The following is a 57,671-nucleotide window of genomic DNA, read 5'->3' on the forward strand; positions in this document are numbered from 1 at the left end:
ACTGCTTTGTCAACATTCTCTGCGGATTGATTGCCTACTGCCATCAACCGAAGAAGCCAGCGATTGCCATTGACCACAACTTGCTGCCTTCGGCTTAACCCGAACTGACGTTAAGTATGAACTGCCAGGGTGGTTATAACATCAATATTTGGCAGAAACATACTTCTGGTGAACTACTCTATCGTGCAACTAATCCCAACGGGAATTTAAGTTTGGGCAGAGGAACTAGCCAAAGGACAGAAGGCGTTTGAGTGTATAAGTTTCGGAATAGAAAATATGAATATTGGGTGTGGGATGGTACGTTAGATAATCCGCAGGCTGGAACTTTAGAGGTGTATAAAAACAACCGGATCTTGATGCAGCGAGCTTGTAGGAAAAGTTGAATCCTAAGAGAGGGTGTTATTCTCTAATGCTCGAATTGCGAACACTATGAGCGAATGATTCAGCCGTTTTTCATCTGAAAATCAGAAGTTGGCAGTCGGATTCCGGTATTTTTGCTTACCTTGGGATGCACTTGCTTCGCCCATACTTTACACCCCATTTACATCTACCGAAAGAGTTCAATCAGGGGATTTTCTCAAGATGATTCACTCGTTCCTGGCTGAGTGGAAAAGCCTGAAGGATATCAAGCCGGAGCGATAGTGAAATACTAGGGCAATGTCTTTATCGCTCGCTGGGCTTCAAAACTAAAGGAGGGAGATCCCAATGAGAACGGCTGTCGATTACATGATAGCTTTACGATCTCATGTCTAGTCCTGCCGTTGCACACGCCAGAATCATTAGACCTCATGATTCATGCAGGAGATATAAATATACCGCCAGGTAGAAATATAAGGTTTTCCGACATTTTTAGTGGATGAAACTCTGATTGGTATCTTAAGCTACGAATACAGGGAGCGATGTATGGGGACTTAATAATAAGGATTATTAAGTTTATAAGAATTGATGAAGCTGCTTCTGGTTGAATGTTGGCGACGGTAGGGAAGAATTTTAAAATTATCCCTCCATTTATATACCTAAATTTCTAACTACCGAGGTATATTTTTTTCCGCCATATATGCATCGCGCTTCTATTCCCATGCATAGGCGGCAACTACACCTGATTTCATACGGTTGTGCCCACTGCGATCGCTATCAGGGTGGAGATACATTGTTAATTAAGCAAGTACATAAAAGTTTATGCATGGGGAAATGCCACTTCACCCATAGCCTAAACAGCTCGGTAGAGGAAAGTTGCTATGTTTCAACATTTCACAGACAAAGCCGTTAGGGTAATTATGCTATCCCAGGAAGAAGCACGTCGCCTGGGACACAACCTCGTGGGCACCGAGCAACTCCTTTTAGGATTAATTGCAGAAGGCACGGGTGTGGCGGCTAAAGTTCTGATCGATCAAGGCATCACCCTCCAAGCATGCCGGATTGAGGTAGAAAAAATTATTGGTCGGGGGTCTCGCTTTGTACCCTCTGAAATTCCCTTCACTCCTAAGGTGAAGCGTGTTTTCGAGCAAGCCTTTCTGGAAGCAAAGGCTTTCGGACATAACTATGTAGGCCCGGAACACCTGCTGCTGGGGTTAATTCAAGAAGGGGAAGGGGTTGCCGCCAAAGTGCTGCAAAACCTGAACGCTAACCCCGATAACCTCCGTACCGCCGTGATTCGGATGCTGGGAGAGGTCACAGCTGTCTCTGCTGGCAGTGGAGAAGATCGTTCGACATCCGGACGTGGCGATCGCAAAACCGCAACGTTAGATGAGTTCGGCACGAATCTGACGACACTCGCTGCACAAGGCAAGCTCGATCCGGTCGTTGGTCGCACCAAAGAAATCGAACGCGCTATCCAGATATTAGCTCGCCGCACCAAGAGCAACCCGGTGTTGATTGGAGAGCCAGGAGTTGGTAAAACTGCGATCGCTGAAGGTTTAGCTCAGCGGATTGTGAATAAAGACGTTCCTGGCTTCTTGGAAGATAAGCAAGTGATCGGTCTGGATATGGGTTCGCTGATCGCGGGTACCAAATTCCGGGGCGAATTTGAAGAACGTCTCAAGAAAATTGTGGATGAAGTTCGGACATCGGGGAACGTCATTCTGGTCATTGACGAAGTGCATACGCTGATTGGTACGGGGTCAACCGAAGGTGGCATGGATGCCGCGAATATCCTCAAGCCAGCATTAGCGCGGGGCGAGTTGCAGTGCATGGGAATGACAACCCTGGATGAATACCGCAAGCACATTGAGCGAGATGCAGCTTTAGAACGTCGCTTCCAGCCGATTATGGTAGGCGCACCCAGCGTCAGTGAAACCATCGAAATTTTATTTGGTCTGCGCGATCGCTACGAGCAGCACCATAAAGTTAAAATCTCTGATGTTGCTCTGGTTGCAGCCGCCAGCTTGAGCGATCGCTATATCTCAGACCGTTACTTGCCGGATAAGGCAATTGACCTGATTGATGAAGCGGGTTCTCGCGTCCATTTGAGAAACAGCAAGTCTTCTGGGACTGGACAACTGAAGCGCGAACTGCGTGAAGTGACCAAAGAGAAAGAAGCGGTTGTGAAGGCTCAAGACTTTGATAAAGCGGGACAACTGCGCGATCGCGAGTTGGAACTTGAGGCACAATTGAAGGCGATTTCTGACAATAAAAAGGCAGAAGTCATTAACCCTGAAGATTCCCCAGTGGTTAACGAAGAAGACATCGCTCAAATCGTTGCTTCCTGGACTGGAGTTCCTGTCAGCAAACTCACCGAATCTGAATCGGAATTACTGCTGCACTTAGAAGATACCTTGCACCAGCGTCTCATCGGTCAAGAGGAAGCCGTCACCGCGGCCTCTAAGGCGATTCGCCGCGCCCGCGTTGGTCTAAAAGACCCCAACCGCCCCATCGCCAGCTTTATCTTCTCTGGCCCCACCGGAGTTGGTAAGACGGAACTTGCGAAGTCCTTGGCTGCTTACTTCTTCGGTTCCGAAGAAGCGATGATCCGCCTGGATATGTCGGAATTCATGGAAAGCCACACGGTTTCAAAGCTGATTGGTTCGCCTCCTGGATACGTAGGATACGACGAAGGCGGTCAATTAACCGAAGCGGTGCGTCGCAAGCCTTACACGGTGGTACTATTCGACGAAATCGAAAAAGCTCACCCCGATGTGTTCAATATGATGCTGCAACTCTTGGATGACGGTCGCCTGACCGATGCTCAAGGTCGCACAGTAGACTTCAAGAACACCTTGATTATCATGACTTCCAACGTCGGTTCTAAAGTCATTGAGAAAGGCGGCGGCGGTCTAGGCTTCGAGGTAACTGATAATCAAGCTGAAGCGCAATACAACCATGTTCGCGCTTTGGTGAATGAAGAACTCAAGCAATACTTCCGTCCTGAATTTCTCAATCGTCTCGACGAGATCATTGTCTTCCGTCAGTTGACGAAGGACGAAGTGAAGCAAATTTCTGTAATCATGCTGCGCGAAATCGCCGAACGCTTAACCGAACAGGGAATTACGCTGGAAGTCAGCGATCGCTTCAAAGACCGTGTCGTTACCGAAGGCTACAGTCCTGCTTACGGTGCAAGACCGCTGCGTCGGGCGATTATGCGACTCCTGGAAGACAACTTGGCTGAAGCCATGCTATCTGGCACCATTCAAGATGGAGACACTGCCATCATTGATGTTGACGATGACGGTCAGATTCAGGTAGTCAAATCCGAACAGCGTGAGTTACTTCCGGTCGCCTAAGAGCATAAGTTCCTCAATTCATTAGCTAAGATTTAGCACTTTCATCCCCTGGCATTTCTGCCAGGGGATTTTTTTTGCAACCGTCCATTTCTGCTCAAAAAAGGCTGCTGGCGAGATGTAGCAATTAGAGCTAAAAATTTAAAATCCACAGAGGTTGGCGAGTCACAAGCGGGAGTTTCCGCGTCCTTGCGTCGTGGCGTTTAAGGAAACCAATCCAACTCTTATAAATATTTGTTGGGTTGAACGATGGTATGGGTTGCTGATAAGCGATACTTTCGGTGGGCTTCGTCAACGCATTCCCATGATGCACAGATGGGAATCCATGCAAAAATATACCTGGTGTTTTAGGCGATCGCGTTCTGGGCAATTTAAGTAAAAAGGAATTTATATGATTTCCGCTCCAATTTTCTATACCTACATGGATAGCCCTCTGGGACGTATCTTAATCGCCCAAAACTCAGTCGGGCTAGTGGCGATAGACTTTCAAGAAGGGCTAGCTGCAAAGTCTCCAGAAGCCGCTTGGCATTTCCAAAAGAAGCTAGACGGTAACGCCGTTGAGCAACTTCAGGCATATTTCAATGGCGAATTGTATCAATTCACGCTACCACTTGCCCCTATAGGTACGGTGTTTCAACAGCAGGTTTGGAAAGCCCTCCAATCGATTCCTTACGGTCAAACGATATCTTATGGAGAACTAGCAAGAAAAATAGGATTGCCAACAGCAGCGCGTGCCGTCGGAGCAGCCAACGGTAAAAATCCTCTGTGTATTATTGTGCCTTGCCATCGTGTTATCGGCAGCAACGGCACACTTACTGGTTTTAGAGGTGGAGTCCGTCTTAAAGAAGGTTTACTCGAACTTGAACGTAGACATAGCGCAAAATCTAGTCGGCAATTAACAATGGCTTTGGGAAACAACTGAATGTAATAAAGTATTGTCCGCTCAAATAGCTTTCTGCCCTACAGTTACGCAATTGGATTTATCGCGCAGAGATTTGGTGGGCAAATATTACCTGACCCAATGTGTTCAGAATCTGGCTTGTTAAAACTTAACGTGCTTTGAAGTTATCTATGAAGTAATCGCTCCCTTGAACAATTCAATCTATTTACGCTCTGCGTCTTCTTAAGCTTTTTCTTCCTGAGCAAACCTCGCATTCTCCTAATCCCTCTCTCAAGAATACAGTTGGGGTACTGCTGCTTACAATTTGTCGTGAATCATCTAACCTCAATACATAGTCTCCAACTAGCATTTTCCAGTGATTACATTTTTGCTCGAAATGATATTTACTGCTTTTGTCGCTCAAATTTCCAATATATTTACCATTCATAATTCTTATTTGAGAGTATTTGGAAAGTTGAGTGTTTAGTTTATTTACATTTTGTTGCTCCTGATTAAGGTCTTGAATTAACCGGCTCTTTTGAGCAGTCCAGGTTTTCTTTTGGGCTTCTAATTCAAGTAATTTCCTATTCAATTCGTTTAATTTACTATTTAAATTATTAATTTTATTTTGGTTTACTTGCTCTAATTGAATATATTTTTCAATTTTTCCTTGAAGTCTGGATAGTGCTGATTCACGTTCGGCTATTTCCTTATTGAGGTTATCTAACTTTATAGAATATATTTCCAATTCTTGCTGTTTAGCATATTTATCTGAAAGCAATTTGTTGAATTCTTTAGATAAGATATCTCTTTGATCCTTTAGCTCATTGACGAATTTTTCATTTAGTTCATCTAATTCAGACCTATTAAGATTGGAAATTTGTTTTTGAGATATTGAGTAAAGTAATTCTTCAACTCTATACACTAGCCCTAATCTAGCAGGGCTAATTTTACTAGCATTCCGAGATGTTCTCAAAGATAACTCTTCAAGTACATCTTGGATAACTGTTTTAGAAGGCTGTTTATTTTTATTAGATAAAATCAACTCATTTATTATTTTTTCAATATGCTCAAAATCTCGTTTAGCTTGGATTGAAGGAATAAAAGCAAAAATATCTTGTGTTCTAGCTTTTAATTTCTCTAAAGCGTGATATTTTTCTGGTCTTCGTGGTTTTAGCTCATCTTGAATTTCACCCTTTTTTTGCCTCAGAGCTTCTATCGTCTTTGCAATTCGTTCGTGACTTTCAGCCTTGCGGGTACCTAATCGCTCCAAAACTCCTAAGTACAACCATGCCTGTGAATCAAGATTATTCAGCCTCTCCACTTGTTGTCTTTGATCATTCACTTGATAGGGAAGTTCAGTTTCTTGCAATTGTTTCTGCAATTTATTAACTTTAGCGGAAATAGTTCCCTTAAAGCAGCATAAAATTAACTCGATTGCTTGCTCATAAGGAAACGAGTAATCAGCAAACCAGCCGAAGAGAAGCCAGAAAACGAATGCTGATATTAGGAATATTAAAACCTTAAAATAGTTTAAAATTTTGCCTCCTATACTAAGAGGCTCTAAATCTGCATCAAGCAGATTTTTATAATTGTAGTTATTGGTTACGAAAAATCTGTCCTACAATTTTACTATTCTCAGCATTAATGTTGACTCCAGATTGAGTAGTTTGATTAACCTTTGCAGTATTGTTCTCTAACTTTTGAAATTTAAATACAAGTTGCTCCAATTCATTCTTAAAAGTTTTATCGTTTAAAGCTTTATCTAGAACTGTTGCTTTTAATAGTGATGGCTCTTCCTTGACTTTATCTAACCTGAGATTCCCTTGAAGCTTGCTCTGTAAGTATTGAAGTATTTGTGTGCCAACTTCCTCTAAAGCTCCTCCAGTCACTTTATCGAGTACACCGAGTAAAATCTTGACTGTTGCTGCCGCTAATTCAGTTTCCAGCATAGAAGAGATAGCCCTAAGTACGTCTTCCCAGTTATAACAGGCTTTTGTAGAGAATTGTTAGTGTAGGTGTATTTGCCAGCTTACCCTGATTGGAGCGGACAGCCGAAAGTCCTCTCCTAGCGCTTAGTTTGAGCCTATCTGCCGCTCAACTTAGCCTTAGATAACTTATCCGTTAAATAACCACTCTTGAGATGGCTTGTTCCACCCCTGTTAATTAACATCATTTGTGAATCGCCAGAATTGAGATAATTTGCTCGTTCTACAGGTGAGTGTCTTGCCTCACCTCAATTCAGAATTCCTTGTTACCTAAATATTACCAATGAGTAATTTATGCAAATGGTTAAGGAGAATTCCGAATTGAGGATGGCACAAACTACTCAGGGATAATTAACTGTCATGGCATCTACACAGTAGCGATCGCTTAGGCTGATTAATCGCTCCTAAAACTCGGCAAGTGGAAATCTATCGCCCCAGTCAGAGTTTAGATTCAACTACTTAATCAAACAAGCCATCTACCTTTTGACGAAAGGCAATCAAGGCATGATTGCTCGAAAACTCCTTTAGGTCTTCTAGCAATTGGTCTGATATCTCTTTTGACACAATGGTTTTGACTTCAATGTTGGTGTTATAGCCAGCGATATCTCCCATACGTTTACCGTGACTACCAGCGCCCTTGGCTGGAATAATGGTGTAGCCAGAAGCACCCAATCCGCTGAGCAACTTAACTAGGCGATCTTGCAATACCGTTTCGCAAATGATCGTGACGAGATAGCCCTGGCTTTGAGAAGTGGTCATAAAAATTTTAGGAACAGTTGTGTACTCATTATTCCACGGCACAGTTGCAGGCTGAGGGAAGGCACCTAACAATCTGCTTAAGGATAGAGAAGCACAAAGCTACGATTGAAGTGATGAGCAGATGTTTAAGAAGCTAGTTTTCCAGTAAAAAAGCTCTCAAGGCATCAGAGGGGAACTGACAAGTCAGCACTGGGCTAACGCCTCTCTACGCTATTGCGATCGCACATCCATACAATCGTGCGAGAGAAGTTTTGATGAGTTACGCTGATTTCAAGTCCCTCTAGATAGTATTTGGCTCAAGATAAATTCAGAGGGAGAAAACGCATTCCAGGCTGACAGATGAGTGGCGCTGCATTCAAGAGGAAGCTGTATGGACGCAGAAATTAAACCAGAAGACGCAATCAAAGCAACCAGCAATGCTCCAGACATGGGTGGCGGTTTGCCCGTCGTCCAATATTGGGCAGAGCATACCCTATCACCCGAAGGGCCAAAACTGTGGCAAACGTTGTTGCATAAAAGTGCTTGCTTGTCCTGTGCTTGGGGAACGGGGGGACAAAAAGGGGGCTTCGCGAACGAGTTGGGGGAAACGATGCAACGCTGCGCCAAAAGCGTAGAGGCAATTTCCGCCGAGTTGCAACCAGCCGTCTCAAACCATTTTTTCGACCGCCACAGTATCGCCGAACTCCAGCAGTTAACTTCCTTAGAAGCGGATCGGCTGGGTCGTCTCAGCTTTCCCGTGATTCTGCGCGAGGGGAAATCTCATTACGAGCGGATTTCCTGGGATGAGATTTACGAGATTAGCGAAGCTGGTTTTCGCAAGTCGCCGGAACGAGTCGCCTCTTATAGTTCCGGGAGATCTTCAAATGAAGCGGCTTATCTGCTGCAACTGATGATGCGATCGCTGGGGTCGAATCATTTGGCAGATTGCTCGGATTTGTGCCACGTCCCATCGACGGTGGGACTGAAGCAGATGTTTGGTTCTGGCACCTCAATGGTCAGTCTGGATAGCCTGAAAAAGGCAGAATGCGTGGTGCTGATCGGGTCGAATGCGCCTGCTAACCATCCGCGCTTGATGAACGAACTGATTGAGTTGCGCGATCGCGGTGGTAAAGTTATTGTCGTTAATCCAGTAGTGGAAGTGGGGTTAGTCAAGTTTGCCTCCCCAGCGTTTCCCCTCAAGTCGCTATTTACCGGATCGGAAATTTCCTCACTTTATCTGCAACCGATTCCCGGTAGCGATGTGGCGCTATTTATCGGCATCCAAAAAGCGCTAATCGAACGCAACTTAATTCAAACAGATTATCTTTGCGCCCATGCTGAGGGTTGGGAAGCGGTTGTCGATTATGCTAACTCTATTTCGTGGGATGCGATCGCGCAAACTTGCGGTGTTTCCCAGCAGGAGATCGAAGTCGCCGCAGAAATAATCGCCTCTTCTAAGGGGGTTGTATTCGCTTGGGCGATGGGTGCAACGCAGCAAGAAAACGGCGTGGACAACATCTATGCGATCGCTAACACGGCTCTGCTGACGGGGAATGCGGGCAAAGACGGCGGCGGTACGATGCCCATCCGGGGACACTCCAACGTCCAGGGTTTTGGCTCGATGGGAGTCACAGTCCAACTCAAAAAAGAGATTCAAGAAGCGTTAGAGAAATTGCTAGGGCGATCGCTCAACCGCAACCCTGGATATCGCGCCCGCGACTTAATTGATGCGGCTGATGCAGGCAAAGTAGACACGTTGATTTGCCTGGGTGGGAATCTGTATGCGGCGAACCCTGACTTAAATCAAGCAAAGCGAGCTTTAGGCAATATTGAAATGATTATTTACCTCGCCACCAAACCGAATTTAGGACACTTTCACGGATTAGCGCAGAAAAATACCATCATCATTCCCGTATTTAACCGCTTTGAAAATCCGCACCAAACTACTACGGAATCCGGCAACAACTTTGTGCGGCTAAATGATGTTGGTAAAACCCATCTCAAGGATGCGGATTTGATTTCGGAGGTGGAATTTCTCACACAATTAGCGCATCGGATTCTTGGCAGCGATCCGGTTGATTGGCGCAAACTACAAGATACTAAATATGTCCGCCAACTGATTGCCAAAACAATTCCTGGCTTTGAGCAGATGGCGACGATTGATGAAACCAAGGAAGAATTTACCATCGCCGGACGCATTTTCAACGAACCCAAATTTGCTACATCGTCCGGTAAAGCGAATATGTTTGTCACGCCATTACCGAAATTGCATTTGCCGGAAGCAAAAGATTTTGGAGTGCCAGAATCTTCGCAGGCGATTGTATTAGCATTGATGACAGGACGCAGCTACTCGCAACACAACACGGTAGTTTACAAACCAGGCGACAAATATCGCGGAATGCCGCACCGCAACTGCATTTTAATGAATCCATCCGATGCAAAACAAGCAGGATGGCAAGAGCATCAACGAGTGACAGTGCAAGGCGATGCAGGCAAGTTAGAGAATGTTGAAATTATCTTTGGTGCTGTGCGTCAAGGAGCAGCAATGATGTTTTATCCCGAAGTTAATGTAATCTTTAAGGCGCGTATAGATAAGCAGTCTGGGATACCTGCGTTTAAGCGAGTTCCGGTTGTGGTTTACTAATTGTGTCTTATAGGGAAAGAAAAAGCTCAATTCATCTCATTCGTGCCAGAGAAATCGATCAGGGAGATGCAGAGCAATTTCTAGATGAACAATTACAACCCGATGTTTTGCTCAAGTTTGTGCGAAAGTGAATCATCCTCTCACTCTTCGCAAACAACCGGGCTACGAGCACAGCTATTATTTCATCGCCTCATTTATAGGTGAGCATTTCGCTCATAATGCTATTGTCTTAGGTAAGGTTAATCGTAAGTTTACTTTTCAATAGACCTCTTGCATGAATCAGGAAGAGGAGGCAAGCTTAAAGTTAATAATGGCAGCAATCAAGTTGAATCGTAAGCCAAAGCGCCTGCGTCGATTCCGGTAACGCTCTGCCAGAATGCGAAAGACCTTCAGCTTGCGATTGATGTGTTCTGCTACTACTCGCAACCGTGCTAACAACCGATTGTGCTGACACTCAAACTTGTCCAGTTTGGCTTTGCGTGACTTTTTGGTTGGGGTACAACTGCTTGGATGCAGTTTTGCCATACCTTGATACCCCGGCGTCAGCCAAACAAAGTTGCTCTGGCAGCATCGGGATACGATTGAGCTTGAACTTTTCGCTAATCATGCACTCGCCCTTTACCAAATGCTGTGCAGATGATTTGCCCGTTGGCTTGGTTGACTACCACTTGGGCTTTCAACGTGTGCCGTTTCTTCTTGCCACTGTAGTAGCCTCGCTGTTTTTTTTTTGGACGTTCGATTGGACTCTCAGTCACATCGACCACCAACACATTCCAGGTGTAAGCGTTGGCATAAAGCTGCTTTTTTCCAGGTAAGCGGAACTTGCCAGAGCGCATTAGCAACGTTTCTACCTTCGTGGGGGAGGCGACACACGGCTGACTCACTGATTCCCCAACTGGTCGCAATATGAAACTGAGTGCGATATTCTCGCTCCTACTCCAGCACAACCAGCAGTTGGTCTTCGACGCCGAGTTTTGGCTGTCCACCTCGGAAGCCGCGACGATCGAGATGCGGACGCAGGATCTCGACCATCTGCAAGGGAGGTGTCTTGATGAACACCACATCTGCGCTTAAAGGCACTGGGCTTGAGGGATTTGAGTTGCTCGTAGGTCATGGCTAGTTCCTCCTTAACCTACTTCTATCCACCTTCTACCTATTCACGCAAGAGGTCTAATCTATTGAAGAGCTTTGAATTAGTTTTTTAACATAAACTGTTAATAATTCTGCTCGTTTTTTGTAAAAATCGGTGAAATTGTCGTTAAATGTGTCTTCAGGACAAAAGGCACTTATCAAAATATCCTTGAATATATTTTTATCAGCAGGCATTAAGCAAACATAGTCAGATGGTTTCTTACTACTAATCTTTTTATTTTCCGAAGCATTTATAAAGCAAAAATTAGCTAGACAGTTAATTAGTTCATTAGAAAAACTCTTTTTTTGTAAATATGCCTTGGGGTAAATATGATGAAACTCAGTTTTATTGTACTTTTGCAAAACTCTATCTAAATCAATCGATGAGCCAGACAAGAAAGTTTTGGGATTATTATTTGCAAGAGCAAGAACAAAAGTTTTAGTAGTGCTGTTATTCGATTTAAAGCAATTTTCCAGGAAAAACTCAGGCTTAATATTACAAGTTATTTCGCCTAAATTGCTTGCCTCGCCATTCTTCAGCTTGCTAATTTCTTTAATATCATCTATGGTAGTAGCTTTTACTTGATTGCTATACCTTCCAGTAAAACATGACCGCCAAAACCATTTTTTTAATCTGTTATAAACTTTGGAATCATAACATACTTCTTTTCCGTCAGGCTCTGCAAAAAAAACAGTCAAAGGAATTATTAATGTTGAATAAGGCAAATTTTTTAGTGCGGTGATTTTTAATTGCTTTCTCATAAAATCAATCGCACCCATAATTCCATTTCTAACCTTGGGAAAAGCTGCTCGAATCTCTTGACCGTTTAATTCTAGCAAGCTTTCTGGAGTAGGAGCTGCTTTCATAATAGCAGCAGTACACTTTAAAATAAGATCTGAATCTTCACCAACTTCAGAAAAACCAAATTCTTCAAGTTCCTCTTTAAGCTCTCTAAAACTTTTTAATAGATCAAAATCTTCATTCCATGTCCATGCTGTCAGTAATTGGAGGGTATCTAATGGCATTCCTAATCTATTTATTCTTTCAAAGACAATACCAACAATAGTTCTATCATCAGTTTTTAAAAATTGAATAGGAATAGATACTTCTTTAAATTTCTCTTGGAGCTTATCAATTCGTTTAATCTGTGACGTAGTAAAGTTGTCGGTTGCCTCTCTGTATTTAACAGAGTCAAATAAAACATTCAATGGGAAATGCCTGTCTGAAATAACAAGAGAAGTATCTAGTGCGAGGAATTGACTTTGCTGTACATCCTCATTTGCATCTAGGTCAAAATATATACTAAGCCATCCATTATCTACAGTTGGTTCTAGCTCAGTTTGAAAAACAGAAAATATTGATGTGACACGTTGCTGACCATCCAGCACATAATCTATTGGATAATCCTCTGTAGGATTTGGAAGTTGAAATTGTCCTAGCATCCTCTCTACACTGAGCTTAGATTTGGTTCTCCAAAACAATATAGAGCCAAAAGGATATCCTTTATAAATACTGTCCATTAAGTACGCTACTCTATCCATTTCCCAAACAAAAGCACGTTGAAAAGCTGGGATGCGGATGTTACCACTAATTACTGAACCTAGTAGCTGTCTGATAGAGCAGGACTGATAATCCATTGTTAAATTTTAATGGGTGGAATTTTAATCTCCTAAGTATAGCAGTTACAAGCTTTACGCTGGTAAGAAAACCAGTTAAGAGAGTTTCTGCAAAAGCAACAATAGCTCAGTCCAAAGCGGAAAGGAGCGATCGCAGCTTCAGGTTTTTTGATTTGCAAGTTGGGCAAATGCGATCCACACTGAAATGATGATTCATCTGGGAGTGAAATCGGATGCCTAATTTGCTTGACAGAATTACAGTTAATTTGAAGCAGTGTGGAGGTCGTCCCTGCATTCGGGGTATGAGAATTCGGGTATCCGATGTGCTGGACTTGTTTGCGGCTGGTTTAAGTGCCGAAGAAATCTTGGAGGAAATGCCCGATCTGGAAATGGAGGATCTGAAAGCAGCACTCACCTACGCGGCGCGTAAACTCAATCATCCAGTTTTGGTGGCATGACGATTTGGGTAGATGCACAACTGTCGCCAGCGATCGCACCCTGGATTGTCAATACATTTGGAGTGACAGCAGTAGCCTTGCGCGATATTGGTCTGAGAGACGCTGAAGATTTTGAGATTTTCGAGGCAGCAAAAGCACAAGGAGCGATCGTTATGACTAAGGACAGAGATTTTGTTGATTTGGTCGATCGCTACGGGGTACCGCCACAAATTATCTGGTTGACGTGTGGCAATACATCCAATACGCGATTGCGAGAGATTTTGAGTGCAACATTGCCAGACGCTTTGGAGCTTTTGCGCTCAGGCGAGATGTTAGTGGAGATTAGCGGGGATTAGTCCATCAACGGAAGGACTAGCGATCGCTCTCAGGTGCTTGTGGAAAAATAGAAGCACTGAATTATTTTTGTTGTGGTTGCCATGAATATAGTAGAACTAATGCCCACCTTACGAAGCTTGTCTCGTGCAGACAAGCTTAAAGTCATGCAGTTTCTAGTTTTAGAATTAGCGAAGGAAGAAGATGCGCTGCTATTAGAAGCTGGGGGGATATATCCAGTTTGGTCGCCCTACAATTCCCACGAAGCTGCCCAAAAACTAGCTCAATTGCTGGAAGAGGATAGCCAGACGGACAATGCCTAACTCTCAAAGATTCCCGTTTGTAGAGAGGAATGATGCCTTTGGAGTTCCTGATGCTGTACCAGAGTTACCTCTAACCTTAATTTACCGAGATACTACTGTGCAGATTTCAGGGTTGTTGGACACTGGAGCTAGCATCAACGTTCTACCTTACAGTGTCGGCATTCAATTAGGAGCAGTTTGGGAAGAGCAAACTACCTCAGTCATGCTTGCAGGAAATCTAGCTCCTGTTGAGGCAAAAGGATTGTTAGTATCTGCTAAAATTAGGGATTTTGTGCCTGTTCGTTTGGTATTTGCGTGGAGTCTGTCAGACGATGTGCCATTACTGTTGGGACGTATGAATTTCTTCTTGGAATTTAATGTATGCTTCTATCGATCGCAGATGTGGTTTGATTTGTCACCAAAGCAGTGAACAGTGAGTGTTAAGCACAAATGCGCGATCGCAACTTTGACTCTCTCTCGGCTTGAGTGCGATCGCCAATTTCTATGTATTGCGGTATAACCAGAACACCAAAATAGTGTTTATCCTTGCTGCTGTGACTGAGAGGCGCAGAAATTATAATTTTTTCCGATAGTCAAGGTCGCTTTAATGATGAAGCCTGACTTTAGCAAAAGGACCCGTCAAGAACTGAGAGCCTATGTTTTGGCTCACCGAGAGGATGATGAAGCAATTGAAGCTCTGATTAAACGTGGTAATCCTAATAGCCGAAAATATCGATTTCCCAAAAATGAAGAAGATTTGAGGGAAATGGAAGAGATTCTTAAGAGAAAATTGGGTAGCAGTTGAGAAGCAGCCTAACATTCAAATTGAATATTTTGATTTTATTGAGTCCTTGACCAAGAAAAAAGGACGCAGAAACCAGTTAGAAAGCAGTAAGTCAGACGCAGAAACAGGCGATCGCAAAGGAATTTTTAAAACTTCTGGGTCGTTTTCACCCGCGAAACGAACTGCGATCGCTAAAGTAAGAATTACAGCTCTCGCTATCTCTGGCGAAATTCTGGATGATAGGGTGCTAGGCAAAATTGGCAGGAAGTCACGATGAAAACACGCGCCGCGATCGCTTGGGAAACTGGCAAGCCCTTAGAAATTGAAGAAATTGACCTGGAAGGGCCAAAAGCTGGAGAGGTTTTGGTTCGGATTGTTGCCACAGGCGTTTGCCACACGGATGCATTTACGCTGTCTGGTAAAGATCCGGAAGGCATTTTCCCAACAATTTTGGGGCATGAAGGCGGCGGGATTGTGGAAGAAGTGGGTGCTGGCGTCACCAGCGTGCAACCAGGCGATCATGTAATTCCGCTGTATACGCCAGAGTGCGGGCAATGCAAGTTTTGTCTGTCTGGAAAAACCAATCTGTGTCAGGCAATTCGCGCCACGCAAGGCAAAGGATTGATGCCCGATGGAACCAGCCGATTCAGCAAGAACGGTGAAACTATCTATCACTACATGGGCACCAGTACGTTCAGCGAATACACCGTATTGCCCGAAATTGCGATCGCCAAGATTAACAAAGCCGCGCCGTTAGAAAAAGTTTGCCTCTTAGGATGTGGCGTTACTACAGGCATTGGTGCTGTATTGAACACGGCGAAAGTGGAACCAGGCTCAACGGTTGCGGTGTTTGGTTTGGGGGGAATTGGGTTAAGCGTCGTTCAGGGAGCCGTAATGGCTCAAGCAGGGCGGATTATTGGCATAGATATCAATCCCAGTAAATTTGAACTGGCAATGCAGTTAGGTGCGACAGAATGCATCAATCCCAAAGATTACGAGCAGCCAATTCAGCAAGTGATTGTCGAACTTACGGATGGCGGTGCTGACTATACATTTGAATGCATCGGAAATGTTAACTTGATGCGAGCTGCCCTTGAAGCTTGTCATAAAGGTTGGGGAGAATCGACGATTATTGGGGTTGCGGGTGCGGGAGAAGAAATTAGCACTCGTCCGTTCCAACTGGTTACGGGGCGCGTGTGGCGGGGTTCTGCCTTTGGCGGAGTCAAAGGGCGATCGCAACTTCCTGGTTATGTAGAACGGTATCTCGCAGGCGAAATTAAGCTTGATGAATTCATCACTCAGACGATGCCACTAGAGGAAATTAACACAGCGTTCGATTTGATGCACGCGGGTAAGAGCATTCGTTCTGTGATTCTGTATTCGTAATATCATGTCCGGCTTGCCCATAATTAAAAGAACCCCACTCCGCCATAGCCGCAGGCTATAGCTCCCCTCCACGAAGAGCGGGGAGGAGCTGGGAGTGGGGTTCTTCTCGATCGCGCAGAACTTGGTATGCAGCATTATCAGTCATGAACCAACCCATCCCGACAAACCTCACCTTAGTCAGCCGCAACCGGAGTTTCGGTGGCTGGCAATCTGTCTACCGCCATCACTCTGCGGTACTCGACTGCGAGATGAATTTTGGCGTGTATCTTCCTCCCCAAGCTGAAACGCAGTCGTGTCCCGTACTCTATTGGTTGAGTGGACTAACTTGCACAGAACAAAATTTCATCAGTAAAGCAGGCGCACAGCAATTTGCAGCGCAATACGGTGTAATTGTGGTTGCTCCCGATACCAGTCCGCGCGGCTGTAATGTCCCTGGAGAAGAAGATAGCTGGGACTTGGGAACAGGTGCGGGATTCTATCTCAATGCAACGCAAATGCCTTGGGCAAAGCATTATCGGATGTATGACTATGTAGTTTCAGAACTGCCGGAAGCGATCGCTGCAAATTTCCCCGTCATGGCAATTCGGGGCATTTTCGGACATTCAATGGGTGGTTATGGTGCCTTAGCGATCGCCCTGAAAAATCCCGGAATGTTTAAAAGTGTCTCCGCCTTTTCTCCAATTGTTACCCCAAGCCTTGTCCCTTGGGGACAAAAAGCGTTTCAAAATTATTTGGGCGACAATAAATCTGACTGGCTAGCTTACGATCCGATGCATCTAATTAAATCTGCTCCAGAAAGATTGCCCATTTTGCTCGATCAGGGAGATGCCGATCAATTTCTAGGCGAACAATTGCAACCCGACGTTTTTGCACAAGCTTGTGCCGAGGTAAATCATCCCCTCACTCTCCGCAAACAACCCGGTTACGATCACAGTTATTATTTCATTGCCTCATTTATCGGCGATCATTTCGCTCACCACGCGGCTGCTTTGGCTCAACCGGGCTTTTGATTACTCTAACCTAGGAAAAACCAATAATATTTTATTTACATTTCCCTACGAAGTAGATAAAAACTATCTATTTATGTGAATGCAAATTGATTTTCGCAAAAAGCTAATCGAGACATTAAATGAGAATACAAGGTGTTAAATTATCTGCCTTTGCTTTTCTTGTCGTTTTCACGCTAGTTGGTTGTTCTAAATCTACCCAAGACTTAAAAAACTCCTCCCCGCTTCCATCAAAAGCTCAACCCGATCGAGAAGTTAAAGTTGCAAAAAAACTTAACTTTCCAGGGGTTAACGTTGCTGCGAAAAAACAGGTGATTGCCAGAGGCGGAGGAATTACTTACCCAGGTTGGGCCAATGCCAATGATAATGTGGATTACAAAACAACAACAAATTATCCACAGCTAGGTCGATGGGGAAATGAAACGAATAATGGTAAGGGCACGTTTCAAGTTGTGGATTTGGGTTCCGTTTATCAACTTAATGGAGTCGGCTATAACATCGATTGGGATGGCGCGTTTAAGAATTCCTTGACATTTCGAGTCGAAGTATCAACCGATAACAAGTCTTGGCAGTTAGTTTCCAACCTTGTTCATCCTTACGAGCCAACAACTGTTTTCAATAAACTGGATATCGATGTTGCAATCAAACCGACTGCTGCGAGATATGTCAAATATTGGGAACCACCGGACGGACAATGGAATGGTTGGGGTACTTTTCATCAACTCAGGGCTTATTCTTCAAAGTCTGTTAAACGGTAATCGCTACGCTGAACGCTCTAAGTAAAACAGAGCTATTAGATAAAGCTAAATTTGGCGAAGTTCGCGTTGCTTGCCGCTGCTAAATGGTATTAGCAAGTCAAGTACGCGAGCGCCAGGTAGTTACAAAATTGTTGGTACGATCGCTACTGAATTGGTGTTGTTGATGGACGATTGCAAAACCAGTATGGATAGAAAACTTTCCCCAAGATACTCATAACAGCGCACCTCGAAAAATAAGAGCTGATGACCCAGTGGTGTAAAATCCTAGATCCTAGAGACAGTTAACGGCGGTCAACGGAGTCTAAACACAATGGAATCACATCGGAAGCCAACAGTTGTAATCACGGGTGCCTCGTCAGGGGTTGGTTTGTACGGTGCAAAAGCGCTTGCCAAAAAGGGATGGCACGTAGTGATGGCTTGTCGGGATTTGGAGAAGGGGAAAAAAGCTGCCGAAACGGTGGAAATTCCCCAAGACAGCTACACCCTCATGCAAATTGACCTAGCTTCTTTGGAGAGCGTTCGCCAGTTCGTGAATAACTTCAGAGCCAGCGGCAAGTCCTTGGACGCTTTGGTGTGCAATGCCGCAGTTTATCTACCTTTATTAAAAGAACCTATGCGGAGTGCAGAAGGTTATGAACTGAGTGTGGCGACGAATCACCTCGGTCATTTCCTGCTGTGCAACTTGATGCTGGAGGATCTGAAAAAGTCCTCTTATCCAGATCGCAGACTTGTGATTTTGGGAACTGTGACGGCGAATCCGAAGGAGTTAGGAGGTAAGATTCCGATTCCAGCGCCTCCAGATTTAGGCAATCTCCAAGGCTTTGAAGCTGGTTTTAAAGAACCAATTGCGATGATTAACGGCAAGAAGTTTAAACCAGGCAAAGCTTACAAAGATAGCAAGCTTTGCAATGTTTTAACCATGCGGGAACTGCATCGGCGCTATCACTCTTCCACAGGCATTACCTTTAACTCCTTCTATCCGGGATGCGTTGCAGATACGCCCCTATTCCGCAACCACTATCCTCTGTTTCGGAAAATCTTCCCGCTGTTTCAAAAGAACATCACTGGGGGATACGTGTCTCAGGAGTTGGCAGGGGAAAGGGTTGCAGCGATTGTTGCCGATCCTGAATACAAGGAATCCGGGATGTATTGGAGTTGGGGAAATCGCCAGAAACCCGGTCGTCAGTCTTTTGTGCAAGAGGTTTCTGACGAAGCCAGCGATGATAACAAAGCTCAAAAGCTGTGGGATTTGAGCGCTAAGTTAGTTGGAGTAGCGTAACGAAGGCTGGGCGTTAGCGAATTATTGGTCATTCTTGAATATAGCTATCTGGTTTTGATGTTGTCTGCCGAAACATCAAAACCAAAGCTAAACCTTTAATTGCAGCACTAATCGGAGGTAGAATCATTGCCCCGCCTAACGCAGAAACTGGAATCCACCAACCCGCTCTCGAAATCTGCCGCTTCAGCAAGAACCATTGTGCAGTTCCAACAATTGCTTCATTTATTGCACCTATCTTAGATAGGCTAAAAAGCTTATACGAATTATTTAGATTCAATGATAGAAAGTCACTAAAAAAATCAGATAGTGCATTTGTAGATATAGAGTAACTCGCTAGCACACATACTGGTAAAGCTATAGCTCCGCCTATAGCAGACACTGCAATCCACAAACTCGATCTCTTAATTCGCCGCTTCAGCAACAACCATTGGAAGAACCCCAAAATAGCCCATACAACAGTCCAGCCAAGGGGAAATCCATTGGCGCTAAGACCTCCTGTCAAAATTGTTACAAAAAAGCCAGCAACGATTCCAAGCAAACTACCTATAGTAGATAAAGCAATCCAGCCTAACCAAAACTTCCATTCCGCACTCTTTAGCATTGCGAAGTTAGAGGAGTTATTCATAGACCTCTGTAAAAAAATTTAGATTAAAATTTTAGCCGTTTTTCCCGGCTTGGGTGTGTTAAATACATATTTATTTGCCCAGTTGTCAAATTGTTGATGGTCGCAACGAATTGTCACGCAACCAGGTAGAAGTCTTGGTTTCAAGCTTTCTATAAAAGTGCTTGTACTCAACAGCAGCTTACTTCACGTCGCAACTAGACCAGCTCGGCAGAAATAACCCACCATGAAAACTCTCCCCCTGCTTCATCAACTATGTGAGGGGTGGGTAGTAAAGCTGATTGTCATTCTTTAGGTGGGTATTTTACCAAACATAAAATATAGCCTCAAAGCCATTCACTTTGAGGCTATTCTTCTTCAAAATATTAACGCTTGAAGTGGGACGATCGCGGCTTTTTTATGGCTGTTACTGAGCCGAACCATCCGGACTATCGGCAGCAGGGTTTTGTTGACTGCTGGATGTTGAATCTGTTGCACTCGATTCGTCTTGAGCTGGAGTGCGATCGCTCTCACTTTCGGACTGTGTGGGAGCAGTTTGTGTCGAAGGTGCTTGTTGAGCCTCAGGCTGCTTTGGCTCAGCATTGGGCACAGTAATGTTGATGTTAGGTGCCGGAGCTTGCTGTTGAGGTGCCGGAGCCTGCTGTTGAGGTGCCGGAGCTTGCTGTTGAGGAACTGGAACCAAAACATCCCTAGTTCTTTCAATGATCGTGGTTTCTTTTCTAGGAGCTTGCTTTGCTTCAGGAGCTGGCTTCGCTTCAGGAGCTGGCTTGGCATCTGGTTGTCTAGGAACCACAATATTTGGGATAACCGGAGCGGGTGCGTCATTCCGTTGGTTTAAAAAGAACCAAGTACCAGCGGCCAAGCCTACCAGCGAAGTCAGGAGCAAGCCAATTACCAAGCCACTCGCGGCATTGTTGTTATCCCGAACCGCTAAATTCTCTTCTTGGTAGCTGCGCTCGGAGACTCGCCCGCTAACGTAACCATCCCGGTAGGAGTCAGCGTTAGGTTTAACAACGCCATTATTAACTGTTTCTGTTCGCGTTACGTTGGTGTGAGTATGACCGTTAGCGTCATTGTAAGAATCCTGACGAACTTCACGGTTATAAGTTTGGTAATCCTTTGGATTAGTCATAGCTGTTGATAAACTCCAAAAAAATGTAGATAAAATAGAACCTTGAAAGTCTGTCGGCGTGACGCACTTTCTTTCAAAAAAGAATTCTTAGCTTTGTTGTAGTTTGATTCGCTACTTCTGCTTGAATTGTTTTCAGAATAACTTTTGCAAACGCACGAATGGCTCTATCTCAAGAGCGGATTGTTACTTCTATCAAAGGACTGACTGTTTCAATAACTGCTATAAGCTATTAGCGAAAGCTGATAGATATAAAACAAACTTAGTAAAGCGAAACAACTTTCAATTAAAGGCGTACCTTTACTAAATCTTTATTTTTTTATAGACAATCTTTACTGAATATTTATAGATAAAATCAACCAGTTATGCTGAGTATTAAGCCATTTGTAGCAGTGAGCGTGTATAGATAAATGGCACTGAAATAAGGAGAAATGTGAGAATTCGTAGGTTTGTTCCATGAGGCTAAGCGTTACCCAACAGTTCAAAGGGTTTAGCTGGGTTCGTCGAAGGAAATCCAGCCTACGTGGTTCAGGCTTAAGTCAGTGACTCATACTGAAGGTAAAAATCAAGCCGTAACCAGCAACGGTAGCGATCGCGTCTGGGAATCCACTATCGTCAACGAGAATCTAGATGAAGTATTCCCCAAATCGCTATTGATGCCAAGTAATCCGGGAGAGCGATCGCACTTCTCTTCTATTCAAAACACCACTACACCGAGGGCAATAGCAGAGTTTACCATAAAGTTTAAGTAAAGATGGACTGGCGGGAATACATTCATTCTGACTCCCCTGCTAGGTAAGCCAGTTGTGAAAGGAACTCGCCTGTCAGTAGAGTTTTTGCGTGGGTTATTTTCCGTAGGATGGACCGAACAACAAGTGCTGGAAAATAACCCTTCACTAACTCCTGAGTCACTAAGAGGTGTGTTCGCTTTTACCGCTGAGTGTAGGCGTGAAGAATCCTTGTATATTCTTCCACTCGCATCCGAGGCGGTTTGATATGGAATCTTTTGCTGATAAGTGATCGCTTATCTAAGGTAGAGGTTTGTTGCTGTCTGTAAGTCTTCCATTACTTTTGGATAGTTTCCCAAAGCCGCATAAGCACTACTCCTTCTGTTGTAAGCATCAGCATAGTTGGGATTGAGATAAATTGCGTGAGTAAAGTCCTCAACTGCTCCTTGAAAATTTCCAAGTTGATAACGCTCAACTCCTTGATTGAAGTAAGCAACTGCATCTTGAGGATGGGAGGAATCCTTTTTAACTTCCTCTGTATGGCTCTGGTTTGGTTCAGACTGCTGCCGATACTCATCTTTTCGCAAGTCATAGGAATTATTTCCACAAATGTATTCTTTAAGAATAGAGTTGCGATTGGGATGGCGCAGTTTGCGAAGAGCTTTGGCTTCAATTTGCCTAATCCGTTCCCTAGTTACATTGAAAATCTGGGCAATTTCTTCGAGAGTTTTCATCCGTCCATCATCCAACCCGTAGCGCAGACGTATTACATCCCTTTCACGAGGACTAAGGGTATCGAGGACGCTTTCTAAGTCTTCCCGCAGCAAGTTTTTGGAAACTTGATTTTCTGGGTCTTGCTCATCTGTTTCAATCAAATCTCCTAAACACAACTCTTCCTGTGCTTCTCCCTTATAAAACCACGGGTCTTTGTTTAAATTTACATGGATAGGAGTTTCCAGAGAAATGGGTAACTGAACAGATTTGGTGATAAATCGCAGTTTCTCAATGGTCATTTCCATGCGAGTAGCGATTTCATCTTCAGCGGGCTTACGACCCATCTCTTTAGAAAGAAGCCTGCTAGTTTTCTTAATTTTAGAGATAGTTTCATACAGATGAACAGGCAAACGAATTGTGCGAGATTGGTCAGCTAGCGCACGGGTAATTGCTTGCCTAATCCACCAAGGTGCGTAAGTTGAGAACTTATAACCCTTTTCATGGTCAAAATTTTCCGCCGCCCGAATTAAACCCAGGCTACCCTCCTGAATCAAGTCTTGGAACGCTAATCCTCGATTCATGTATTTTTTGGCAATTGAGACAACCAAACGCAGGTTTGAATGCACCATTCTATCTTTGGCGCGACGACCTATATAGAGGCGGTGACGGAACCTGGGCAGGTGCTTTTTGACCTCTTGTAACCACTCTTCTTGTTGAGGATCCCGCCGGAGTTCTTTAGAAAGCTTCTCCCAATAGCACTCAGATTTTAATACTACTTCTGCCCACTCTATATCCTGCGGTTCGCGATTTAGCTGCTTAATGAATTGCTCACGTAGTCTTTCTAGTTCCATTAGGTCTGCCACTTTACGGGCGAATTCAATTTCTTCATCAGATCGTAGAAGACGAATTCTGCCAATTTCTTGTAAGTATATGCGAATAGAATCTTCCGTATAGTGTCTGTTATTTTTTCGGGCGCGAGGATGGATAAAGCAATCTTCACTATACTCATCTCCACTCTCATCTGCTTCGACATCCACCAGTTTATATTGGTTATCCTCAACCTCAAATAATTGTTCTAACTGGCTTTGAGGTTGGATAATAGTTTCAATTGCTTTGTTTATCCGATATCTAATTACCCTTCTTACCTTGGTAGTTGAGCCGTCTGAGTGAGTAATTATGGCTCCTGGTGTAAGAACTTCTGTCTTAAATCTCTTTACCCTTTGCCGCCACTCTTGGAAATACTTATTCAGCATTTCTAATTGTATCGGGACTATCTGTGGTTTTTGGTCTGGTAGGGCAATCACAATTAATGCGTGTCTTAAATCCAAGCCGTAAGTTTTATTTGCTGCATTCAGATAGGCAACACATTGGATTTTATATTCGTGTATCCGCTCCACTGGATAGGGCTGATGGGTGGTTTTCCAGTCTATAAGGCAGAGCGCTCCCTTCAATTGCACAATACAGTCAACTTTTCCCCAATAGCCTAGCTCTAGATTAAATACAAAATCTTCTACGTACAGCACCCGCTGTATCTGTCTCAGTGCAGGCTCGATTGATCTACACCACGGTTCTAGGTCTTTTGAGCAAGATTGGTATCTGTTATTTAGGCAGTTCTCTATCCACTCATGCAAGCGTTTCCCACGGTCTCGCACTTCGTCCCGCGATTGTTTCTGTAATTCCTCCGAGCCTGTATGTTGCTCCTTTGCGGGGTAGTAACCTAGTGGCTGATGGAGTGTTGTTTCTTGAAGAATGCTTGAAACACTAGACAGCTTGTGCTTTAGGTAAGTACAGAACCAGTTAGCTGTGTCACCTTCCAACCTCTGCAAGCTTCTGGCTAAAACTTGCTCATTGAGGTTCTCAAATATATCATCAAGGGCTGTATTGCTGCGTTTTTGGCAGCAATGTATTACTTGCTCAATTAGCTGGTTAAGCAGTGTCATTAATCGCGATCCTTGGCAAGGAGTAGAGTAGGCTCAATTCTTAGAGTTCCCATTACTGAATTACTGTTAACGGTTATCAAGGCACAGTTAGCAAAACTTTATGCAAAGTGATGTCGATGGCTCTAGGTGATCGCATCCTCCCCAAACTACTCACAAACTCAGCCGACAGAGGTGACAATCAAGCTATGACTAGCAGTAAAAAGATGTAGTAAACTAACCGAGATCAACTTGCAAAATAAGCCAGAGTGGTTTGCGGATGTCTCGCCTTATAGCAAAGTTCCAGTCATTAAATACGGTAGCGCTGCGTTTGGGAATCCACTATCATCTCTTTTCGAGCAACAGTCGCAATTTCCCTAACTGGAAGATTTCTTTAATAAATAATGTTCTACCGTCCCTTTGTCATCTTGATAAGTCTTTGAGTAATTTTCGTCGATGTAAGTGTTGAATTGACTATTACTCTTAAATGTTTCAATCCATCTTGCTAGGACAATTTGTTCGGGATGATACTTTTTCAAAACAGCAATAATATCATCGAAAGTCAAATTTCCCGATTTAAATCGTTTATCTGAGATAACGGCAAGTTCTGGAGGAACCGGCAAACCCGCATAAAAAGCGTATATGGGGCGATCTGTGAATATCCATTGAGTAGAATCTTTGTGTTTCAACACTAGATTCATAACTTCAAGACTTTTGGGTGGTCTTCCTTTAGGCTTAGCAGGAATCGCAATCATAGAGACAATCAAAAGTGCTGTGGCTAAGATAGGGAAAATTAGCTTTTTGAAGTTTAGGGATTTTAGATTAGAATTCCACCCTTTTGGAAACAAATTAATGACTAAAGCAACTCCATAACCAGCTAACCAGCAAATGGGAATCGCCAGTAAAGGATAGTAGTGATACCAAACAGGTTTATGCTTGAGGAGAATTAGACTAGCAGTCACCAGCCAGGTTAAAGGAAAAATCCCCTCTTTTTGTTTTTTAAATAGAATTGCTAAACTACCAATAAACGCCAAAAATACATAGTCATAGTCCTGCTGAATAAAGTAAGGTAAATTTTCAATATTATTAAAGGTTGTTGACTGGCCTTGAACTCTCTCCCCCAAGTGTGCTTGAACTAGCTGTTCATAATTAAAAGCTTGAAAAATTAAGCTAACTCCTAGATAGATAACTGCAATAAAAATTAACCATAAAAGCAGAGGAGATAAAACAGAGGACGGAAAGAAGTTTTTTGATTTACTTCCCTCCGGTTCTCGGAGTTTAAAATCCAGCAGATAAAAAATCATTAAAGGAACCAGAAATATAGTAAATAGTTTCGTTTGCAAAGATACTGCTAAAACGGCTCCTGATAAAATAATGAAACGTTTACGACGCTGCCGTTTGTAGAGAGTTAGCAAATAAACAGAGAGCATTGCCAGAGATAAAGAGGGAATCCCAATCATCACGGAAATGCTGAGTCTAAGAAATAGCCATGAGGTGAAGAGTAATAGTGTAGCAACAAGAGCAGGTATTTTTCCTAAAGAGAAGCGTATAATTTGATAAAAAGACCAAATTAGAAGTGCTGAAAAGAGTATAACCAACACCCGTGCCGCAAAAACTGAATATCCAAATACATTAAACCAGTAAGATAAAAAGACGGTGAATAGAGGAGGTTGATCGTTCCATATCTGCGTGTATAGAGAAAAGCCTTGCGAGTATAAAAGCGCTTTGATTAAATTTAATCCCTCATCATAATCGAATTCAAAAGCCTGATTGACTGGTCTAATTGCCAGTACAAAGCCAACGTAGAGAAATAGTATGATTATAGAAAAAAAGATATTTTTTAAATGGGTCATCTTTAATAAATTTTTCAATTTTATAGGCGGTGAAAGCCTAAAATTCATAATTGATGAGAAGCTAATGGTAAATGAAGAGGATATTTTTAATACATTTTAAAAAATTAATTGCACTCCGGAACCCCACCCCAACCCTCCCCGTTTACGGGGAGGGAGAAAGGAGAAAGGGAGAAATCCTAGCTGAGGATGGGTTATATAAATTTTCACAAGAGAGATGCTCCCAATTAAATAGCTAGCAGACAAACCTTATGTAGGTTTTTATGTAATAGGTGAAATTAGTCAAGCGTTTATATTATGTATCTGACCTTATTACCTCGACCTCACCAATGATTGCTTGGGTTCCTGGGGAATTTCCGACCGCATCGCGGACTTCCAATGCTTGTCCGTTGCTGGGCGAATACCACCCTACCTCAAGACGGTAGCGATTGGCTGGTGTACCGGGTGCAACTGTAAGTTTATGGCCATCCCGTAAGACTGTACCTGAAGTTACTTTATCTGTAAAAAAATAGCCATCCAGCGGACGTGCATCGGAACGATTTTGTAGGTTTCCTTGCGTGTCGCGCAGACTGATGTTAATCGTCATATCAGGGGATATCGGTGCCAAAAATTTCCAGTAGAATGTCAATACCAGCACTTCACCGGGCGAGAGTTTAGAAGTATTCAGGTCATAACCGAGCAATTGCACCTGCTTGCCAAAAGATACAGAAAGCGGAACCTGAATGCGTTCTAAATCCTCCGGTAAAGGCACCGGGCCAGGATACACTCGTGCATAGTCAATATCGTGCAATCGTGCCGCATACAACGGTTGCTGGGGGACAAAGTAAGCGATCGCTTTTGGTTCTGGCAACTGACGCTGGAATTGGTTGTAGTACAATACCACGCGATTCGCTGTCGTCCAAGGCTGGGGATCGGGCAGGATATCTTTTTCGATCGGTAAAGTTTGACCGTGAAAATAGGCGGCAAATGAGGAACTATACCAACTGGCGACTTTGATTTCTTTCGCATTCGGTGACTGGTTCAACCATTTAGCGGCTAAGTCCAGACCCTCGCCTTGACCCATCATAAATATATGTTTGGCAGCACGCGAACCGCCCAGCAAAGGGTTGTAATAGCTTAGGTAATAAGGATAGTAAGGTACAAGGACGATAAGTTGTAATCCGAAAAGCGCGATCGCTGTGGTTACGCCTCGGTTGATTCCCCATTTACCGAAGCGACGCCGCAGTGCCTCCGCGCCGCGTCCGACCCAAATCATCATTTCTAGCCAGCCAACCGCAGATAGCAGTGCTAGCACTGGCAAGAAAAGGTTAATGTAACGGTCAATCTTACTGTCGCTGACTGAGAGGATCAGCAGCACGCACAAGGGAATTAAAGCGAGTGCTGTTACTTCCGGCATCTTCTTTTGGTGACGCCGCAGCTTGGGGATTAGCAATATCGCTAAAAATACCAGAAACCCCACTTGCAGCACGGGAGAGAGACGATACGCCAGCACCAGCGGATAAAAAAGTAGTCCCGGCGAATCCGTTATTTGCCCTAAGAAGAAAAGTAAGCCTCTTGCAGACTCTTTCAACAGACCTTTATAAATCTGCGCCAGAACATAGGAGGGTGACACCCACATTGCAGGCCAAATTAGAACGATTGTCCCTAAAAGGCTCAATCCCCACCACCTGAGATCCGCCAACTGCTGCTTCCAACCCCTTTGAGGAAAGCTGGTTCGCCAGATTCCCGACTCAACTAGCACGATCCAGAGGGCAACAGCAGGCAAGATAAATAGAGCCGTCACTTTTGTCGCTGTCGCCAGTCCCATAAATACTCCAGAGGCGACAAGCAAGCGACGGTGATAGCGATCGCTCCGCAGATACAGTAAAAATAGCAGCAACGCCAAAATACTAAAATCCGCCATCAGCGCGTCAGTAGTGAGGTAGCGCTGATAAGCTAAAAAGAAGGGTTCTAGTAGCAGTAGGCTAAGAGAGCATAGCGCGACGGATTGCCCCAACAGCCGCTTCGTGAGGATATAAAAACTTACCATACACGCTGAAGCGATCGCACCGTGTAGCAAGCGCGGCAGCACGTAGAAGAGGATGGGGAACTGAACTTGGTTGAAACAGGCATCCAGGTCTAGTGGCTGATTCAGACCTAGCAAACTTGGGAAGTGCTTTTGCAACCGACAATTCGCTAACATACTGCTGCCAATCACCCACATATTGGTGACGCCTGGATGATGACGGCGATAGGTGCCAGTTAAATCTCCCTCCAGCAAGTTCTGTATAAAGGTGCTACCGCGAGTCATCCACAGCACTTCATCAGAATTGATGGGAACGGTAATTGCCAGGATGCGTAGCGTCAGCGACACCAGAAAGATGCCGAGCAAAAGAGGAGAGCCTTTTATTTTGATCAATAGAAGTATGTGACTTTAAATTAATAGCCCATTCTCCGACTTTTAGAGGCTGTTTGTAAACATCGGTGAGCAGATAGCCTTGATCTAGCAGTTCTATATAATTCCGAAATGCGAAATCCCCGGATTCTTCAAGAATTCGGGGATTTAAAACTGTTAGGCTCTCATACCTTAAATAGGATTGCCCTATTAAGCTTGATTCGTGATAAAAAAAGTTTACTTCCCAGACAACAGTAACTCTATCACTTCAAACGCCCAGAACGTAGGATGCTTACAATTAGCCACAAACCCAGGAAGCTAGCAGCAGCAAATAAACCATTGCTTAATAAAGATAGCCCCCCTCCTGTTTGAGCATTGCTGGAGATAATCGCCGCTCCGATAATTAGGGAACCCACGACAACACTAAAGGAAAGGCGGTTAGCAGAGTTCTCCAAACTGCGACGAAATGGAACGATGTCTGGCATCTTGATATTCCACTTCAACGTTTCAGAAGTGATTCTTTCGAGCAGCAACTCCACTTGGCGGGGAGATTCCAAAGACAAACTTTTAATATCTAAAGCTGTTCTCAGCAAAGCTTGTAACGGGTCATCCCCGAATAATTGACGCCGGAATAAATCGGTCATCAAAGGCTTAATTTCCTCAATGAGATTCAAGTCTGGGTCAAATAAATGGCCTGTGCCCTCCAAATTTGCTAGCGTTTTTGAATATAATCCCATATTGCTAGGCAACCGGATTTTATTGTCGCGGGCGACTTGCAACACTTCATAAAAAACTTGACTCAAATTGATTTGTGACAGACTCAGGTTGTAATACTTTCGCAACAGCTTTTCAAAGTCACTTTCTAACTTTGCTAAATTTGCTGGTTGAGCCGATTCAGCTAATTGCAAAGTCAACTGACTACAGCGACGGGCATCAATATTTGCGATCGCTAACAGCATCTCCGTTAAAATCTGCTGAGTCCGGGGGTCTAGTCGCCCGATCATCCCAAAGTCAAGCAGCGCTACGCGACCATCTCTCAGATAAAAAATATTGCCTGGATGCGGGTCAGCGTGAAAGAAGCCGTCAAGATACAACTGTTGAAAGAAAACGCGACACAGTAGCCGAGTGATGTCTCGCCGCTGGTCGCTGGGGCTTTTACCGTCGTTGATTTGCTCGAAATTTGCCTCTAGCAACGGTACCCCATCTAGCCATTCCAGTACCAATAGCTTTTGGGTGGTTAACTGCCAAATAATTTCCGGAATCACCACCTGCTTGGGGTCAAACCAGCGGCTGGTCGATAAATTGCGGCGCAGCTGGTTGGTGAAATTGGCTTCTTGGGTAAAATCAAGCTCAGCCAGCAAAGCATTAGAAAATTCGTTCGCTAAAGCGACAATATCGATATCTGGCCCAATATCGGTGCGAGCAACTAAATCGGCTAAACCTTTAATGATGGAAATATCTTGAGAGATAATCGCATCAATTCCCGGTCGCTGCACCTTCAGAGCCACTTCCCGCCCATCTGCTAAGGTGGCGCGATGCGTCTGAGCAATTGAACCAGCAGCAACCGCCACCGGGTTGATGGTGCTGAAAACTTCCTCCATCGGACGATCCAATTGCTTCCGAATCACCACTTCAACCTCTGACCAAGGCACGGGCGGTACCTCAGATTGAAGCGTTGACAGTTTTTCAATGTAGTCCGCCGAGAGTAAGTCAGGGCGAGTCGAGAGCAATTGTCCCAACTTGACGTAGACCGGCCCCAAATCCACTAAGATGTTGCGGAGGACGGCGGGGGTCGGCAGTCTCGGTTCATCAGCTTTGCCGCCGGTCAAGAGCCGTCTCATGTAGTCCCAACCGTTGCGGAAGACGACTTCAAGGATTTCGCGTTGGCGAGAAGTGGTTTGGGTTAAGGAAAACACGGGTTTTGCGAATGGCGAATGGAATTATGGAAGTATGGCTAATGGCTGTTGAACAATTCGCAATTCGCCATTAGCAATCATCCTTCTTATTAATACTTCATACTTCCAATTTCTGCCTTCCGTTGGAGGGTAGATTACAGCAATTTTTCGAGATTGGGATCGGTTCGTAGTAACTCAAGAACCTTTTTGATTTCTTGGGTGCGGTCTTTTTGGACAATCAGCGTGACATTGCGATCGCGTACAATCACCACATCCTCCATCCCAATCGTCACGATTACCTCATCCTCACCCTCGGCGTAGAGAATCGCCCCTTGCGTATCCATTCCCACGTGAGTCGCCAGTTCTACATTGGGCTTATCGCCTTTCAGCAACCGTTCGATGGCGTTCCAATCTCCCAAATCGTCCCACCCGAAGGACACTGGCAGCACATAAGCCAGCTGAGTCTTCTCCATCAGCGCATAGTCGATACTCTTCTTCGGCATCTGAGAGTAAGCTGCAACCCCTTTTTCTTCGAGAAGATCCATCATTTCCGGCGAGTAAGTGCGAAGTTCATCTAGCACGACCCCAGCTTGGAAGATGAACATTCCGCTATTCCAGCTGAATCGACCCGTTGCCAAAAACTCCTCTGCCGTCGGGCGGTCGGGTTTTTCGGTGAATCGGCTGACGCGGTAGGTGGGAAACTCCCCAACCTTGCCAGTTTCTTCTCCTTGCTCAATGTAACCGTAGCCCGTAGATGGATAATTCGGCTTAATCCCCAATGTCACAATCGACGGCTGAGTTGCTGCCAAAGTAGCACCGGCTTCCAGCGTTTGTTGAAAAGCCTTCTCGTCTGCAATCCAATGGTCGGCGGGGAAAAAGCCCACAACAGCGTTTTCTCCATACCGCTTAGCAATTTCCAGCGTTGTCCAGGCGACCGCTGGGGCAGTATCGCGTCCTTCTGGTTCAACGAGCAAATTTTCCACGGGTAGCTGGGGCAGTTGTTCTTTCACCCCATCTGCCAGCAAAGCCGAAGTAACGACCCATAGCTTCTCCCAGCCTCCAGCCAGAGATAACAGCCGGTCGGCAGTTGCTTGCAGTAAACTCTTACCGCTGCCATCCAAACTTAAAAACTGCTTGGGTCGGTGCTTGCGGCTGAGAGGCCAGAAGCGTTCCCCTTTACCACCGGCGAGAATGACAGGTATTAGCGATTGGTTCATTTTTGGCTTTAGCGATTCTTTTCGGCTCTATGTTAACCTTGACGCGATCGCGATCGCTGTTTAACCTTTGTGCTTGCTCCCGATCAAACGCCTCGTGCAACTTCTCCCAAATTTCTGTAGAAACCAACCTGTAGAAACAAGCTTAAGGCACCGCTGCAATGTCATTTCCTTTGGGAGATGGAGAACCTAAAGTTATAATCCACCTTGGAAATAAGTCTCCAGAAAGATACATATAGTCTGCGGTTGTGGTGACGAGGTAAACGTGGAAGAAGGTATCAAACAGTCTCAAACCAGTCCAGACCACGAAACGTCTAAAGGTTCTAGCAATCAGCAGGCACCCCGTACAGATGCCGTTGATGACGATTCCGACACCTCACCCCAATCGCAGACAAGCGATGTGGCAAATGAGGTTTCGCCCCAAAAAAACAACTTGGGGCGGCGCTTGTTATGGATCGCTGTCTTTATCATCACAGCAACAGTTTCTGCCACAGTGGGAGCAACTTTAGCACTGATTACCCCTTTGTCGCCGATCGTTGCCTCCCAGACTCCAGGAGAAAAGACCGCGACTGAGGGATGGGGTAGAGGTTTTCAGTACCGTCTGGCGCGACCCGTCAATATCCTGGTTATGGGAATTGACCGCCTCCACAACTCACCAGATAATTCGCCGGATAATTTCACTGGCAACAGCGATACGATGCTGCTGTTGCGGTTAGACCCGACTGACCATTCAGTAAAAATGCTTTCCATTCCACGAGATACGCGAGTGGAAATTCCGGGCGTTGGTTTTAACAAGATCAACCAGGCAAATGTCAACGGGGGCGCAGCCTTATCCGCACGAGTTGTCAGCCGTACCCTAAACAACGTCCAGATCGATCGATACGTGCGAGTCACCACCGATGCCTTTCGGGAGTTGGTGGATTTGGTGGGCGGCATTGAGGTATTTGTTCCTCGCCAGATGTCCTATGTAGACGAAACCCAAAAACTCAAAATCGATCTTTCCCCAGGCTGGCAAACTCTCAATGGCGACCAAGCAGAACAGTTTGCGCGGTTCCGGAATGACAAGAACGGCGATATTGGTCGGGTGCAGCGACAGCAAGCCCTTCTCAAGTCGTTGCGGCAGCGTCTGACGAACCCAGCCGTATTGCCTCGCTTGCCTCAACTGATCCGGGTGATGTGGAAGTACGTTGACACGAATCTCAGCTTAGAAGAAACCCTAGCGCTGGCAAATTTTGGCATCAACTTGGAGCAAGATGATTTCAAAATGGTGTTGTTGCCCGGTCGATTCAGCGACCCCCAGGAGTACATTGCCAGCTATTGGATTCTGGATTCCGAGGGGAGAGATCGCATCATGCGCCAATATTTTGGGCAAGAAACGACTCTTGCCTCTGTAGAGGAAAGCCGTTCTCTTAGCACCCTGAGAATCGCAATCCAAAATGCCACCGAGCAGCCTGGTATCGCTTATCGTGTTTCTGAATATCTGGCGGCGAAGGGATTTGTAAATGTTTATGTTGTCAATGATTGGCCCGACCGCGAACGCCAAACTCAAATTATTGTGCAGCAAGGCGATTTAACAAAAGCAGCGGCTTTGAAAAGAGTGCTGGGCGTCGGTCATATTGAAGCGGCTTCTATCGGTGATTTGGAATCTGAGATTACCCTACGAGTGGGTGAAGACTGGCTCGATACAATGAAAAATGTACAATAAAAAATTGAAAAGCTGCCTTATTTTTATCTTTGATTGCAGACGAAGCTGGAGAGCCTTAAAAAGAACAACTTGCTTTTTAAATTTTTGATTAATCCTATGCAACCTTTAACTTCAAAAGCAATTAAAAACTTTGTGGTGCGCGTGCTTAGCGCTATCTTGCTATTAGCTTTGGCATGGCTGTGGGTGATGTTGAGTGCTACTCCCGCTTTTGCTCAGGCAGGGACAATTAATTACACCAATATTAATTTGGAAAATCGGGATTTCTCGAATGCTGATTTAGTTGGTGGTGTATTTGTCGCAGCTGAAATGCGAGGAACAAACTTCCAGGGAGCTGACCTTACCAATGCGATTTTGACCAAGGGAGTGTTATTAAAAGCAAATCTGGAAGGAGCAAACCTGACTGGGGCTTTGGTAGACCGAGTAACGTTGGACGAGGCTAATTTAACCAACGCGATTTTAACGGAAGCGACGTTGACGCGGACTCGCTTCTACGACACCATCATTACGGGCGCAGATTTTACGGATGCGCTAATTGACCGCTACGAAGTATCTCAGCTCTGTCAGCGAGCAGAAGGTGTGAACCCAGTAACGGGTGTTTCTACGCGGGACAGCTTAGGCTGTCGCTAAACGGTCGTTCGCCAATTGTTGCATTGGCTCCCAGTTGAGGACATCTTGGAGCAATGCCTGATAGCCTGCAACATTGGGGTGGAGTCCGTCTTCAGTAAGATGCGATCGCCACCAATCTTCACCCCGATTCATCCACAGCTCGAAAATATCTAGATAAGGAATCTGTCGCGCCTGACACGCTAACCGCGTTGCTTCTTTATAGCGATATTGATCGCCGTGATTATAGTAAAAACAGTCCAAAAATGGCATTTTCGCCTCATCTACCGGCACCATCCCCACAAAGAGTACCGGACAGAATCTTTGGGTTAGCGTTGCGGTAGCGCTCTGAGTACATCGCTCCAGCAACAAATCCATTTCTGCTTTGAAAACTTCAAAATCGGTAAAATTCCGCCCAGTCGGTCGAGCCAACCGAGCCGAATCATTGACCCCGACTGATAGAATAATTGCATCGGGTACGCGATTTCTCAGCTCACCGCGATGGCGAAACTCCTGCTCTAACCGCTGTTGCACTTGGCTGATGCCGTCACCCCGGACACCCAAATTGTAGAGAACGTGTCCCGGACTATCCGGCAGCATCCAGCGACGCCGCAGCCGCTCTACCCACCCGCCACCTTCCGGATCGCCGAATCCATAAACAAGACTGTCTCCCAGTGCTACAAGCTTCAGAGGATGGCGATCGCTTTCAGGAAACGGCTTAATCGTAGGAGGGACAAGGGTTTGCATGGACTGTAATCTCGAACTTATTTTCAGAATGATATAGATAGATTGATAAGAATCTACATAATATTAAACGATTCTTTGTCTTGAAAGAAATTCTTCAGTGAATCTCCGGGCGGTGCTAACAGCCACAAAAATTGGGGACTCCTGCTAGACTGAAGGGTGCAAGGTGACAGGAGGGTCGCGCGACTGTGCGCCGCTACTCACGAACAACAATTAACAACTAATCCAACGTGATGCAAAAGCGTTTCAAGTTTGATACAACCGAAGTTTTACTCCGGGCTGAAGAGCTGGTGAGTGCTGCCTCCAATCGCTACCGGATTACCGTTCAAGTAGCGAATCGCGCTAAGCGCCGTCGCTATGAAGACTTTGATAATGTTGACGATCCGATGATGAAGCCAGTGCTGCGGGCGATTCTGGAAATGTCCGATGAGCTAACGCAACCGGAAATTATTGGCGATTAGATAAAAAACAACAAGCAAGATGAAGCGACAAACCAGAAAATTTCCCAAGCGAATGCTACGTTTTGCCGTTGCCTCTCTAACGGCGCTGTTTTTATTTCCTTGGGGAAGCATCTTTAATCCTTCATCCTCGCTTTTTCATCTTTCCGAACAGCCTGCGATTGCCCAGATGTACGGAACTCAGGATGTCTGGCGGCAAGTTTATCAACGCCTACCGGATTTGCCGCTAGAAAATCAATACATCAGCAAGGAAACTGGCAAGCAGGCATCGGAAAATACCCTAGTGGGGCGCATCATCCGGTATCACGTTTATGTAAAATCACGTCCGCCCAATTATCGGCTGGACTGGAAACTGACCTTGGCGGACTATCTGGGCGCAAACGAACTAATCCAGGAGTCGCTATATCCGGGTTATGATACGTTGCAGAAAAATCCCATGCAGAGCGATCGCGCGGTCATTGAACGTCTGAATCGAGCGCAACGAGACGCCTTAGTTCAAGCCCTCGTGAGTCTATTCACTCCCAATTCTCAGCAGCAGGCACCCGTACCTTCTCCCAGCGCTTCACCTCAGCCACAGGCAGCACCCAAACCCAGTGGAGGGCTAGCACTGCCTCAGCCAGGAGATGCTCAGTTACTCAAGTAATGAAAAATTAAAAACTAAAAATGTAAGAAAAGCGCTTTAGTTTTTGATTTTTAATGACTTTTATGGAACGTCTCATCAAAAGTGGAGTTGGCTGGCGCATTGGCTGGAACCCTAACACGAGTGAGTTTAAAGGGTTAGTTGGTGGGGATGATTGGGCGATAGAGCTGACAGAGGCAGAGTTAAATGAGTTTTGTCGCTTGCTGGCGCAATTGGTAGAAAGTATGAGCCAGATCGCGACTGAGTTGATGGATGAGGAGAAAATCGCCTGCGAAACTGAAAGCGACTTACTTTGGATGGAAGTGGAGGGCTACCCCCATGCTTACAGCCTTCGCTTCATTCTCCACACGGGACGGCGGGGTGAGGGTAGCTGGAATGAGGCAGCAGTACCGGGTTTGATGCAAGCGGCTCAAATGTTAAAGGTTTTCTGATTGCATCTTGACAGCTTTAAAAAAGCTGATATAGAATATAAGACTGTGCCGGGGTGTAGCGCAGGTTGGTAGCGCGCAGCTTTGGGGTAGCTGAGGTCGTGGGTTCGAATCCCGCCACTCCGATTAGTCCGGCAGAATCCGTTAAGTTGAAAGGGGCGAGTTCTCCTGAGGGAGATAAAAAATCGCTCATTATTGTCATAGAAGTCATAGAAGCTCATGGCTTAGCGTGTAAGGAGCCTGTATCGCGGTTATTGTTGTGGAGCGATCGCTTATGCTCAGACGTTTAACCAGCCGCTCTCTGCTGACGGCAGCTATTTTTCTGGTTGTGACATCGCTTACCCTAATAATTGTCCTATTAACTAAGCAGCCAGTTATGACATCTCAACCCCAGCTGCTAACCGATCCCTTTCTACAACTGCCGACCGAAACAAGCGTGCGAGTTGTGTGGTTTACTGAGTTTGCTGGTGAGCATCGTGTCGCCTACGGTGAGAATCTCGCTCGCAGTGTTGTCGCCAGTACCACCAAACTCAGCCGCACTCGTGAGGATAGTCAATCGCGGGTAGGAAATCAGACTCAAGACGGTCAGATTTACCAGCAGCCGACCAGCCGAGACATCTGGCGGCACGAAGCAGAGGTGACTGGGTTAACTCCTGGCACGCGAGTTTCTTATCGCGTCACTAGCCTGCGGGAAGATGGTACGAGCGTTAGCAGTGAGGTATTCACGCTCGCCCCCAAACCCACACCGGGCACATCACTGAAAATTTTGCTGACTTCCGACCACCAGCTCAAGCCGATGACATCTGCCAATCTTCAGAAGGTCGTTGAGACCGTCGGGCAAGTAGACGCTGTCTTCTTTGTCGGTGACTTAGTCAACATTCCCGACCGTGCCTCCGAGTGGTTTGATGACAATCGGGGGGGTGCCTTCTTTCCTTGTCTCCAAGGTCGCAGCAACTACGAACTTGAACACAATGAACTTGAACACAATGGTGTCAAGACGGTTTACCGGGGCGGACAGATAATTCAAAACGCCCCCATGTATGCAGCGATTGGCAATCATGAAGTGATGGGACGCTTTTCGATGGAAAGTAGCTTAAACGATCAGTTCGATGACTCCTATCCTCGTTGGGCTGCTCAGAAAATTTATGCACAAAAGGCAGAGGAAAAAAAGGCAGAGCAACTAAACCCCGGTGAGGACACGAAGCGCAATTTGGCGTCTCTTCAACCGTTAAAAGATAATTCTTTTAATACCGATACTTACGAAGAAATTTTTACTTTACCCGAAAGTAGGGAGGGTGGAAAAAAATATTATGCCGTCACATTTGGTGATGTGCGGTTGGTGGTGCTTTACGCGACCAATGCGTGGCGTTACTGGGGATTAGAGGAGAAGACAAAGGGAAGATACCGCGAACGAGAACAACACTTAAATAACCCGGAAAAGTGGGGATATGGGCAGCACATCTTTGAGGCAATTGCCAAGGGTAGCGAACAATACACCTGGCTCGAAAAAGAACTGAATAGCCCGGAGTTTAAGCAAGCAAAGTACAAAGTTGTGATGTTTCATCACCCACCACATTCACTGGGGGATAACGTTGTCCCTCCTTATACTGATCCGGTGCAGACGATCGACCGAGATGGGAATGGCAATATTAAATCGGTGCGTTACAAGTACCCTAGAGAAGCTGATTACATTATCCGAGATGTAGTACCACTGCTAGAAGCTGCTAATGTGCAGTTAGTATTTTATGGGCACTCGCACCTGTGGAATCGCTTTGTCAGTTCTAGCGGGATGCACTTTTTAGAAACCTCGAATGTCGGCAACTCCTATGGTGCGGCGTTGGGCGAAAAGAAGCGACCTGTACCAGAAGAGTATCAAGAGAATGATATCGTAACGGGCGATCCAAATGGGTTAGAGGCAGTAGTACCAACCATTGCGCCGCTAATGGGTGAAGATGGGAAGCCATTGTCGTATGTGGCGAGTAATGAGATTACGGCATTTAGCATCTTCGACACGGGAACGGGTACGGTGAGCAGTTACCGTTTTGATACGCGAAAACTGGACTCAGAGGTGGTAAAGTTTGATGAATTTAAGCTGAAATAGAGGAAATTTATCCGGCGATTTATCGAGTAGGCAATGAGCGCGATCGCTCAATCATTCTAAAAAGTTGTTACCCCACCATTTTGCAAGCATAAATCGGCTAAAATTAGGTAAAGCAAGCCCCTTTACAGTTACTTTTATAAGAATCCGATATGAGTTTTGAGATACCAGTGGTTTATATCCCCGATTTCGAGCGAGAAATCGGGGATTTCGCCTTCACGAATCATTGAAGAAATAGCACAACTTAGCTATCTCGGATTGAAGGAGCCGTTGCCAAAGTTTCTGCTGCTTTTTGCATTGCTTCAAGCTCCGATGATGTCCAGGTACGAGCATCCTGACAATTATGAGCAACTAGCAATCCCCACAACCGAACAGAATTTAGAATTGGCACCACTAAATTAGCGCGTACCTTCATCGTGCGGAGAAAATCGCGGTGGCAAGGGTTAATCGGTTCTAATTCAATATCTGCGATCGCTCGTACCCTTCCTGCTTGGTACAAGGCAGCATATTCATCATTAAAACAATCATCGGGGCCTGTTGAGCCGAAGATCGAGTATTCTCTAGACCTCAAGGACTCAAACGTAACCTGCCCTTTCCATTGGCGATAAAAGTAATATAAAACGACGCGATCGACTTGAAGCAAATCTCTTAGCTCGTCGGTCGTCTTTTGAACTAAAACATCTCGCTCGATACTATTGGCAAGACGGTTAGCAAATGCTCGCAAACCCGGATCGCTATCTTGTATAGCAGGACTAGAGTCAGAATCTCTGTTAAAGTTACTTTGCACGGGAAGACAAATCCGACTGAGTTATGACAATTGAATGTTTTTTATGATAACGCTATAGTCCAAATAGCATCCACTCTAAAAGCTAAGAGATTGATGCAAACAGCGATCGCTCTTATTTTTTGGGGGTGTGCAATGTCCTATACAGCAGAAATTCACATTTTATACTTCTTGATTCACCAGTAATTGACTTTTTTGTTGCTCAATTGGAATCTCAATTAAGAACTCTGCACCCTGTCCCGGTGCTGAAATACATTTCAGTTGACCGTTATGCTTATCTACAATTTGGTAGCTAATTGACATCCCCAAACCTGTCCCAGAACCGACCGGCTTAGTTGTAAAAAACGGATCGAATAACCGACTGCTGACTTCCTCCGTCATTCCTGGGCCATTGTCAGCAATCTGAATCCTGACTTGATTGGGTTGCACCGTAGAAGTCCGAATCCAAATTGTTGGAGATTCTTCGGGGTTCATCGTTGATGGTTTATTGCCGCGAACGGCGAACGGCGAGCAATGAACTGCTTCGAGGGCATCAATCGCATTCGTCAAAATATTCATAAATACTTGATTAATCTGTCCCGCATAGCATTCAACTTTGGGTAGGTTGCCATATTCTTTGACGATCTGAATACCCGAACGATCCGGTTTAGCTTTCAGACGATTTTGCAGGATTAGCAGCGTGCTATCGATGCCTTCATGAATATCGACAGTCTTCATCTCTGCCTCATCAAGACGAGAGAAGTTTCGTAAACTCAGGACTATTTCGCGGATGCGGTCAGCTCCTACCTTCATAGAAGATAGGATTTTAGGCAGGTCTTCGAGTAGGAAAACCAGGTCGATTTCTTCCGCCTGAGCTTGAATGGCGGCGGGTGGCTGGGGATAGTGTTCCTGGTAGAGCTGAAGCAGGCGTAGTAAATCGAGAGCGTATGCATTAGCGTAAGAGAGATTGCCGGAGATGAAGTTAACGGGATTGTTAATTTCGTGAGCAACCCCCGCAACCAACTGTCCTAAAGAGGACATTTTTTCACTTTGAATCAGTTGAGCTTGAGTTTGCTTCAGTTCGCGCAAGGCGTGTTCAAGCTGAGCGGCTTTAGTTTGGGCAGTGCTGGCGGCATCAAGCTGCTGGTTGTAAAGTTCGGCTTGGTTAATCGCGATCGCTAGCTGGTTGACAACCGCCGAGAGTAATTCCACCTCGCTGTCCGTCCAAGGTTGCACTTGGTTCCGGCGATGACAAGCCAAGGCACCCAGTTCGCCACTCGGTGTCTGTATTGGCAGCGCCAGCGCTGACCGAGTGCCTGCAACGAGTAATGTTTGCGGAATGACTGGATCGTCCGGAGTTTGCACTTCATCCAGGCGGAACATTTCTAAATTCAGCATTTTTTCCTCAAACTTTGGAAAAAATCCCACCGGATAGAAGCCAAGCCAGTTCGCTTCGGTGGAAGTTCTCGCTTCCTTAACAACCTCCCATCCGGGGGGTGAGGAATGGGGGCGATACCAAGCGAAGGTGCATGACTCAATCCCCATCCGCCTTTGGATCGCCCCGACGGCGGTTTCTAGAATCGTATCTAGATCGAGGGTGTTCCGGATCTGGTTAGCTAGACGGTTGAGTAGTTCTTCCTGCTGAGCGAGTTGTCTGAATCGAGTTTCCGATAGTTGCAGAGCGACTTCAGCCTGTTTGCGTTCGGTGATGTCGGTGGAAATGCCGCAAACTGCATAAGGCATACCATTGTCGTCGTAAAGCGGAAACTTCATCGAAATGTAGGTGTGTAAGCCGTCGTCTTGAGGAATCACTTCCTCACTTTCTAAAGGAATCCCTGCCGCAAGTACCTTTTGATCGTTGGTTTGCAATGCCTCAGCGACCTCATAAGGTAAGTACTCGTACTCGGTCTTCCCTTTGACTGCCTTTGCATCAACGTTGAGCAAGTTGGCACACTTCCGGTTCATCAAAATATTACGACCTTGAATATCCTTGACGTAGATAGCGGCTGGAGAGTAAGCCAGAATTGCTTGAAGCTGCTGTTCGCTCTCCCTCAGAGCGGCTTCAGCCTGTTTGGCACTTGTGATGTTCCTCGCAGTGCCCGTGGTGCCGAGGATGTTTCCGGCGTCGTCCTTAGATGCGATCGCGTTGAAGCTCATCTGAATTGGCGTTCCATCTTTACGCAGATGCACCGTTTCGTATTGGAAATACGGCTCACCCTCCAGCAGGCGCAGATGTATCTGCCAGTTCTGCTCCACTTGTTCCGGTGGCTGGAAATCGGTGAACAAACGCCCGATCATTTCTTGGGGATCGTATCCATGCATTTGTTTGACCGCAGAGTTCACAAATGTAAATCGCCCCTGTCTATCCACCGACCAAATCAAATCCTGGGAAGTCTCGACCAAATGGCGGTATCTTTGCTCACTCGCCTTCAGCGCCGCCTCTGCCTCTTCCCGGTTGGCAATTTCGCTTTGCAATTGCCCAATGGCAGCTCTTAATTCGCAGGTACGCTCCTCAACGCGGATTTCTAGTTCTTCTTTGGCTTTCTTGAGTGCTTCCTCTGCTTGTTTGCGCTGGGTGATTTCCCGCGCTACGCCAACTAAACCGATAACCTTTCCTTTAGGGTCGCGGTAGACGCTTTTTGTGGAAAGAAATGTCCGGGTAATCCCTGTGGTGAGTATCGTTTCCTCGACAATTTGAGTCACGCCCGTCGTCATGATTTGGCGGTCAGTCTGCATGACTGGATGTGCCAACTCTAGAGGCAGTAACTCGGTATCATCCTTGCCGATAATTTTCCCTTCCGGTCTGCCAAAAACAGCGGCACCCGCCGAGTTGATCATCAGATAGCGGCCCTGAAGATCCTTTACATAGATGGCATCCGGGGTGCCTTCAATCACCGCACACACGAGGCTGTAGCTGAATTCCAGTTCTTCTTTGGCTTTTTTCGCAGTTTCCTCGGCTCGCTGGCGCTGGGTGATGTCCGTGTGCGATCCCGCCATCCGAATCGCTTTGCCATTGTCATCTCGCAGCGCTGCTCCCCGCGCTAAAATCCACCGATAAGAGCCATCTTTATGCTGCAAGCGATGCTCTAATTCGTAATTAGAAGCTTGGCTATTCATGAGATAAGCTTGGATGGTAGCGATCGCGCGATCGCGGTCATCGGGATGCAATCGTTTTTCCCACTCTTCAATCTGATTGGGCAACTCATGCTCTTCATAGCCCAGCATCTTCTTCCATTGAGGTGAAAAATAGGTCTCGTTGGTTGCTATATCCCAATCCCATAATCCATCTTTAGAACCTTGAACTGCTAAATCAAACCGTTCTCGGCTCTTACGTAACTCTTCTTCAGCAGCTTTCCGTTCGGTAATATCTTCAAAAGTGCAAAGGATGCCGACCACGTTTTCTTCACCATCATGGAGTGGAACTTTGTTACTGTCTATCCAAGACGCTTTACCATCCGCCTTGAGCGTTGATTCAATGCTGTGATATTCTGGCGTGTTTGTTTCCATAATTCGCCGTTCGCTATCCCGCAATAAGCCCGTTTTTTCTGTGAACAACAAATCGTAGTCGGTTTTTCCAACAATATTTTCTGGCTTGCCAACCCCTACTAGCTGTGCAAAATTTCAATTGCACCCCAAATAGACTGAAGTTCTGTCTTTCCAAAAGATAAATTGGGGGATGTTATCCATTACCAATTGCAGCATTTGTTGCGACTTTCGCAGTTGTTCCTCAATGTGCCTGCGCTCAATCATTTCGGTTTCAAGTTTGCGGTTAGCTATCTCTAATTGAGCTGGGCTAGGTAATGCTAGAGCTTTGGGAATTAAGGGCACTAAGCTTGCTGCTGTATAGACTGATATTCCAGCAGTTAGCGCTTTCATAAAACCAGCTATCCAATAAATCGGATGCCAAAGCGTCCACACTTCGATTAGATGAGTGGTACCACAAGAAATGATAAAGGTTCCAAATAATAGAAATATCCCTGCATAGGGTAAATCTTTTCGCTGGTGAACGAAGTAAAAGAGCGTGATAGGAATAGAGTAATAGGCAAGAGCGATTAGCACATCTGATATGATATGCAGCCCTACTAACTCTGGTTTCCACAAGTAACAATGTCCATGTGGAATAAAAGAGTTTGAACCCAAAAAAATCTGCAAAAATTGCAGCATATAGCTCCTACTACGTGTTCCTAATTTTTGCTCGACTTTGTAAATTTGTAGGGTATAAAAACATACAGTTGACCTTTACATTTTTTCTCAACGAGAGAAGCTGAGAAGCCAAAATTCTAGAAAATTATGTTTAGTAATTAAAATTTTTAATCCCAGCCGAGAGCCACGACAACTGTAATTTTTCTAGAAAACATACTCAATTCGCATAGCGATCGCCGTAATATTACGTATGCCAACTGGAAATGAATATCAATGTTTAACGATTGATAGGTTTTTCTACGCAATTGTTGTGTTAAAAAAGGTCTCTGGCGTCAATGTATAAAATCAATAAATTAAGCGGGGGTTCATTTGTCAAGAGAGCGATCGCTGAAAATTAGCTAGAAAATTACCGACAAAATGCTCAATCGGAGTCGCTGCGGCACTAAAACACTCAAAACTGGGCTTTCTTGCTATAAAAAGAAGAATCACCTTCCGATAATCATTCTTAGAATGCGGCTAGGAAGGATAATGATTTTAAATTCGAGAGCGATCGCTATGGCTGGAACGCAGTGAGTAGCAACCGTTCGGCACACTGGGGTAGATTGTAAAGCTATATTGCAACTCTTGTAAAAAGATTTAGAAATCTGCCAAGCCCGTGTCAGAACCTTAACCTAGAACTTTAAAGGAATGTTGCAAGGGAAACGTCATGGATAAAATGCAAAAGTATCGCTTCGTCTGTACTCTCTCCTTTGGCGATATCTATGGGCAAATCATCGTTTGGCTGATTGTCATCTTCATTAGTCTCGCCTCTGCACTAGCGCTGTGGAGTACCACTCGGCAAATTTACGCCCTAATGACTGTTGGACTCATCCTCGTGCTGTCTCTGCCGTTCTTGCTCTTTGCCTTCGTGACTACGTTGTTTAACCACATTGAGGTTTCTGCAATGGATATCCAGGACACCACTGAGACCGTTGGTGGCAGTTTACCCAACCAAAACCCTGCCCAAGTAACCAGTTGAAGAGCCATCAGTCTTTGGTCAACACTGAGAACTGAGGGCTAAGGACTGAGGACTGAGGACTGAGGACTGAGGACTGAGGACTGAGGACTGAGGGCTAAGGACTGAGGACTGAGGACTGAGACGCCAGAACTGGTATTAGGACTAAAAAGAAATTTATGAAGAACTTCCCCGCTTTGTGGTGGGGAAGTTTTTATTTGCGTCAGCATGGATGTAAGAATTCCAAAGAGCGGATCTTAAAGATGCTTGAACACGATGTCGTGATTGTGGGAGGTGGATTAGCGGGGTGTCGCGCCGCCTTAGAGATTGCCCGCACAGAACCCAGCTTAGATGTGGCGCTGATTGCCAAAACTCACCCGATTCGTTCCCATTCGGTCGCCGCGCAGGGGGGTATGGCGGCAACGCTGAAGAATGTAGACCCTGAAGACACTTGGAAAGACCACGCTTTTGACACCGTAAAGGGATCTGACTACTTGGCGGATCAGGATGCGGTGGAAATCCTCACCCGCGAGGCTCCAGACACGATCATCGACCTGGAACACATGGGAGTATTGTTTTCCCGATTGCCGGATGGTCGGATTGCCCAGCGGGCTTTTGGGGGGCATTCTCACCGGCGCACTTGCTATGCAGCGGATAAGACGGGTCACGCCATTCTGCACGAACTGGTGAATAATCTCCGGCGTCACGGCGTCCGCATCTACGATGAGTGGTACGTGATGCAGCTGATTCTGGAAGACGCCCAGGCGAAGGGTGTGGTGATGTACCAGATTCTGGACGGGCGAATTGAGGTTGTACGGGCGAAGGCGGTGATGTTCGCCACGGGCGGCTATGGCAGGGTATTTAACACCACCTCGAATGACTACGCCTCGACGGGGGATGGGTTGGCGATGTCTGCCCTCGCCGGGGTGCCGTTGGAAGATATGGAGTTTGTGCAGTTTCACCCGACGGGCTTGTATCCGGTGGGAGTGCTGATTTCGGAAGCTGTGCGGGGTGAAGGCGCGTATTTGATCAACGCTGAGGGCGATCGCTTTATGGCGACTTATGCCCCCAGTCGCATGGAACTCGCTCCCCGCGATATTACTTCACGAGCGATCGCGCGAGAAATTCGCGCCGGAAGGGGCGTTCATCCCAATGGCAGCGCCGGTGGTCCCTTTGTCTATCTCGACTTGCGCCACATGGGGCGAGAAAAAATTATGAGTCGGGTTCCCTTTGCTTGGGAAGAAGCTCACCGATTACTCAGCATCGACGCCGTAGATCAACCGATGCCCGTGCGCCCTACGGCTCACTATTCAATGGGCGGCATCCCCGTCAATACCAGCGGTCAGGTGAAAAGTGGCCCAGATGGTTTAATTGACGCTTTCTTTGCCGCTGGAGAAGCTGCTTGTGTCTCGGTTCACGGGGCAAATCGATTGGGCAGTAATTCCCTGTTGGAGTGTGTGGTTTATGGCAGAAAAACGGGGGCAACGATCGCGCAATTTGTCCAAAACCGCAAGTTGCCCGAACTGGATGAGCAACCCTATCTGCTAGAAGCTCACTGCAAAATCCAAGCGCAACTAGAACAATCGGGACAGTACCGGATTAACCAAGTGCGTCAAGCCTTCCAAGACTGCATGACTGAGTATTGTGGTGTCTTCCGCAGCGAGGAATTGATGCGCGAAGGTTTGAACAAGCTGCAACAGATTCAGCAGCAATCCCAGGATATTTACCTGGATGACAAAGGTAAACTCTGGAATACTGAAGTCATCGAGGCACTGGAACTCCGCAGCTTGATTATTGTCGGACAAATGATTCTGACATCGGCGCTCAACCGTCAAGAAAGTCGAGGCGCTCATTACCGCGAAGATTATCCTGAGCGTGACGATGAGAATTTCCTCAAGCACACGATGGCTTTCTATTCTCCAGCCGGGATCGATTTGCGCGATCGCCCGGTAAACATTACTATGTTTGAGCCAAAGGAACGGAAGTATTAAGTGATTAGGTGGAAAGTTTGCAAGTTCATAACCTGCCGACTTTCCACCTGCCCACAGGCGTGCTGGCTGCGAATGGGGATATATTGCGATCTCCTGCCACAACACTCCCCAAATAAATTTATGTAGATTTATTAATTTCTTCTACCCACAGTTAGATGTATAATTACTTAACAATGAAGGGGAGTAGCTGCTAGCGAAGAATGATGCTAGCCCATCTGAATCAACATACTGGCGATGAGCCTGGTTCAGGTGACAAGCGAAAGAAACTAAAAATAAGCGCCTAGTCGCTGAACTAATTGTTTCAAACCTTGGGAGCGAGACCTTCACCGAGTTCACATCCGATGTGAGCTGCTGGTGAAGTCCCATGTACCCTCCAGAAAGCTCACTCAGATGCGATAGGTAGAACATTCTGAGGAGCTTGAGAGGATGCTGACAGCTTTTACTGCCGGTTTATTATTCATCACTTTTTCCGAATTAGGCGATAAAACCTTTTTCATTGCGGTAATTCTGGCAATGCGCCACTCCCGACGACTGGTATTTGCAGGAGTTGTGGCGGCATTGGCAGCAATGACGGTTCTGTCGGTTCTCTTGGGACAAGTGGCGTCTCTACTCCCCAAGCATTATCTTCATTTTGCAGAAATTATTTTTTTTGTTGGCTTCGGGGTGAAGTTATTGTACGAAGCAAGCCAGATGCCAGCGGGACCAGACTGTGAAGAAGCCGAAGAAGCGATCGCCACGGTTAAAGAAGCTGAGTCGAAGATGCCAAAAAAGAAAACTCCTTGGGCGATTGTCCTCGAAGCCTTTATGCTGACATTTGTAGCAGAGTGGGGCGATCGCACTCAGATTGCCACAATTGCTCTAGCTGCGTCCCAGTCGGCTGTAGGGGTTACGGCTGGGGCTATTGCGGGGCATAGTATTTGTGCAGCGATCGCTGTTTTGGGGGGTCGGATGATCGCCGGACGAATTTCCGAGCGATTAATTACAGCAATTGGGGGCGGCTTGTTTTTACTGTTTGGAGCGATCGCTTTATTGGAAGGGAATTAAAAATTAAAAATGCTTGCATTAAAAATTCTGTTTTTTGATGAAAGCATTTTTAATTCTTAAGACCCAGGTTAAGGCGTAGGGCTGGGAGATACAGAAGGCGAAGTCGTAGGTGAAGTCGTGGGCGCAGTCGTGGGCGCAGTCGTGGGCGCAGCCGTGGGTGCGGGTGCGTCAGCCGCCAGTTGTTTAATTTGGTCTTTGACTCTGGCTGGAGCGAGAGCGATCGCCGTATTGAATAGGGGTTTAGCTTCAGCGATTTTGCCTTGTTCTCGCAGCACCAGTGCCTTCGCTAGCACCGGACGAAAATCCTGTCTATTGCCTTTGATGGCGTCATCGTAGATCGCGATCGCTTCCGGATAGCGCTTTTGCTCAACGTAAACCTTGCCCAACTCCAACTGCACCGAAGTGACATCGACGCTACCAGGTTGAACTTGATTCACTTGGGGAGCAGTTTTCAACGTGTCTTGCAGCAAGCCAATCGCTGCTTCCGGACGGTTTTGTTGTACCAGAAGACTCACAAGACCTTGCAGGGCGTTCATATCTCCCGGTTTAGAAGTCAAAATCGAGCGATAAGTTTGGGCAGCCCCTTCGCGATCTCCTGTTTGCTGTTTAGCTTGTGCAAGTAAAACTGCGTATTCACTTTGATCGGGATTCAGCTTTGCCAGTTTGTCCAAAGGTGCGATCGCGCCTTTGACATCGCGCATTTTTAGCCGCGCTTCCAACAGCCCCCGCAGTGCCGTTTGATTCTGCGGTTCTCGCTGCAAAACCAGTTCGTAACCTTTCGCCTGCGCTTCCAGTTCCGCTTGATTAGGTACCCCTGCCGACTGAGTCGGTGTTGGGGTTGCCCCAGTGGTAGGCTCTTGACCGTCAAAAACAATACCCACCAACGGAATGATGGATAATCCGACAAAGATCAACACACCCAGCCCTAGGACTAGATTAATAAACCAGCGATTGCGCTTTTGGGACACACGACTGCTCTGAACTCTATTGCCATTATCAAACACAATCTTATTTTCCACTGTCACACTTGGCAAACCGCATCACTGTCTCCACGTTTTAAAATAGTGGCAGCATCGAACCGAACTTGATAAGGTGTAAGTGTTTTTGCTGAGTGCAAAAACATTACGGATCTACCAGTCGTATCACCGCATTCAGTACAATGAGCTGACTGACTCCCCCCAAGGGGATGTGTCTCCGCCGCGAGGAGTATTATGAGTCCTTCTGTAAATCGGTTCTCCGAATTATCCCAGTCTTCTGGCGATCCTAAGCCAGAACCACCACCCCTATCCAGTCCGCCAACGCCAGCGGATACAGCGTCAAACAGCGATTTGGAACAAACAACTGAAGAGAATCCTGCTGTCACACGACAGCAACCCATTCCTCCCCCTAGCGAACCCATGCAATACCGGGCCATTGGCCTAGTAAAGGGTAAGTACACGTCCTCCGACGAGCAATTTACGCGAGGAATGCTGCTGGCAAGCGATGGAACAGCCATCGATGCCGTGCTATTAGGTCGGGTGATGAGTTTAGTCAAAAATCACCTGAACTTAGAGCAGGAACATTTATGGGTTGTCTATCCCCGGATGCGACAAGAAGACGGCAACTTGCACGTCCAGATTGTGGGCGTTTGGGAGCCGGAAAGGTTGAACCAGCCGTCGTCTGACCCAGAAGCGGAAACAGCCCAATCGTCCGAACCCACGCATATTCAAAGTGAAGAGTCGGCGGCGAACGATGGCTATTTTTCGATTCGCGGGGAAGTGATTTTTCAGTCGCGGGAAGAAGAAGAAGGCATCATCGTCAAGATTAAGCAGTCTCCCCGCAAGCAGGAAGACACGCCTAAGTTTTTCAAGTTGAAACTCAATGGTGTGGTTCAAGAAAAGGCAGTCGGTCATTTCATGGATTTGCAGGTGCAGCGACAGGGGAACTCCCTGGTAATTCAGGAGAGCCAGGATATTGGTCGCCTGCCTCCTAGAAAGATTCCGGGCAAGAAACCGTTTCGAGGAGGTGGAGGTGGGCGTCCTCCCAACAGAAAGCCAGGAGGAGGAAGCCGAGAGCGTCCCGTGCGTCCAAGCGGAGAAAGACCCGCAGCGATCGCGCCCCCATCCCCCAAACGCAAGGAACCCTTGCCAAAGCCAGTTAAGCGCTCTTCCCCGCCGCCAGAATAAACTGGCGGTTAGTCATGAGTCACTGTGATGAGTTACACCTAATAACGAATAACGAATGACAAATGACTAATCTAGGGAAATTTGAGAACCCCATCGGTCTTGGGGTAAAAATGAGCGATCCAGTGGAATGGGGGCAACAGGTTCGGTGAGGGTAAATGTCCCCGCCTCAATCCATTGCTTCAACTCCAGCGCTACTTGATTAGAAAAAAATAGGCTGACTAAGGGGGCAACCCGCACGGGTTTGCCCTCAATTGTGATGCGTCCCGTCTTCAGCTGGGCGTAACTCACAAGCCCAAAAGTGGGACGGACGCGCCGAGGAATCGAGAAATCGACAACCGGCGCAACGATCTCCTTGTCTTGCACGGCACAATTGGCGACGACTTGCTCTTGTAAAACGGGCAGTGGGATACCAACGCCGAGCATCATAGAAGGGCCATAATTTTTGAAGTAACAGCCGCGCACCCAGCGAGAATTCATTTGTTTGGCGTCTCCCATTAAGGCAAGGGTAGCCGCCGGACCAACAGGCGTTCGATTTGGCAACCGCTTTTGTAAGGGGAAGTGTTGGGTGCCTTCCCACGCTACATAGCCAACGCCGCCGCCTAAGAAAATCCGAGTGCCAATCCCGATCGTTTGCAGGTCTGGATCGTTCAGGAGGGGAGAAATTGCCCCAGCGTTTGAGTAGACGGCATTCGCGAGACGGGGTTGCAGCGGGCCGAGGTAAGTATAAAGCGGGCGATCGCCTCCATTCACCCCGACGATAAAATTTTGGTATAGATTGCGGGGATTATATAGATAAAACTGGTTAATCGTGTCGCGGGTGATGGTTGTCTCAAAGGAAGCACGAGGGTAGCAGTCCGTCCCTTGCCCAATGGCGCGTAGTTGCACCGTTTTCCCAGCAATTAAGTCTTCAATTACATGACCGCCGCCGCGTTCTCTGGATTCTTCGCCATCCAGGGGTTCGCCGGTACTCCGATATTCCACCATCTGGGTTGCTCCCAGATACAGATCCACTGCCCCAAAGCCAGAGTAAGCTAAAACACCATCTAACCAACAGGAGCGGATTTTAATCGGGGGGTCGGTGTGTCCCAGGTTAATAATCGCCCCCGAAGACTCCATCGGCTCGAAAGTGCCGGTGGTAATGACATCTACTTGCTTCGCAGCTTGGGTGACTCCCACTTCTGCCACCCGTGCTTTTAATTCTTCTATTGTCCACACCACTGCACGCTGGTGGCTGATTTTGTCGTTAATTTCGGCAAGGGTTCGCATAGGGAAGGTTGAAGGGTCGGACTTTTGCTCATCCCTAGTTTCCACTATTGCGATGCCTCGTGGGGCGACGCTTTTGGGAGGTTAACGGTATGTGTTGCTGTTCAGATTGCCGATGAGTCTATCGCCGCCAAGTAACTAACTAAATCAGTTTGGCTGGAGAAATCCAGCAGCGCTTCCGCCAATCCCTCTAATTGAGGAATCGATAAACCGCGAATCTGTTCTTGCACTTCGGGATTGATGTCACCAAATCGTAGCCTGAGCAGCCGCAAAATTAGCGCCACCTCTCCTTGTTGCAGACCTCGTTGCTCGCCCTTTTGGAGGATGTCTTGATAGATAACAGATTCCTGCATAATTTCCTTTCGGAATAGTTGTTGGATCAAATCTTTTTTAAACCGCAAACCAGCAAGAACCCCTGCACAAGCGAGGATATTCTGTCGCTCGGTGGTTTTCTCGATCCTCTAGCGACCCCAGCGGCGACTTGCTCTAATAAAGCTCTGGGTGAATCACTACGAGCTAAGGTTGCCAGTGGTAGGAGAGCTGGGTTTGCGAGCAGCGGAGTGGGATCTTCTTCCCACAGACGGATGACTCGATATTGATGTCTGGTGTTTGTGTCTGTGTACTGCTGTCGAAAGACGAGTTCTGAGGTAGTGGCTTGCAAAAAGATTGCTATCTGCACAATTTCACACCCATATTGCCGCTTCAGTCGCGTGTAGTAGTCGAGCATCCGGAAGTCGAGGGGAGGAGTTGATTGCGCCGAGGTTTGAAATTCCAGGTGCAAGATTTGGTTAGCGACTTGCAGGAAGATGACAGAATCGGCGCGAATCGGTTCCAGACTGAGTTCGGTTTTGATTACCTGGATGTCTGAAGCTTCAGATGACAGTAGCCACTTGGCAAATTCATCTGGGTAGTTCTCAGCGAGATACTTGCAAGTGTTGTCGTATTCCAAGAGGGCAATTGGAGAAAGTCTTATTATTCTCTCATTAGAGATTACTGAGAATAGCGATCGCTACTTATCGCTACTTCTTCCCTTTATCAGTCACATCATTAACATTCGCCTGATTCTCGTTATCAAAATTAGGCTTGTCATTAATGGATGACTTCCCTTCCGGCAACACCACAGTTTCTCGCTCAAATTCAGCAGCTTCATGAGACGTTGCTATACCCTCTGGATCAAAATCTGCTTCGCGCTGACTGCGCCATTGATCGAGAACATCTTTGAATAAGACTTCTTTGAACCAAATCTGACCAACAACGGTTAGCGGTAACGCCAAGACCAACCCTAAAAATCCAAAGAATGTGGCGAAAAATACTTGAGCAAGTAACGTTACGGCTGGCAACAGCGACACCTGTTGAGCCATAACGTAGGGTGTTAAGAAATTGCTTTCAACCTGCTGAATAAAAAAGTAAAGACCGAACACAGCCAAGCATTTCCAAGGAGCCTCCAACAGCGCGATCGCCATTGGTGGGATGACACTAATCGTCGGGCCAAGATTGGGAATCAAATTTAGCACCCCCGCCAAAATCCCTTGAGCCAGCGGCGACGGGATTCGCAAAACCGACAAGCCAATCATACTCATCAGTGCGACTACACTCATGCTAATGAGAGCGCCTCCAAGCCATCGCCCTAATGACACCTCGCATTGATCCAAAATCCCATCCACGCGCCGCCGATAAAAAGAAGGAAATAGCCGCACAAATCCCTTGCGGTAAGCTTGGGGATTTGCTAAGAACATTCCGGTTAAAACCAGCACCAGCAAAACGTTGAGGATAATCCCTAAAGAGCTGGAGAAAAAGGCGACCGAACTGCCCAATAACCGATTGATTAAGGGCTGTACTTGTTGGCTTATGCTCTCCACATCGGGTAGGTACGGTGTCAGCTGGCTAGGAAGACCCGTTCTGAGGCGATCTACCCAAAGATTCAAGCGCTCAAACCCTCTAGGAACCCGTTCTGTGAGTTCTTGAAACTGGACGGTAAAGGGCGGCACAATCAGCCAAAAAAACCCGACAATCAGAGCTAATAATAAGACAATCGACGCCAGGATCGCGATGCCATGTTTCATTCCCGATCGTTGCAGCCGCCGCGCCAATCGGTTTAAGGCAGTCGCCAACACAACGGCGGCAAACACCAACAGCAACACCTGCCGAATTTGCCACAAAACATAAAGAGAAACGACTAAGACGAATAAGCCAATCCACTGACCTAGATTCACAGGTGTTGACTCCGAGCTGACATAGGCTGTAATTGCCGTTTAATGCAGCTAGATTAGCCGATTTTGGCAACTTTCGCATGGGTTGAAAGTAAGGTTTGAATAGCTGCCAAGCGTCAACTGCTTCAGTGTTTTTACGTAAGCTGCTCTACTCAGATAAGTATTCATTGATACTTAAAATACAACTTAGTCCGGTTGGCGATATTGTCGCGATCGCTGCCAGAAGGTCACAGCCATCATCAGCGTTGGCAGAAACACAACTATCAGCACTAGGGCTGGGGTTGCTGGAATTGATAAATAGGGACCACCGTACTTAATTAATATTGACAGTGCCGCTGAGGCGACTAGCACTTTAAGAATGAATCCAACCTGAGTTGTCATACAACTTAATAAACAAAGACTAAAGTACGGCTATACGGATGCTTGTAGGGGTAGACACCGAACCCAGGCGATCGCATCCCCTTTTTTACAATAGCTTTTAGAGCCTCACCCTGTTACCAATTTCGATGCTCTAAAAGCTTACTAAAGCCAAGAGTACATTTAGCTTTCACTCAGTAGACATCTGAAAGCAACCTTTCAAACTTTATAACTTTTAAGAGGTTCGTATCTACAATGCCTGTTGAAAATAATAATAAGCGATCGCCCAAAGCCTCTAGAACAAAGCAGTTTGGCGGCAGCTTCCTGATTTTGTTCACTATCCTTCTACTGCTAAACTTTATCATTCCGAGTTTTGGCTCTCAATTGCCGCAGGTACCCTACAGCGACTTTATCAATCAGGTAGAAAGCGGTAAAGTTGAGCAGGCAGTTGTGAGCAATGACCGGATCGAGTATGCGCTTAAATCCGATGCCACGGGAGAGCAAGCCGCACCAGATCAGGTATTCGTCACCACGCCAGTGGCAATCGATCTGGATCTACCCAAGATCCTGCGCGAACATAACGTAAAGTTTGCTGCACCTGCACCCAACAACAATGGCTGGATTGGAACCCTCCTCAGTTGGGTTGTTCCTCCCCTGATTTTCTTTGGAATTTGGGGATGGTTGATGAACCGGGGTGGAGGCGCAGGTGGCGCAGCGCTGACGGTTGGGAAAAGCAAGGCACGGATTTACTCAGAAGGCAGCACCGGCATCAAGTTTAGTGATGTGGCGGGTGTCGATGAAGCCAAGTTAGAACTGCTAGAGATTGTGGATTTCTTGAAAAATGCCGGGAAGTACACCCGATTAGGAGCCAAAATTCCCAAAGGCGTGCTGCTGGTGGGACCTCCGGGAACTGGAAAGACACTCTTAGCAAAAGCGATCGCCGGTGAAGCGGGCGTTCCCTTCTTCAGTATCTCTGGCTCCGAATTCATCGAGCTATTCGTTGGTGTCGGCGCTGCACGAGTCCGCGACTTATTTGAACAAGCCAAAAAACAAGCCCCTTGCATCGTCTTCATCGACGAACTAGACGCGCTAGGTAAATCTCGCGGCGGTGCTGGAGGCTTTGTCGGTGGAAACGATGAGCGCGAACAAACCCTTAACCAGTTGCTCACCGAGATGGATGGTTTTGATGGGAATACCGGGGTGATTATCGTCGCCGCCACCAACCGCCCAGAAGTGCTAGATCCGGCTCTGCGGCGTCCGGGTCGTTTTGACCGGCAAGTGGTGGTAGACCGCCCGGATAAAGTGGGTAGAGAAGCCATTCTCGGCGTCCATTCCCGAAATGTCAAATTAGCAGATGATGTAGACTTGGTAGCGATCGCGGGTCGCACACCTGGGTTTGCCGGTGCCGATTTAGCTAACCTGGTGAATGAAGCGGCGCTACTGGCAGCACGTCAGAACCGCGACGCTGTGATGATGGCAGACTTCAACGAAGCAATTGAGCGTGTTGTCACCGGATTAGAGCGCAGATCCCGCGTTCTGAATGATGTTGAGAAAAAGACTGTCGCTTATCACGAAGTCGGTCATGCGATTATCGCGGCTTTGATGCCGGGAGCTGGTAAAGTCGAGAAAATCTCTATCGTCCCCCGTGGCGTCGGTGCCTTAGGCTACACGCTCCAGATGCCAGAGGAAGACCGCTTTTTGATGGTAGAAGATGAAATTCGCGGTCGAATCGCCACTCTCTTAGGTGGACGCTCATCGGAAGAGTTAATCTTTGGAAAGGTGTCTACGGGTGCGAGTGACGACATCCAAAAAGCAACAGATTTAGCGGAACGGGCGATTACTCTCTACGGCATGAGTGATGAATTGGGACCCGTGGCGTTTGAGAAGCCGCAGCAACAGTTCATGGAGGGTTACAGCAATCCGCGTCGTTCAGTGAGTCCCGTGGTGGCTGAGCAGATTGACCGCCAAGTGAAGGAAACGATTGATGCAGCGCACCACATGGCTTTAGAAATCTTAGACAAGAATCGGGATTTGCTGGAAGAGCTGGCACAGATGCTTTTGCAAAAAGAAGTTTTGGAAGGCGCTGAACTGCGGGAACAACTCAAATCCGCTAATATTCCTTCAGAAATGGATGAATGGTTGCGTAGCGGGAAGCTACCTGACGGGATACAGTTGAAGCAAGCCGCTTTGGTTTAATGACTCCTTGAGGTGAGAAAAAAGCGATCGCTTTTCGTTTAAAGCGATCGCTTTTCCTTTGGGAGCATCCCGATACGTGCCAATCTACAACAGCGGATTTCTTTCGCCTGTTTTACGGTTTTATTGCAGAAATCTGAAAGGTAACTGGACTAAGTATTATTACCTGGTTCCAGAGAAGAATGATGGAATCAAGTTGCGATCGCTAACGAGAGTGGGTAGTGAAACGCATCTTTTTTGTAAAAATTTATATATAACCATCCTCTGTAATGGCATTTCCCTGGAGCGTCACCCTTCAAAGTTGATAATCTACAGCAATCGGTTGGACTTGCTCTTCGCTAGTCACTACTGGGGCACCTGAAAATGGATGAAAATTTATCAATTCTGCCAGAAGTGCAGCCGCTGTTATAAAGTATAAAACTACACTAAATTTTATGAGCCATGCACCATTCATTGAAGATTTCCTTTTGGGCAGAGTTTAATTTCTTAAACATGATACCAACCTTCTCAAAATCGTCATGTATCTTAAGCAACATTGAAGCGATTGCGCGACCTAATTTCCCTTGAGGATGCTCCACAATGAATCTCCCTATCGCTTTTGAAGGCGAGTAGGAATATTTGTTTCTGTAGTAGACATCCAGTAAAATCGGATTCGTCTTCTGCGATCGCGAGCCGGATTTTTTCCTATACTGCTTTATCGATTCGTGTGGTCTTCCAATCCCTAACACTAGGGGCTAGAGAAATTAAATCTTCGATATTGCGCCGCATCGTGGCGCAAATTGCATCCAAAGGCAGGTCATTTGCATCGTGACCAAATGGATTTTCAATTTCAATCCCAATTTCTTCAATTCCAAACAATGTAAAACTAATCAAAGCAACCGTTAGTCCAGTCCACCAATGCAACTGTCCAACCATTTGAAACGGTAAAGATAGACAATAGATTAACAGTAACTGCTTGAGATGGATTACATAAGCCATTGGAATTGGAGTTTTGAGAATGCGTTCACAAGCCCCTAAATTGTCTACTAGTAGATTAATCAAATTTTGCAAAGAATTCATTTGATAAACATTCAGGCGATTTCGACCATGTTGTTCTTGTAAATAATCTCCAATCCAAAACGCAACTTCTAGTGGTGGATTGTTCATTGTCTTTAGCTTAAAGTAGCGAGACTCAGACATCAAATCTTCGAGTTCGCTGTTGACTGGCTCTGACCTAAGATGCAATTTAGTCGCTACTGAAAAAGCTACTAGAAGCCGTAAAGCAGCTATTTTCGACTCTCTATCTTTCGGTTCGTTTTCGTCAACCGATACCCAAATTTGACGAGCCAGGTTGCGGACAGTGTTCACGATACTACCCCAACATTTCCGACCTTCCCAGAACCGCTCGTAAGCTGTATTCGTCCGAAACACCAGTAATAAACCTAAAACAATATTGGGAATTAAGCTAGCTAGAATTGGCAAAGATACAGCTAATTTAAAATGGTAAAGAACAGAAATAATTAAGCCAAATCCCCCACAGATAAGGGTTCTAGGCAAGACGGCTGGAATGACCGAGCCTTTTAACTGGAAGGTAACTTGAAACCACTGCCATTTCTTTTTATCCATTCAACTTTAACCTCTAACTTTGACTCAGACGCTGAATTACATCCAAAAGATAATACTCGATTTATCCCTCAGAATTCTTTTAGGTTGTAGCATGGTCAGCAAATGTTTCTGAAACAGTCTTGTCTGTTTAGGCGTCAATTGTGTCAACGATGTTCCATTGCGGTTAGGAGTCGGTAAGCGATCGCATTGTTAGATGATTTCAATCGCGATCGCGCTTCGGAATTGCTAAAAGTATTAACAATTGCAGTATTGTTTACCCGGATTGTGGTAAATTATTGGGTTTTGCTTGAGATTGCCCTAAAATTTAAATAATTATAAAATATAGCGCTCTTTGACAGGCACGCAAAGCTATCTTAGCTGCCCCAAGCCATATTTAAGAAGTGTCTTCTGGAGGTACTTTGACCACTGTTCCCCTGCCGCCTAACGAAATAGAACGCCTAGAGGCACTGCGTCGCTACAACATTCTCGATACACCTCCCGAAGAAAGCTTCGACCGCATTACGGCTCTGGCGGCTCGGCTTTTTGACGTACCTATTGCCCTAGTTTCTTTAGTTGACCAATTTCGAGCCTGGTTTAAATCCTGCTACGGCTTTGATACCCGCGAAATTAATCGTGAAGCAACAATGTGTAGCTTCGCGATTTTGTCTAAGGATGTTTTCGTCGTTGCAGATACCAGAAATGACCCCCGCTTCGCTTGTAAGCCCTATGCAATTAGCGAACCGGGGATTCGCTTCTATGCAGGTGCCCCCCTAATTGCGAAGGATGGCTTTAATCTTGGCACCCTTTGTCTTGTAGATAGCAAGCCGCGCCATGAATTAAGTGAAG

General features: G+C 46.1%; 49 protein-coding genes, 1 tRNA gene and 7 pseudogenes (1 of these 57 running past the window's edge). 31 read left to right on the forward strand and 26 right to left on the reverse strand.

Translation table 11 applies throughout. From position 1 onward, the window contains the following. The first annotated feature begins 1,238 nt into the window (after positions 1-1,238). The 3 genes from NDA03_RS19090 to NDA03_RS19100 all read left to right on the forward strand — a co-directional run bounded on the left by NDA03_RS19090 (position 1,239) and on the right by NDA03_RS19100 (position 4,638). Positions 1,239-3,719: an ATP-dependent Clp protease ATP-binding subunit gene (locus NDA03_RS19090; RefSeq protein WP_348238857.1), complete on the forward strand. Its 2,481-nt coding sequence runs from the start codon at positions 1,239-1,241 to the stop codon at positions 3,717-3,719. A 154-nt stretch (positions 3,720-3,873) separates the two neighbouring features. Next, the gene (locus tag NDA03_RS19095; protein WP_348238858.1) at positions 3,874-4,095 is read left to right on the forward strand and encodes a hypothetical protein; all 222 of its coding nucleotides are present in this window, start codon (positions 3,874-3,876) and stop codon (positions 4,093-4,095) included. Between the two features lie 12 nt (positions 4,096-4,107). Continuing rightward, a complete protein-coding gene (locus NDA03_RS19100; RefSeq protein WP_348238859.1) occupies positions 4,108-4,638 on the forward strand; it encodes a methylated-DNA--[protein]-cysteine S-methyltransferase in 531 nt (176 codons plus the stop codon). Positions 4,639-4,822: 184 nt separating this feature from the next. On the opposite strand, the gene NDA03_RS19105 is transcribed toward NDA03_RS19100, so the two are convergent. From NDA03_RS19105 to NDA03_RS19115, 3 genes are all read right to left on the reverse strand, one after another. Next, positions 4,823-5,968, reverse strand: a complete 1,146-nt coding sequence (locus NDA03_RS19105; RefSeq protein WP_348238860.1) for a hypothetical protein — start codon at positions 5,966-5,968, stop codon at positions 4,823-4,825. 226 nt (positions 5,969-6,194) lie between these two features. Continuing rightward, positions 6,195-6,548 carry a hypothetical protein gene (locus NDA03_RS19110; RefSeq protein WP_348238861.1) on the reverse strand — a complete coding sequence of 118 codons (354 nt, stop codon included), beginning with the start codon at positions 6,546-6,548 and terminating at the stop codon, positions 6,195-6,197. A 495-nt stretch (positions 6,549-7,043) separates the two neighbouring features. Next, a complete protein-coding gene (locus NDA03_RS19115; RefSeq protein WP_190429137.1) occupies positions 7,044-7,343 on the reverse strand; it encodes a hypothetical protein in 300 nt (99 codons plus the stop codon). Between the two features lie 370 nt (positions 7,344-7,713). On the opposite strand from NDA03_RS19115, the gene NDA03_RS19120 reads away from it, so the two are divergent. Both NDA03_RS19120 and NDA03_RS19125 read left to right on the forward strand, forming a co-directional pair. Continuing rightward, a complete protein-coding gene (locus NDA03_RS19120; protein ID WP_348238862.1) occupies positions 7,714-9,966 on the forward strand; it encodes an FdhF/YdeP family oxidoreductase in 2,253 nt (750 codons plus the stop codon). Positions 9,967-10,019: 53 nt separating this feature from the next. Beyond that, positions 10,020-10,231 (forward strand): annotated as a pseudogene (locus NDA03_RS19125) (hypothetical protein); the annotation flags it as partial. A gap of 14 nt (positions 10,232-10,245) precedes the next feature. Here NDA03_RS19125 and NDA03_RS19130 read toward each other — a convergent pair. Together NDA03_RS19130 and NDA03_RS19135 are read right to left on the reverse strand one after the other, a co-directional pair. Further along, positions 10,246-11,080 (reverse strand): annotated as a pseudogene (locus NDA03_RS19130) (IS5 family transposase). Positions 11,081-11,136: 56 nt separating this feature from the next. Then, complete coding sequence (locus tag NDA03_RS19135; protein WP_348238863.1) at positions 11,137-12,735, reverse strand: DUF262 domain-containing protein; 1,599 nt, start codon at positions 12,733-12,735, stop codon at positions 11,137-11,139. Positions 12,736-12,947: 212 nt separating this feature from the next. On the opposite strand from NDA03_RS19135, the gene NDA03_RS19140 reads away from it, so the two are divergent. From NDA03_RS19140 to NDA03_RS19185, 10 genes are all read left to right on the forward strand, one after another. Further along, on the forward strand, positions 12,948-13,172 hold the full coding sequence (locus NDA03_RS19140) for a DUF433 domain-containing protein (protein WP_348238864.1): 225 nt from the start codon (positions 12,948-12,950) through the stop codon (positions 13,170-13,172). Then, positions 13,169-13,507, forward strand: a complete 339-nt coding sequence (locus NDA03_RS19145) for a DUF5615 family PIN-like protein (protein WP_348238865.1) — start codon at positions 13,169-13,171, stop codon at positions 13,505-13,507. Before NDA03_RS19140 ends, NDA03_RS19145 begins: the two co-directional genes overlap by 4 nt. Before the next feature lie 81 nt (positions 13,508-13,588). Continuing rightward, positions 13,589-13,807, forward strand: a complete 219-nt coding sequence (locus NDA03_RS19150; protein ID WP_190439524.1) for a hypothetical protein — start codon at positions 13,589-13,591, stop codon at positions 13,805-13,807. Next, a complete protein-coding gene (locus NDA03_RS19155) occupies positions 13,800-14,216 on the forward strand; it encodes a retroviral-like aspartic protease (protein ID WP_190439528.1) in 417 nt (138 codons plus the stop codon). The genes NDA03_RS19150 and NDA03_RS19155 overlap by 8 nt, the downstream gene beginning before the upstream one ends. A gap of 177 nt (positions 14,217-14,393) precedes the next feature. Continuing rightward, positions 14,394-14,591, forward strand: a complete 198-nt coding sequence (locus tag NDA03_RS19160; protein ID WP_190439532.1) for a hypothetical protein — start codon at positions 14,394-14,396, stop codon at positions 14,589-14,591. Positions 14,592-14,637: 46 nt separating this feature from the next. Continuing rightward, entirely contained in the window at positions 14,638-14,847 is a 210-nt protein-coding gene (locus NDA03_RS19165) for a hypothetical protein (RefSeq protein ID WP_190439535.1), read from the forward strand. Continuing rightward, entirely contained in the window at positions 14,844-15,956 is a 1,113-nt protein-coding gene (locus NDA03_RS19170; RefSeq protein WP_190536676.1) for an S-(hydroxymethyl)glutathione dehydrogenase/class III alcohol dehydrogenase, read from the forward strand. The genes NDA03_RS19165 and NDA03_RS19170 overlap by 4 nt, the downstream gene beginning before the upstream one ends. Positions 15,957-16,099: 143 nt before the next feature. Further along, complete coding sequence (fghA, locus tag NDA03_RS19175; RefSeq protein ID WP_348238866.1) at positions 16,100-16,966, forward strand: S-formylglutathione hydrolase; 867 nt, start codon at positions 16,100-16,102, stop codon at positions 16,964-16,966. Positions 16,967-17,085: 119 nt separating this feature from the next. Next, positions 17,086-17,721, forward strand: coding sequence for a discoidin domain-containing protein (locus NDA03_RS19180; RefSeq protein ID WP_348238867.1), 636 nt, complete (start codon positions 17,086-17,088; stop codon positions 17,719-17,721). A gap of 310 nt (positions 17,722-18,031) precedes the next feature. After that, complete coding sequence (locus tag NDA03_RS19185; protein ID WP_190536673.1) at positions 18,032-19,000, forward strand: protochlorophyllide reductase; 969 nt, start codon at positions 18,032-18,034, stop codon at positions 18,998-19,000. A gap of 28 nt (positions 19,001-19,028) precedes the next feature. Here the strand turns inward: NDA03_RS19185 and NDA03_RS19190 are convergent, their stop codons facing one another. Together NDA03_RS19190 and NDA03_RS19195 are read right to left on the reverse strand one after the other, a co-directional pair. Next, a complete protein-coding gene (locus NDA03_RS19190; RefSeq protein WP_348238868.1) occupies positions 19,029-19,625 on the reverse strand; it encodes a hypothetical protein in 597 nt (198 codons plus the stop codon). Between the two features lie 403 nt (positions 19,626-20,028). After that, positions 20,029-20,754 carry a hypothetical protein gene (locus NDA03_RS19195; RefSeq protein ID WP_348238869.1) on the reverse strand — a complete coding sequence of 242 codons (726 nt, stop codon included), beginning with the start codon at positions 20,752-20,754 and terminating at the stop codon, positions 20,029-20,031. 539 nt (positions 20,755-21,293) lie between these two features. Here NDA03_RS19195 and NDA03_RS19200 point away from each other — a divergent pair. Together NDA03_RS19200 and NDA03_RS19205 are read left to right on the forward strand one after the other, a co-directional pair. Next, positions 21,294-21,503 carry a hypothetical protein gene (locus NDA03_RS19200; protein ID WP_348238870.1) on the forward strand — a complete coding sequence of 70 codons (210 nt, stop codon included), beginning with the start codon at positions 21,294-21,296 and terminating at the stop codon, positions 21,501-21,503. Positions 21,504-21,505: 2 nt separating this feature from the next. Continuing rightward, positions 21,506-21,746 (forward strand): annotated as a pseudogene (locus NDA03_RS19205) (DUF433 domain-containing protein). Positions 21,747-21,775: 29 nt separating this feature from the next. Here the strand turns inward: NDA03_RS19205 and NDA03_RS19210 are convergent. From NDA03_RS19210 to NDA03_RS19240, 7 genes and pseudogenes are all read right to left on the reverse strand, one after another. Continuing rightward, positions 21,776-22,066, reverse strand: a complete 291-nt coding sequence (locus NDA03_RS19210) for a tetratricopeptide repeat protein (protein ID WP_242032587.1) — start codon at positions 22,064-22,066, stop codon at positions 21,776-21,778. A 21-nt stretch (positions 22,067-22,087) separates the two neighbouring features. Beyond that, positions 22,088-23,326: pseudogene (gene rpoD, locus NDA03_RS19215) on the reverse strand (RNA polymerase sigma factor RpoD); the annotation flags it as partial. A 72-nt stretch (positions 23,327-23,398) separates the two neighbouring features. Next, positions 23,399-24,133 (reverse strand): annotated as a pseudogene (locus NDA03_RS19220) (PD-(D/E)XK nuclease family protein); the annotation flags it as partial. A gap of 353 nt (positions 24,134-24,486) precedes the next feature. Beyond that, a complete protein-coding gene (locus tag NDA03_RS19225) occupies positions 24,487-25,962 on the reverse strand; it encodes a glycosyltransferase family 39 protein (protein ID WP_348238871.1) in 1,476 nt (491 codons plus the stop codon). 292 nt (positions 25,963-26,254) lie between these two features. Then, on the reverse strand, positions 26,255-28,357 hold the full coding sequence (locus tag NDA03_RS19230) for a glycosyltransferase family 39 protein (protein WP_348238872.1): 2,103 nt from the start codon (positions 28,355-28,357) through the stop codon (positions 26,255-26,257). A 239-nt stretch (positions 28,358-28,596) separates the two neighbouring features. Then, complete coding sequence (locus tag NDA03_RS19235) at positions 28,597-30,249, reverse strand: AarF/ABC1/UbiB kinase family protein (RefSeq protein ID WP_339380518.1); 1,653 nt, start codon at positions 30,247-30,249, stop codon at positions 28,597-28,599. 134 nt (positions 30,250-30,383) lie between these two features. Further along, positions 30,384-31,445, reverse strand: coding sequence for a mannose-1-phosphate guanylyltransferase (locus NDA03_RS19240; protein ID WP_348238873.1), 1,062 nt, complete (start codon positions 31,443-31,445; stop codon positions 30,384-30,386). 262 nt (positions 31,446-31,707) lie between these two features. Between NDA03_RS19240 and NDA03_RS19245 the strand changes: the two genes are divergently transcribed. Beyond that, positions 31,708-33,147 (forward strand): LCP family protein, encoded by a 1,440-nt coding sequence (locus NDA03_RS19245; protein WP_347276120.1) that lies wholly within the window; start codon positions 31,708-31,710, stop codon positions 33,145-33,147. A 120-nt stretch (positions 33,148-33,267) separates the two neighbouring features. Further along, entirely contained in the window at positions 33,268-33,774 is a 507-nt protein-coding gene (locus NDA03_RS19250) for a pentapeptide repeat-containing protein (protein WP_348238906.1), read from the forward strand. Here the strand turns inward: NDA03_RS19250 and NDA03_RS19255 are convergent. Then, complete coding sequence (locus NDA03_RS19255) at positions 33,760-34,497, reverse strand: GDSL-type esterase/lipase family protein (RefSeq protein ID WP_190439564.1); 738 nt, start codon at positions 34,495-34,497, stop codon at positions 33,760-33,762. The genes NDA03_RS19250 and NDA03_RS19255 overlap by 15 nt on opposite strands. 230 nt (positions 34,498-34,727) lie before the next feature. Here NDA03_RS19255 and NDA03_RS19260 point away from each other — a divergent pair, with 230 nt between their 5' ends. The 6 genes from NDA03_RS19260 (at position 34,728) to NDA03_RS19285 (ending at position 38,121) form a co-directional block, all read left to right on the forward strand. After that, on the forward strand, positions 34,728-34,955 hold the full coding sequence (locus NDA03_RS19260) for a DNA-directed RNA polymerase subunit omega (RefSeq protein WP_190416141.1): 228 nt from the start codon (positions 34,728-34,730) through the stop codon (positions 34,953-34,955). A 19-nt stretch (positions 34,956-34,974) separates the two neighbouring features. Next, positions 34,975-35,595, forward strand: a complete 621-nt coding sequence (locus NDA03_RS19265; protein ID WP_348238874.1) for a hypothetical protein — start codon at positions 34,975-34,977, stop codon at positions 35,593-35,595. A gap of 62 nt (positions 35,596-35,657) precedes the next feature. Next, complete coding sequence (locus tag NDA03_RS19270; RefSeq protein WP_190682536.1) at positions 35,658-36,023, forward strand: DUF1818 family protein; 366 nt, start codon at positions 35,658-35,660, stop codon at positions 36,021-36,023. A gap of 49 nt (positions 36,024-36,072) precedes the next feature. After that, a tRNA-Pro gene (locus NDA03_RS19275) sits at positions 36,073-36,146 on the forward strand. Continuing rightward, positions 36,122-36,310 (forward strand): hypothetical protein, encoded by a 189-nt coding sequence (locus NDA03_RS19280; protein ID WP_348238875.1) that lies wholly within the window; start codon positions 36,122-36,124, stop codon positions 36,308-36,310. The genes NDA03_RS19275 and NDA03_RS19280 overlap by 25 nt, the downstream gene beginning before the upstream one ends. Positions 36,311-36,396: 86 nt before the next feature. Further along, positions 36,397-38,121 (forward strand): metallophosphoesterase family protein, encoded by a 1,725-nt coding sequence (locus tag NDA03_RS19285; RefSeq protein WP_348238907.1) that lies wholly within the window; start codon positions 36,397-36,399, stop codon positions 38,119-38,121. Between the two features lie 241 nt (positions 38,122-38,362). On the opposite strand, the gene NDA03_RS19290 is transcribed toward NDA03_RS19285, so the two are convergent. From NDA03_RS19290 to NDA03_RS19305, 4 genes and pseudogenes are all read right to left on the reverse strand, one after another. Further along, positions 38,363-38,905 carry a GAF domain-containing protein gene (locus NDA03_RS19290; RefSeq protein WP_348238876.1) on the reverse strand — a complete coding sequence of 181 codons (543 nt, stop codon included), beginning with the start codon at positions 38,903-38,905 and terminating at the stop codon, positions 38,363-38,365. Between the two features lie 159 nt (positions 38,906-39,064). Continuing rightward, positions 39,065-39,922: an ATP-binding protein gene (locus tag NDA03_RS19295; RefSeq protein ID WP_348238908.1), complete on the reverse strand. Its 858-nt coding sequence runs from the start codon at positions 39,920-39,922 to the stop codon at positions 39,065-39,067. Between the two features lie 138 nt (positions 39,923-40,060). After that, positions 40,061-42,487, reverse strand: a pseudogene (locus tag NDA03_RS19300) (PAS domain S-box protein); the annotation flags it as partial. A gap of 15 nt (positions 42,488-42,502) precedes the next feature. Continuing rightward, entirely contained in the window at positions 42,503-43,021 is a 519-nt protein-coding gene (locus tag NDA03_RS19305) for a hypothetical protein (protein WP_348238877.1), read from the reverse strand. A 709-nt stretch (positions 43,022-43,730) separates the two neighbouring features. On the opposite strand from NDA03_RS19305, the gene NDA03_RS19310 reads away from it, so the two are divergent. Then, a complete protein-coding gene (locus NDA03_RS19310; RefSeq protein WP_190412006.1) occupies positions 43,731-44,042 on the forward strand; it encodes a hypothetical protein in 312 nt (103 codons plus the stop codon). 38 nt (positions 44,043-44,080) lie between these two features. Here NDA03_RS19310 and NDA03_RS19315 read toward each other — a convergent pair whose 3' ends face one another. Beyond that, positions 44,081-44,248 carry a hypothetical protein gene (locus NDA03_RS19315; RefSeq protein ID WP_190985105.1) on the reverse strand — a complete coding sequence of 56 codons (168 nt, stop codon included), beginning with the start codon at positions 44,246-44,248 and terminating at the stop codon, positions 44,081-44,083. A 33-nt stretch (positions 44,249-44,281) separates the two neighbouring features. On the opposite strand from NDA03_RS19315, the gene NDA03_RS19320 reads away from it, so the two are divergent. Continuing rightward, positions 44,282-46,009, forward strand: coding sequence for a succinate dehydrogenase/fumarate reductase flavoprotein subunit (locus NDA03_RS19320; protein WP_190682728.1), 1,728 nt, complete (start codon positions 44,282-44,284; stop codon positions 46,007-46,009). A 426-nt stretch (positions 46,010-46,435) separates the two neighbouring features. After that, on the forward strand, positions 46,436-47,053 hold the full coding sequence (locus NDA03_RS19325) for a TMEM165/GDT1 family protein (protein WP_190428985.1): 618 nt from the start codon (positions 46,436-46,438) through the stop codon (positions 47,051-47,053). Positions 47,054-47,121: 68 nt separating this feature from the next. On the opposite strand, the gene NDA03_RS19330 is transcribed toward NDA03_RS19325, so the two are convergent. Continuing rightward, positions 47,122-48,021 carry a tetratricopeptide repeat protein gene (locus NDA03_RS19330; RefSeq protein ID WP_348238878.1) on the reverse strand — a complete coding sequence of 300 codons (900 nt, stop codon included), beginning with the start codon at positions 48,019-48,021 and terminating at the stop codon, positions 47,122-47,124. Between the two features lie 243 nt (positions 48,022-48,264). Here NDA03_RS19330 and NDA03_RS19335 point away from each other — a divergent pair, with 243 nt between their 5' ends. Then, on the forward strand, positions 48,265-49,218 hold the full coding sequence (locus tag NDA03_RS19335) for a hypothetical protein (RefSeq protein ID WP_190439596.1): 954 nt from the start codon (positions 48,265-48,267) through the stop codon (positions 49,216-49,218). Positions 49,219-49,284: 66 nt separating this feature from the next. On the opposite strand, the gene NDA03_RS19340 is transcribed toward NDA03_RS19335, so the two are convergent. From NDA03_RS19340 to NDA03_RS19355, 4 genes and pseudogenes are all read right to left on the reverse strand, one after another. Further along, positions 49,285-50,484, reverse strand: coding sequence for a homocysteine biosynthesis protein (locus NDA03_RS19340; protein ID WP_190412013.1), 1,200 nt, complete (start codon positions 50,482-50,484; stop codon positions 49,285-49,287). A gap of 101 nt (positions 50,485-50,585) precedes the next feature. After that, positions 50,586-51,430 (reverse strand): annotated as a pseudogene (locus NDA03_RS19345) (DUF4351 domain-containing protein). 70 nt (positions 51,431-51,500) lie between these two features. Further along, on the reverse strand, positions 51,501-52,694 hold the full coding sequence (locus NDA03_RS19350) for an AI-2E family transporter (RefSeq protein WP_348238879.1): 1,194 nt from the start codon (positions 52,692-52,694) through the stop codon (positions 51,501-51,503). Positions 52,695-52,877: 183 nt separating this feature from the next. Beyond that, complete coding sequence (locus NDA03_RS19355) at positions 52,878-53,072, reverse strand: hypothetical protein (protein ID WP_348238880.1); 195 nt, start codon at positions 53,070-53,072, stop codon at positions 52,878-52,880. Positions 53,073-53,303: 231 nt separating this feature from the next. On the opposite strand from NDA03_RS19355, the gene ftsH reads away from it, so the two are divergent. Further along, the gene (gene ftsH / locus NDA03_RS19360) at positions 53,304-55,244 is read left to right on the forward strand and encodes an ATP-dependent zinc metalloprotease FtsH (protein ID WP_190531875.1); all 1,941 of its coding nucleotides are present in this window, start codon (positions 53,304-53,306) and stop codon (positions 55,242-55,244) included. 681 nt (positions 55,245-55,925) lie between these two features. Here the strand turns inward: ftsH and NDA03_RS19365 are convergent. After that, complete coding sequence (locus NDA03_RS19365) at positions 55,926-56,846, reverse strand: bestrophin family ion channel (protein ID WP_348238881.1); 921 nt, start codon at positions 56,844-56,846, stop codon at positions 55,926-55,928. A gap of 398 nt (positions 56,847-57,244) precedes the next feature. On the opposite strand from NDA03_RS19365, the gene NDA03_RS19370 reads away from it, so the two are divergent. Next, positions 57,245-57,671, forward strand: the 5' end (the start) of a protein-coding gene (locus tag NDA03_RS19370) for an ATP-binding protein (RefSeq protein WP_348238882.1). Its footprint extends 1,778 nt past the window's final position; only the first 427 of its 2,205 coding nucleotides appear in the window; the start codon lies at positions 57,245-57,247; its stop codon lies off the right edge, out of view.

The sequence above is a fragment of the Trichocoleus sp. Lan genome (genome assembly GCF_039961855.1).
Classification (GTDB): Bacteria; Cyanobacteriota; Cyanobacteriia; order Cyanobacteriales; family FACHB-T130; genus FACHB-T130.

Bases quoted from the DNA above. Each gene is read 5' to 3' on its own strand.
- NDA03_RS19090 (WP_348238857.1), top strand. From the start codon at position 1,239: ATGTTTCAACATTTCACAGACAAAGCCGTTAGGGTAATTATGCTATCC.
- NDA03_RS19100 (WP_348238859.1), top strand. From the start codon at position 4,108: ATGATTTCCGCTCCAATTTTCTATACCTACATGGATAGCCCTCTGGGA.
- NDA03_RS19110 (WP_348238861.1), bottom strand. From the start codon at position 6,548: ATGCTGGAAACTGAATTAGCGGCAGCAACAGTCAAGATTTTACTCGGT.
- NDA03_RS19115 (WP_190429137.1), bottom strand. From the start codon at position 7,343: ATGACCACTTCTCAAAGCCAGGGCTATCTCGTCACGATCATTTGCGAA.
- NDA03_RS19120 (WP_348238862.1), top strand. From the start codon at position 7,714: ATGGACGCAGAAATTAAACCAGAAGACGCAATCAAAGCAACCAGCAAT.
- NDA03_RS19135 (WP_348238863.1), bottom strand. From the start codon at position 12,735: ATGGATTATCAGTCCTGCTCTATCAGACAGCTACTAGGTTCAGTAATT.
- NDA03_RS19140 (WP_348238864.1), top strand. From the start codon at position 12,948: ATGCCTAATTTGCTTGACAGAATTACAGTTAATTTGAAGCAGTGTGGA.
- NDA03_RS19145 (WP_348238865.1), top strand. From the start codon at position 13,169: ATGACGATTTGGGTAGATGCACAACTGTCGCCAGCGATCGCACCCTGG.
- NDA03_RS19150 (WP_190439524.1), top strand. From the start codon at position 13,589: ATGAATATAGTAGAACTAATGCCCACCTTACGAAGCTTGTCTCGTGCA.
- NDA03_RS19155 (WP_190439528.1), top strand. From the start codon at position 13,800: ATGCCTAACTCTCAAAGATTCCCGTTTGTAGAGAGGAATGATGCCTTT.
- NDA03_RS19160 (WP_190439532.1), top strand. From the start codon at position 14,394: ATGATGAAGCCTGACTTTAGCAAAAGGACCCGTCAAGAACTGAGAGCC.
- NDA03_RS19170 (WP_190536676.1), top strand. From the start codon at position 14,844: ATGAAAACACGCGCCGCGATCGCTTGGGAAACTGGCAAGCCCTTAGAA.
- fghA (WP_348238866.1), top strand. From the start codon at position 16,100: ATGAACCAACCCATCCCGACAAACCTCACCTTAGTCAGCCGCAACCGG.
- NDA03_RS19180 (WP_348238867.1), top strand. From the start codon at position 17,086: ATGAGAATACAAGGTGTTAAATTATCTGCCTTTGCTTTTCTTGTCGTT.
- NDA03_RS19185 (WP_190536673.1), top strand. From the start codon at position 18,032: ATGGAATCACATCGGAAGCCAACAGTTGTAATCACGGGTGCCTCGTCA.
- NDA03_RS19190 (WP_348238868.1), bottom strand. From the start codon at position 19,625: ATGAATAACTCCTCTAACTTCGCAATGCTAAAGAGTGCGGAATGGAAG.
- NDA03_RS19195 (WP_348238869.1), bottom strand. From the start codon at position 20,754: ATGACTAATCCAAAGGATTACCAAACTTATAACCGTGAAGTTCGTCAG.
- NDA03_RS19225 (WP_348238871.1), bottom strand. From the start codon at position 25,962: ATGACCCATTTAAAAAATATCTTTTTTTCTATAATCATACTATTTCTC.
- NDA03_RS19240 (WP_348238873.1), bottom strand. From the start codon at position 31,445: ATGAACCAATCGCTAATACCTGTCATTCTCGCCGGTGGTAAAGGGGAA.
- NDA03_RS19255 (WP_190439564.1), bottom strand. From the start codon at position 34,497: ATGCAAACCCTTGTCCCTCCTACGATTAAGCCGTTTCCTGAAAGCGAT.
- NDA03_RS19260 (WP_190416141.1), top strand. From the start codon at position 34,728: ATGCAAAAGCGTTTCAAGTTTGATACAACCGAAGTTTTACTCCGGGCT.
- NDA03_RS19265 (WP_348238874.1), top strand. From the start codon at position 34,975: ATGAAGCGACAAACCAGAAAATTTCCCAAGCGAATGCTACGTTTTGCC.
- NDA03_RS19270 (WP_190682536.1), top strand. From the start codon at position 35,658: ATGGAACGTCTCATCAAAAGTGGAGTTGGCTGGCGCATTGGCTGGAAC.
- NDA03_RS19285 (WP_348238907.1), top strand. From the start codon at position 36,397: ATGACATCTCAACCCCAGCTGCTAACCGATCCCTTTCTACAACTGCCG.
- NDA03_RS19295 (WP_348238908.1), bottom strand. From the start codon at position 39,922: ATGTCCTCTTTAGGACAGTTGGTTGCGGGGGTTGCTCACGAAATTAAC.
- NDA03_RS19310 (WP_190412006.1), top strand. From the start codon at position 43,731: ATGGATAAAATGCAAAAGTATCGCTTCGTCTGTACTCTCTCCTTTGGC.
- NDA03_RS19315 (WP_190985105.1), bottom strand. From the start codon at position 44,248: ATGCTGACGCAAATAAAAACTTCCCCACCACAAAGCGGGGAAGTTCTT.
- NDA03_RS19320 (WP_190682728.1), top strand. From the start codon at position 44,282: ATGCTTGAACACGATGTCGTGATTGTGGGAGGTGGATTAGCGGGGTGT.
- NDA03_RS19325 (WP_190428985.1), top strand. From the start codon at position 46,436: ATGCTGACAGCTTTTACTGCCGGTTTATTATTCATCACTTTTTCCGAA.
- NDA03_RS19335 (WP_190439596.1), top strand. From the start codon at position 48,265: ATGAGTCCTTCTGTAAATCGGTTCTCCGAATTATCCCAGTCTTCTGGC.
- NDA03_RS19340 (WP_190412013.1), bottom strand. From the start codon at position 50,484: ATGCGAACCCTTGCCGAAATTAACGACAAAATCAGCCACCAGCGTGCA.
- NDA03_RS19355 (WP_348238880.1), bottom strand. From the start codon at position 53,072: ATGACAACTCAGGTTGGATTCATTCTTAAAGTGCTAGTCGCCTCAGCG.
- ftsH (WP_190531875.1), top strand. From the start codon at position 53,304: ATGCCTGTTGAAAATAATAATAAGCGATCGCCCAAAGCCTCTAGAACA.
- NDA03_RS19365 (WP_348238881.1), bottom strand. From the start codon at position 56,846: ATGGATAAAAAGAAATGGCAGTGGTTTCAAGTTACCTTCCAGTTAAAA.